Consider the following 57,671-nt stretch of genomic DNA (forward strand, 5'->3'; position numbering starts at 1 on the left):
GTCAAGTGTAACATTTATCCACAGTATTCACATTATTTTAATTGAGCTTACTTTCTATTTCTTTTAATTCTTCTCTAAACAATTCGTCTTCAGCCACAAGCTTAGAAATTTTCTCATGTGCATGGATGACTGTTGTATGATCACGACCTCCGAACACTTCTCCAATTTTAGGTAGAGAGTTATCCGTTAACTCACGAGAGAGGTACATGGCAACATGTCTAGGAAAAGCGATGGATTTAGTACGCTTTTTAGATGCCAGTTCATCAATATGAATACCGTAATATTCACTGACAGCAACTTGAATATCATGAATGGTGATGCGTTTAGATTGCTTTGTTGTGACAAGATCTTTTAAGGCTTCAGAAACAACTTCAGGTGTCATTGGTTGATTAGAAATCTTAGCATAGGCAGCCACACGCGTTAAGGCACCTTCTAATTCACGGATATTCGTATGAATATGGTTAGCAATATAAATCATTGCTTCATTAGGAATTTCTACGTTTTCTTCTTCGCATTTCTTTCTTAAAATCGCAATTCTTGTTTCCAAGTCAGGTGGTGTCACATCAGTCATGAGACCCCATTCAAAACGTGAGCGGAGACGGTCTTCAAGGGTTGGGATTTCTTTTGGTGTGCGGTCACTTGAGATGACAATTTGCTTATTATTTTCATGCAAGGAGTTGAAAGTATGGAAGAACTCTTCTTGTGTGGATTCCTTGCCTGCTAAAAACTGGATATCATCGATTAATAAGACATCGACGTTACGGTATTTATTGCGAAATTCTTCTGTTTTATTATCTCTAATTGAATTTATGAACTCATTAGTAAATTTTTCACTCGATAGGTAGACAACTTTTGCATTCGGTCGATTTTCTAAGACGAAATTTCCAATAGCATGCATAAGGTGGGTTTTACCAAGGCCCACACCACCATAGATAAAGAGCGGATTATAAGCTTTAGCTGGCGCTTCGGCGACTGCAAGGGATGCAGCATGAGAGAAGCGGTTGCCGTTACCGATAACAAAAGTATCAAAAGTATGTTGTTCGTTTAAGGTGTTAGGGACTGGTGTAGCTGTATCGGCTATCTTAGTTTCATTTTTAACGCCATCAGTTGAGAGGTCTTTAAGCTCATCTTTAACGATAATTTTAATAGAAACTTTTTCACCAATAGTTTGGAAAACAGCATCCTCTATTAATGTAGTGTATTGATTAACTAACCAGTCGCGCTGGAAGTCATTATCTGCTTTAATCAATGCTTTTGTAGTATTTAAGTCAATTAACTCTGTTTCTTTAAACCAAGTTAGGAAAGTGACTTCAGAAATATTAGTTTTGACTTGATCTAAGACATTTTCCCAAATACTATTTAAACTGCTCATAAATAAATTCCTTTCTTATTCACAAATAACAAGCTGTGGAAAAGTGATTTGCACAGCTGTAGAAAACTATACACAAGTTATCCACAATCTGTGGAGAAACTAGACAACTTTTCAACTTATCCACATATATTCTGTTAAAATTATAGATTAATTCGCTTATGATATCAATACATTTAAGACTTATTCACATAATTAACAGTTATCCACAAAAATACACGCAAGACTTGTTAACTTGTGAATAAAGTCATAAAAAGCTGTGAATATGTACGAATCCTTGTTAAAGTTATCCACAGTTTCTTCTTTTCAAATCTGCTTATGCTTGATAAATACGCAAATAAATCTTGAAATGATAGTGTATTTTTGGTATTCTTTAATAGTTGCAATTCTAAGATGAAGATAAAAACAGAGAAATAGATTTAACGGAGGTGTCATACATGGTAAAACGTACGTACCAACCTAATAAACGTAAACGTGCTAAAGTACACGGTTTCCGTGAAAGAATGAGTACTAAAAACGGCCGCAAAGTTCTTGCTCGCCGCAGAAGAAAAGGAAGAAAAGTTCTTTCTGCATAACCATTAGATCATCTGACGAAGATGATCTTTTTTTTTGCTTCCATGTTGAAAGTTTTATTAAATAAGGGCTTTTTAGTATAATAATTAATCATAGATATGAAAGAGCGTAGTTAATGATGAAAAAGCGATTCAGGATTAAGAAAGAAAAAGATTTTAAAGTTATATTTAAACGTGGCAAATCATATGCGAATAGACAATTTGTAGTTTATTTAAAGGATAATCAAGAGATACCACATTTAAGACTCGGTATCAGTGTCTCTAAAAGATTAGGTAACGCTGTTAAAAGAAACCAGATTAAAAGACGGATTAGAGCTTTTTATCAGCTTCATAAAAACGAGTTGAAATCACTAGAGTATGTAGTGATTGCTCGTAACCCAGTCAAGGATATGGACTATCACGAAATAGAAAAGTCACTTTTACATGTTTTAAGAATCGCCAAATGCATCAAATAATACGGGGGTTGTATCATGTACAAAACTTATACTGAAAAGACAGTAAACGATGCTGTTGCAAAAGGTTTAGCGGAACTGAAAGTTACTGAAGATGATATTAAAATAGAAGTCTTAGATAGTGGTTCAAGTGGTTTCTTAGGCTTCGGTAAGCGTCCAGCTGAGGTCAAACTCACTGTTATTAATCCTGAATTAAAGACTTACGAGACAATTGAAGCTTTGATAAACAGAGTCGAAAAAGATGTTAAAACAAAAGTTCCAAGTCAATCAACAGAAGAAGCTATAGAAGAAACTGAGTCTCGTGAAAGAGTCAGTCAGAAAGCTGAAGACCTAGAAGAGAATAGTCACGAAGAAGTAGAAGAAAAAGACGACTTATCTCACAGTGAAAAAAATCATCCTATAGAACAAGCTGCTAAAGATACAGAAGCGTATATTTCTAGCATCGTTTTAGACATGGGCATAGAGCATACAACGAAAATGACAGTGAAAAAGAATAATATAGATATAAATTTTGATGCAAAACTTGCAGCTAAAATCATCGGTAAACGCGGTCAGACGCTAAACGCACTTCAAGTGCTCGCACAGAATTATTTTAATAGTATTTATCGTAGCTATGGACAAGTCATCATTGATGTTGGTGACTATAGAGCGAAACGTAAAGAAACTTTAGAAATTCTAGCTTTAAACATGGCGGATAAGGTAAGGCGAACTGAAGAGAGAGTTAAGTTAGAACCTATGCCTAATTTTGAGAGAAAAATAATGCATAATGCGCTGAGTCGAGAGCCCGGTATAGAAACGTATTCGGAAGGTAAAGAACCGAACCGTTATCTTGTAATAACTAAGAAATAAAGGAGTTTTTTAAGTGCAATTTGAAACGATCTCAAGCATCTCTACACCAGTCGGTGAAGGGGCGATTGCTATCGTTCGTCTGTCAGGAGAAGATGCGGTTGAAATTGCAGATCGTCTGTATAGAGGAGCGAAAAAATTAAGTGAGGTAGATTCCCACACGATTAACTATGGGCATATCATCGACCCTAAAACGAAAGAAACAGTCGAAGAGGTTATGTGTGCGGTGATGAGAGCCCCAAGAACATATACGAGAGAAGACATCGTAGAGATTAACTGTCATGGTGGGATTCACACAGTTAACCGTGTACTGCAGTTAACTTTAAGTCATGGTGCTCGCATGGCTGAACCAGGTGAGTTTACTAAGCGTGCCTTCTTAAATGGACGCGTCGACTTATCTCAAGCTGAAGCGGTTATGGACTTTATCAGGTCAAAAACTGACCAGGCATCTAAAGTTGCAAACCAACAAGTTCAAGGTCGTTTAAAAACATATATAGAAAATTTACGTCAGAGTATTTTAAATATACTTGCTCAAGTTGAAGTTAATATCGATTATCCAGAATACGATGATGTTGAAGAAGCAACGACAGCCTTTTTATTAGAAGAAGCGCAAACAGTTGAAAAAGAAATTGAGAAGTTGCTTAAATCGAGTGCTGAAGGGCGTATTTTACGAGAAGGCTTGTCAACGGTCATTGTCGGTAAACCTAACGTCGGTAAGAGTTCACTCCTAAATTATCTGATCCAAGATAATAAGGCTATTGTTACGGATGTTGCTGGTACGACACGTGATATTTTAGAAGAATATGTCAATGTCAATGGAATTCCTTTAAAACTAGTTGATACTGCGGGGATTCGTGAGACAGATGATGTCGTTGAAAAAATTGGAGTTGAACGTTCACGTGAAGCACTAAAAGATGCTGAACTTATCCTTTACGTCATGAACAATAACGAAGAGATTACAAAAGAGGATATCGAGCTTTTAGAAACTATTGATGATAAAAAAGTCATCGGTATCATTAATAAATTAGATTTAGAAAATCATCTAGATGTAGATTATTTAACAAGTCACTTTGACATCCCATTAATTAGAACATCGATTATTAATGGTCAGGGTGTGGATGACTTAGAAAATGAAATACAACGCATGTTTTTCGATGGCAGCATTTCATCAGCAGACTCCACATATGTATCAAATAATCGTCATATACACTTGTTAGAACAAGCGAAAGTATCTATTAGCGATGCGATTTCATCAGCAGAAATTGATGTTCCTGTCGATATTATTCAAATAGATCTGATTAAAACCTGGGAACTTCTAGGAGAAGTTATTGGTGAGGATGTTTCAGAACAGCTCATCGATCAGCTCTTCAGTCAATTCTGTCTAGGTAAATAATTTAGGAGGTAAAATAATGACCGAAGCAATAAAATACGATGTGATTGTTATTGGTGCTGGCCATGCAGGAGTCGAAGCGGGACTTGCAGCAAGCCGTAAAGGTTTAAAAACGTTAATGTTAACAATCAACCTTGATAACATCGCATTTATGCCGTGTAACCCATCTGTTGGTGGACCAGCCAAAGGAATTGTCGTTCGTGAAGTCGATGCACTTGGTGGTCAAATGGCTAAAGTAATCGATAAAACCCATATCCAAATGCGTATGCTAAATACTGGTAAAGGGCCTGCTGTACGTGCTTTACGTGCACAAGCAGATAAAGTTCTTTATCAACAAGAGATGAAATCTGTTTTAGAAAACGAAGAGAACCTTGATATTTTACAAGGTTTAGTTGATGAACTGATTGTCGAAAATGATGAGGTACGTGGGGTAAGAACAAATATTGGTACTGAATATCAAGCGGATGCTGTTATTGTGACCACAGGTACCTTCTTAAGAGGTGAGATTATTCTTGGAGACCTTAAGTATTCAAGTGGTCCTAACCATCAAATTCCTTCACTTGCTCTAGCAGATCAATTGAAGGAGCTTGGCTTTGAGATTATTCGTTTCAAAACAGGGACACCACCGCGCGTCAATGCAGATTCTATAGATTATAGTAAAACTGAAATCCAACCTGGTGATGACGTACCAAGAGCATTTAGCTTTGACACAACAGAATTCATCATGGATCAATTACCATGTTGGTTAACTTATACGTCACCTTCTACTCATGAGATCATTACTGCGAACTTACATTTGTCAGCAATGTACTCAGGTGTCATTCAAGGAACAGGACCAAGATACTGCCCATCTATTGAAGATAAGATTGTTAGATTTAATGATAAACCGCGTCACCAAATCTTCTTAGAACCAGAAGGTCGTAATACTAAAGAAGTTTACGTTCAAGGCTTATCTACTAGCATGCCTGAAAGTGTACAGCGTGAAATGTTGTCGAGCATTCCTGGATTAGAGAATGCGCGTATGATGCGTGCTGGTTATGCGATTGAGTATGATGCACTTGTGCCGACACAGCTATGGCCAACTTTAGAAACTAAAAAGATCAAAAACTTATATACCGCTGGTCAAATCAATGGAACTAGTGGTTACGAAGAAGCAGCAGGTCAAGGTTTGATCGCTGGTATTAACGCTGCTAACAAATTACTCGGTGAAGAAGAGTTAATTTTAAGTCGTACAGATGCTTATATTGGTGTACTCATAGATGACCTTGTAACTAAAGGTACAAACGAACCATACCGTCTCTTAACATCTCGTGCAGAACATCGTTTACTACTACGTCATGATAATGCTGATATGCGTTTAACAGAAATCGGTTATCAAAACAACTTAATTTCTGAGGAACGTTATGCCCGCTTTAACGAGAAAAAATCAAACATTGAAGCGGAATTAGAACGCTTGAAAAAAGTAAGAATTAAACCGAATGCACACACCCAAAATATTGTTGAACAACGTGGTGGTACTGCACTGAAAGATGGTATTTTAGCAGCTGATTTACTCCGTCGTCCTGAGATGGATTATGCATCAATTATGGAAATTCTTGGTGAGGATATCAGTCTAAAACAAGAAGAGTTCGAACAAGTTGAAGTACAAATTAAATACGATGGTTATATTAAGAAATCTCTTCAACAAGTTGATAAGATGAAACGTATGGAAGATAAGAAAATTCCTGAAAACATCGATTACGATGCAATCAATTCATTAGCAACTGAAGCACGTATGAAGTTAAAAGAAGTAAAACCATTAAACATTGCACAGGCATCTAGAATTTCTGGTGTAAACCCTGCAGATATTTCTATTCTGCTTGTCTACATCGAACAAGGAAATGTGAAGAGGACTGGATCATGACAGAAACAGAATTTATAAATCAATTAAAAGAACATGGCATTGAACTTTCCACTGAACAAATCGGACAGTTTAAAACTTACTTTGAAATGCTTGTAGAGTGGAATCAAAAAATTAACTTAACTGCAGTAACAGAAATGAAAGAAGTCTATTTAAAGCACTTCTATGATTCTATTACACCACTTTTATATGCTGATATTGAAGAGGGTGCAAGTCTATGTGATGTTGGTGCTGGTGCAGGTTTTCCAAGCATTCCTATGAAGATTATTCGCCCGGACTTAAAAGTGACTATCGTCGACTCACTCAATAAACGTATTACCTTTTTAAATGAGTTGACTACAGTGCTTGGTTTGGATAAAATTCATCTCGTTCACGATCGTGCAGAAACCTTTGGACAATACGGACAAAGACATATGTTTGATGTGGTCACAGCACGCGCTGTTGCCCAGCTGAATGTCTTAGCTGAATTATGCTTACCTTTAGTTCGTACTGGTGGACAGTTCATCGTTATGAAGGGTAAAAAAGCTATGGAAGAGATTGAAGAAGCGGAGTTCGCGCTTGATTTACTAGGTGGAGACATTAAAAAAATCAATTCGCTAACCTTACCTGAAGAGGAAAGCGAACGCTATATTATTGTTATTGATAAAGTCAGAAAGACACCTAAAAAATACCCTAGAAAACCAGGAACTCCAAATAAATCCCCATTAAAATAAAGGATGGTGGAATGTGTGAAAAAACCATTTTCAAAACTATTCAATTTAATAGATAAGAGTGAAATGGCTCATGATGAAGACTTGGTACATGTGTCATTGGAAAACATTGTCCCAAACCAATACCAGCCAAGAGCAGTCTTTGATCAAGATAAAATTAAAGAGCTCGCACATTCCATCGAAAAGCATGGTTTACTTCAACCTATTACTTTAAGACCAATTGAAGAAGACATGTATGAAATTATTGCCGGGGAAAGACGTTTTAGAGCTTTGAAATATCTTGCCTATGAAAACACTAAAGCGATTGTTAAATACCTGACTGACCAAGAAACAGCTGCAATTGCTTTGATTGAGAATATTCAAAGAGAAAACTTAACGAGCATTGAAGAAGCTAGGGCATATAAGCAGCTTCTAGACATGGATGATGTTACTCAAAAAGATTTAGCTGAGAGCATCGGTAAGAGTCAGTCTTTTATCGCTAATAAATTGAGACTACTTAAGCTTTCTGACGACGTTATAACGGCGTTAGAAAAAGAAGAAATCACTGAAAGGCATGCGAGAGCACTGCTTTCATTAGATAACGATGGCCAATACGATGTTTTAAACAATATCGTTAGCGATAAACTGACAGTTAAGGAAACTGAACTCGCAGTTAAAAATCGTCAAAAAAAACGCACAGAGCAAATTAACTTTAACGATGATGTGACTTTTGTCTTAAATGACTTTGAACGTGATATTAAAAAATTACGAGAAAAAGGCATGGATATCCGAATCGAGAACAGTGAAACGAATGATTTTCATGAGGTTATTATTAAGATTTACAAGTAGGGTGCCTGCACACAGTGTAGGTACTCTTTTTCACTTACAAACGCGTGCGTGACTGCTATAATATAGTGTGTATTTTAACAAATTGAAGTTGGTGACGAGTTTGGAAATTATCGATTTGCCTATTGCTTCTATTAGAAAAAATCCTTATCAACCAAGACAAACTTTTGATGCGGAAAAACTTGAAGACTTATCCAGAAGTATTGAGCAACATGGTGTCATGCAACCAATTACAGTGAGGCTGGCTACAAAAGGCTATACATTAGTGGCTGGAGAAAGACGTCTAAGAGCAAGTAAGTTAGCAGGTCTATCTCATATCCCTGCAATTATTACTGAGATGACTGATTTAGAGATGATGGAGCTTGCGATTATTGAAAATCTTCAAAGAGAAGATCTGAGTCCACTAGAAGAAGCAGAAAGTTATAGAGACTTGATGACAGCAAGTGACTTGACCCAAGATGGTTTGTCTCATAGGCTAGGTAAGTCTAGGTCATACATCGCTAATACTTTAAGGTTGTTAAATTTGCCTTCTAAGGTCAAAGTCATGATTAATAATAAAGAACTTACTGGTGCACATGGGCGCACACTTCTGTCCTTAAAAGAACCACATTTGATGGAAATGGTGGCGTCTAAGGCACAACAAGAAGGCATGAGTGTTAGAGCTTTGGAACACTATGTAAAGTCTTTTAAACCTAGTAAAAAAATTAAGAGGACTAAAAAGAAACTTAAGTTTATCGAAGGTTATGAAAGAGACTTAAAAGCACGGTTTGGAACTAAGGTTGAAATTAAAAAAATTAAACAAAAAGGCGTCATTCAACTGGAGTTTACATCGGAAGAAGAGTTTAAAAGAATACTCTCTATGCTTCAAAATCACCAATAGAAAGAGGGAAACAGATGAACTTTTTAAGCTTGTTTAATACATCAGTAAATGAAGGACTTGAAGAACAATTAACATTTATTGAAACACTAATAAAGCGTATCGGAGAACCGGACCTATGGATTAATATCGGTCAGACTATACTATTTGCTTTAATCTTAATTATTGTAGGCTACATTTTGACACGTGTCGCAAATCGTCTGATAGAAAACTTCTTTAAATATAAGGCAAAGTCTCGCTTAAAAGGCTCTGATAAGAGAAATAACACGCTGATTAATGTCTTACAAAACAGTGCATCCATTTTCATTTGGTTCTTTATTGTTGTAGCTATACTTGAGTCATTTAATATCCCTGTATCCACACTACTAGCAGGGGCTGGGGTAGTTGGTCTGGCTATTGGTTTTGGTGCACAGAGTCTAGTCAAAGATATGATTACTGGTTTCTTTATCATTTTAGAAAATCAATTTGATAAAGGTGACTTTGTGCGTGTTAATACGTCAGGGACTACTGTTGCCGAGGGTGAAGTGTTATCATTAGGTCTACGATCATCTCGCATTCAAGGCTATGAAGGCGAGTTATACATGATTCCTAACGGTACAATCAATGAGGTCGTTAACTTTTCTCGATATAACTCTATTTCTTTCTTAGATATGAACTTTTCTATTACAGAAGATTTAGATCAAGTCGAAAGTATATTAGAATCTTACCTTGAATCTCACTGGAGAGAAGAAGAGGTATTGGTTGAGCCACCTGTTGTTCAAGGGGTTCAAGATATTAAACAAGGAGAAGCAACGATTCGTGTAATGTTGACTTCTCGCCCGATGGAACATTTTGGAGCGACACGTCGCATGAGAAAACGTATTAAGCAGTACTTAGAATCACAAAACATTTACATTTCTGTTCCTACTATGGATATTAACGATTTCGAAGGCGAAAATGATGAGGTGTAGATATGGAGAAAAACTATGAGTTAAATAGTTTTGTTGAAATGAAGAAAGCTCACCCATGTGGAACGAATAAGTTTCAAATTGTCCGAATGGGTGCAGATATAAAAATCAAATGTACCCACTGTGACCGTACTATTATGATGGCACGTCGGGACTTTAATAAAAGATTAAAAAAAGTATTATAATTTAAAGGAGAAAAAATCATGTCTTTAACAGCTGGAATCGTTGGCTTACCTAACGTTGGTAAATCAACCTTATTTAACGCAATCACAAAAGCAGGTGCGCTTGCTGCTAACTATCCATTCGCAACAATCGATCCTAACGTCGGAATCGTAGAGGTTCCTGATGCACGTTTAGATAAACTTACTGAAATCGTTGTGCCAAAGAAAACAGTTCCTACTGCATTTGAATTTACAGATATCGCAGGCATCGTTAAAGGTGCATCTAAAGGTGAAGGTTTAGGAAATAAATTCCTTGCTAACATTAGAGAGGTAGACGCGATTTGCCAAGTGGTTCGTGCGTTTAATGATGAGAATGTCACTCACGTATCAGGTAAGGTTGACCCAGTTGATGATATTGAAATTATCAATATGGAGCTGATTCTTGCAGACCTTGAAAGTGTAGATAAGCGCTTGCCTAAAGTTGAAAAAATGGCCAAGCAAAAAGATAAGGACGCTGTGGCAGAAGCTAAAGTGTTAACGAAGATTAAAGAGTGCTTAGAATCAGAACGTCCTGTTCGTGCACTTGATTTCTCTGAAGAAGAATTTAAGCTTGTTAAACACTTCAATCTCCTAACTCAAAAACCAATGTTATACGTTGCCAATGTCGCTGAAGATGATTTATCAGACCTTGAAGATAACGAACATTTAAAAGCAATCCAGGAATATGCCAATGAAGAAGATTCACAAGTTATTGTTATTTCAGCAAAAGTTGAAGAAGAAATTGCTGTTCTAGAAGATGATGAGCGCGAAATGTTCCTTGAAGAGCTCGGTTTAGATGAGTCAGGTTTAGATAAACTGATCAGAGCATCATATGACTTACTAGGTTTAGCGACTTACTTTACTGCAGGTGTTCAAGAAGTTAGAGCGTGGACCTTTAGAAAAGGAATGACAGCACCTGAGTGTGCCGGCATTATCCACACAGATTTCCAAAAAGGTTTCATCCGCGCTGAAACTGTAAGTTACGATGATTTAGTAGAGGCTGGTAGTGAAGTGAAAGCTAAGGAAGCTGGTAAGGTTCGTCTAGAAGGAAAAGACTATATCATGAAAGATGGAGATGTCGTTCATTTTAGATTTAATGTCTAGATATACCTTGTAAAACAGCTAATTTATTGCTATAATATCTGATTGTGAGTAATGAAAATTATTCCTTGCTGAAAACAAAGGTTTTCAGCCGCAAAGTCCATAAGGAGGTGCACAAGATGAGAGCATATGAAATTTTATATGTAATCCGCCCAAACATTGAAGAAGAAGCGAAAGCAACACTTGTTAAACGTTTCGATGAAATTCTTACAAACAATGGTGCGGAAATCGTCGAGTCTAAAGAGTGGGGTAAACGTCGTCTTGCCTATGAAATCGAAGATTTCAAAGATGGTTTTTATCACATCATCAAAGTTAACGCTACAAGCGAAGCTACTGATGAGTTTGACCGCTTAGCTAAGATCAACAATGACATCATTCGTCATATCGTTGTTCGCGACGAACAAGCAGAAGAGAAAAAATAAGTTAAATATTTAGTGGAGTTGATTACATGCTAAACCGTGTAGTTTTAGTAGGTCGCCTAACAAGGGACCCGGAACTAAGAGTCAGTCAAAATAATATCGCTGTTGCTACTTTTAACTTAGCTGTCAACCGTCCTTTCACTAGTCAAAATGGTGAAAGAGGTGCGGATTTTATCAACTGTGTTGTTTTCCGTAAACAAGCAGAAAACGTCAACCAGTATGTTAAAAAAGGTAGTTTAGTTGGTATTGACGGAAGAATTCAAACTCGTAACTACGAGAATAAAGACGGACAAAGAGTATATGTAACTGAAGTTGTGTGTGAAAGTGTTCAGTTCTTAGAGCCTAAAGGTAGCAGTAATCAATCTCAAAGCAATAACGATTATAATAATTCTGCAGACTCTTATACCAATGCCTATAGCAGCGGTAATCAGTCGACAGGTCAAGGGCAAAGTCGCCAACAACCTGTAGAAGATAATCCATTTGCGAACTCAAAAGGACCGGTAGACATTAGCGATGATGATTTACCATTCTAAATTTAAAATATAACAATCCAAATTTTGTTATCGTGTGTTTGAAGATGTGTGTGTAATATGTGTGAAAAACCTGAGATAGTATATATCTCGGGTTTTTATTTTACTTCAGAAGATACATAAGTTAATTTTATTGTTTTAATTTCTAGTTTTTGATGTCTTTTGTCTATACAGTGTTTATAATAATATATGAAGCATAATTTTTAAGATGTAGGAGCGAAAAACGCAATGATTAGAAAAAATGCTCTAAGATGGGCACTTTTACTATCGCTGTGCGTGCTATTGGCAGCTTGTAGTAATGACGATGAGAAAGAATCATCAGAAACTGATGAGCCAAAAGAAAATAGTGAAGTGACTAAAGAAGAAGAAGCATCTGATGCTACAGCTTCTGAGGAAACTGATAGTGAACAGACATCTGATACTGAGGAGCCTGTGAGTGAAGAGGAAGAATCACAGGTTGTACATATGACTGTTGAAGAGAGTCTTGAAGATGTCATGACAGAATTGATTTCTATATTTGAAGAAGAACACGAAAATGTTGAAATAGATGCTCAGTACGGCCATACAGAATCACTCACTGAGGACTTGATTAATGGTGATGATCAAGATATGGATATTTATTTCTCAAGTTCTGATCAAGGGTACGAGTCATTGGTTGAAGCGGGTATTTTAGATCAGCTAGCGACTAAGTATTTACTGATTAATGAAATTGTTTTAGTGACTACTGAAGATAATGAAGATATCACATCTTATGACTCAATCTTTAAAAATGATGATGCCACTTTATCTATTGTTAACCCTGAAAGTTCCTTATCAGGCAGTCATGCTGAGGAACTGATTCAAGCCGAAAAGAGTAATGAAAGAACGATAGAAAACATAGAGAAGAGTAATGATATTGATACGGCAGTGTCAGATATTAAAGAAGGCAAAACTGATGCCGGTCTTTTACTTAGAACAGAAGTGTCTGAAGAGGAAGATTTAAAAATCGTTTCTCGTGCACCACGTTCTTTAACTGATCCTTTTGTTTACAGTTTAGGACTATCACAAGATATAGCTGATGATAGTGTAGCTAAAGAATTTTATCGCTTCCTACAGTCAGAAGAAGCTTTAGAAGTGTTTGCAAATTACGGTTATATAGTATAAATTTCTGAGACAGACTAGGATTCTAGTCTGTCTTTTCTAATGTATAATGGTAATGAAGTGATTGAGACAGAAGGGAAGATACATAATGTTTAAAAGTTCTAAATTAAGTGTGTTTCTTTTATTTTCAATGTTATTAATTTTAGCAGCTTGTGGTAATGGTGAAGAAAGTTCAGCTGAAAGTGATGACCAAGCTGATGAGACAAGTTCAGCTACAGTGACAATTTCTGCAGCAGCGAGTCTAACAGATGCAATTCAAGAAGTTGGCGAACTCTTTAATGAGGAAAATCCTGATATACAATTAGATTTTAATTTTGGAGGATCAGGCGCCCTTCAACAACAGATTTCTCAAGGGGCACCTGCAGATATATTTTTCTCAGCGTCTCAGAGTGATTTTGATACTTTAGTTGATGAAGGCGCAATCGACCAAGAAAATTCGAGTCAATTATTAAAAAATGAACTTGTCCTTGTTGTTCCGGAAGACAAAACAAGTGTTACTTCATTTGATAATTTAACTTCAGCAGAAAATATTGCTGTAGGTACACCAGAATCAGTTCCAGCAGGAGAATACGCTATGGAAACTTTTGATTCTATGAATCTGACTCAAGATTTAGAAGATAAATTAATATATGCAGAAGACGTTAGAGCAGTCTTAACTTATGTTGAGCGTGGAGAAGTTGATGCTGGTTTAGTTTATCGCACGGATGCAATGACAAGCGATAAGATTGAGATTGTTGATGCTGCTAAAGAGGATACTCATACACCGATTGAATATCCAGTTGGTTTAATCAACGATTCAGAAAACCAAGAAGCTGCTCAGGCTTTCTATGAGTTTTTACAAACAGAAGAAGCTCTGAAAGTTTTTGAGGACTATGGATTCGTTACTGAGTAATTTTGGTGTGACGACAAATGAGTTTCTAACCCCTGTACTTTTGTCATTGCAGGTTGCGTCAATTGCACTTATATTTTCCTTTGTTTTAGGTACTTTGATGGCAAGATTCATGACAAAAGTAGAGTTCAAAGGAAAAGTCATATTAGAAACAATTATGATGTTGCCAATTGTCTTACCTCCTACTGTGGTTGGATTTATACTCATTGTCATATTTGGAAATAACAGTTTTGTTGGAGATTTTATAGAATGGTTATTTGGCGGTTCCATCATCTTTACTTGGTACGCTGCTGTACTAGCAAGTACAGTTGTCGCCTTTCCTTTGATGTATCAATCAGCCAAAACTGGTTTTTTGAGCATTGATAAAGATATAGAAGAAGCGGCAAAAGTAGATGGTGCAAGTGATTTTCGTATCTTTATGAAGATTACTATGCCACTTGCTGCTGTCTCTCTTATTACTGGAGCGATACTTAGTTTTGCACGTGCACTAGGTGAGTTTGGTGCGACTTTAATGATTGCTGGTAATATTCCTGGCAGAACTCAAACCTTACCAACCGCGATCTATGTTGCCTTACAATCAGGTAATATGAACCTTGCTTGGTTATGGGTAATTACAATCATTGGAATTTCCTTTATCATGTTATTATTTGTACGTACAAAAGCTAAAGAATAAAATATTGACAGCCTCTAAATGAACTATCTTACATTGTAAGATAGTTCATTTAGAGGCTGTCTTTTTTAATAATCAACTACCTTGCAATGTAAGATAGTTGACTAGGAGGTAGGCCGTGTCAGTAAGTAATCAAATCATGAAAGGTCTGTTAGATGGGGCAATTCTAGGGCTGATTTCTCAAGGTGAAACTTATGGTTATGAGATTACTAAGAAATTAGAAGCGCATAAATTTCCAGATATCAGTGAGGGGAGTATTTATCCAGTACTTCTGAGGTTGAGTAAAAAAGGATATGTAAACACAAGGATGGTTAAGTCAGATAGCGGTGGACCGAAGAGAAAATATTATTCAATTAGTGACACTGGTAAAGCGGAATTGAAAGTGTTTAAAGACAAATGGATTAAATTAAATGATGGAATGAATAGTTTAATAAGAGGTGAATAAATTGTTAAGTAAAGAGGCAGATAAATTTCTAACAGAATTTCGTTTAGAAATGATGGCACATGGTAAACAAGATGAAGCAATTGATGATATGGAAGCTGAGTTGGAAGACCATTTGATACAAGCAGAACAAGACGGGAAAAGTTTAGAAGACGTTACGGGCGGATCAGTTAAGGAATATATTAAAAATATTTCTGGGGAAATGCCTCGCGTAAATAATATTCAAAAGTATGTGGCCTTGTTTATTATTTACCTCGCTGGAATTTTAACTGTACCCAATTTAATAAGTGGTGATTTTGAGTGGACTTTAGCGAATCTCTTATACTATGTGGGAATTATTGTCCTCGGACCCTTATTGATTTACCAAGCCTTTAAATTTATACTCATAAATTTTGCTAGCTTTAAATCAGAGAAGATTGAATTAAAAGGCATGGTACTAATTTTCGTCTTTAGCTTTTTATTTATGGGACTATTAGTCGGTTCAATTTTCCTTGTGAGAAGCTATCCAATCATCACATTTTTTGAACTAGACCCTAGTGTAAATATAACGATTGGCTTTATTTTGTTAGCGATCTTGGTCATCGGAACACTTGTCATGAAGCAATGGTTCTATACGATATTAGCTTTAATACTTGCTGCTCCAGAGATAATTGCACAAGTCTTTACAAGTGATGGACCACAAAGTGAAAGCTACTTGATTATTTCGTCAGTAGGACTCTTGTTAGGAGTTATCATTTTGTTTATTGGTAGCAGAATCGCTATGAAAGCTAAAAAGTAATTGACTTTTTACTCTTAAAGTTGTAATATATATCGTGCACATACACACATTTAAAAACACACGTTCAGCTAACGAAATTATGGATTACGCATTCGATCCACACAGTCGAATATAATAATCTATAAAAGGAGGGCTTACCTATGGCAGGTCCAAGAAGAGGCGGTCGTCGTCGTAAAAAAGTTTGCTATTTCACAGCTAACGGAATTACACACATCGACTACAAAGAAGTAGAACTTCTTAAAAAGTTCATCTCTGAACGTGGAAAAATTCTTCCTAGACGTGTAACTGGTACTTCAGCTAAGTACCAACGCCAACTAACAGGCGCGATCAAACGTGCTCGTCACATGGCATTGTTACCATACGTTAAAGAAGAACAGTAAGATCAGTAAAACCGCTCTAGAACCTTGTTCTATAGCGGTTTTCTTTTACTCTTTTTTACCATCTCTTGTATATGAAATCACTTTAGAATTTTTGTTATCTGCAATGTCCTGAGCACGTTCTAAAGCTTCTTTTTTATACTCGTATCTTCCAGAAGCACGTTCGGCTTTGGCTGTTTTTACGACCCATTCTTCATTCTCATCATCAAATTTTACATGTACATTGTTGTCTAATAAGTCCGGATTAGCACTTTCTGTGTCATGAGAATCATTTTTGGAAGGATTGCTTTCTTTCTCAAATGATTTTAATTCTTCTTTAGACGCGTTTTCGTATCAGTCTTTTCCTTCTGATGTGGCAATAGCAATCGCACGGCTTTCATCATAACCACTGTCTAGTAGTGCATTTGCGATATCGATAATTTTTTTACGTTCGAGTGCATCAAAGTTTTTTAAAGAATCAGGGTAGTCTTGCATATTCCATGCCATAATATCACCTTTATCTTATAGATTTCTTTTTATACTCTTCCCCTATATCAACACCCTAAACGCTTTTGTCTATTGTGCTTTTTTGTAGATGCAATTTCTCTTATCATTATCGTTTCTTAACATTCATTTGTTACAATTATTTTAGAAATTAACCTAGGGAGATGAAGATGTGAAGTATCAAAAAATTGTTCCACATTTATGGTTTGATACAGAGGCAAAAGAAGCAGTTGAATGGTATACCGATATCTTTCCTGATTCAAAAATTACAATGAGACAGACCTTGACTGATACACCTTCAGGAGACAGTGAACAGTTTGCTTTTAGCTTGATGGGTTATGAATTTATGGCAATTAGCGCAGGTCCATTTGCAAAGAAAAATCCATCCATTTCTTTTATCTTGCAAATAGATGAGCAAAATGAAGAGTTGATTGACGAATTATATGACAAGCTGATGGACGGTGGTAAGGAACTGATGCCACTTGGAGAATATCCATTTAACAAGAAGTATGCATGGATAGAGGATAAGTATGGAACATCATGGCAGTTCTGGTTGAGAAATCACCGCAGTGGTAAGAACCATATCGTCCCTTCTTTAATGTTTGCGAATGAAAACACTGGTAAGGCAACTGAAGCGATGAAGCTCTATGTTGATACTTTTAAAAAGAGTGAACATCTAGCTTCTAGAAATTATCCGCCAGGTATGGAACCTAATACTGAGGATTTGGTCATGCATGCTGAAGTACGTTTAGCTAAAAAACGTTTTTCTTTCCAAGATAGCGGTTATGAACATGATTCTCAGTTTTCAGAAGGCGTTTCTCTAATGGTTAAATGTGATGATCAAAAAGAAATTGATAAGTACTGGAAAGCTTTATCAGCTGATCCTGAGGCTGAACAATGTGGTTGGTTGAAAGATAAGTTTGGTGTGTCCTGGCAAATTGTCCCTAAGGTTATGGATGATATGATGGAAAATGGTAGTCCAAAACAACTGAAAAAGGTAACTGAAGCATTCTTGAAAATGAAAAAATTTGATATTGAAACTTTAGAAAAAGCTTATAAGAAGGCTGATAAATAAAAAAATAATCCTGAAAGGAATAAAACTTTCAGGATCTCTTTTTATTTGCTTTTATTCATATCAACTATTGTAAAAGTATTGTCATCTAAGGATACTGTACGTCTACTACCATCTTCTTCAACGATTTCTGCTGCATCCATATAACTATCATGTTTTTTCTTAGCTTCTGCATGTTCTTTTTGCTGATTCACTTTTTTAGCATCAGTAATGCCATGTTTATTAGTGACTTCACTTTGATTAGTGTCATCTTCTTTTGCATTTGAAACATCTACAGTCGAGTTATAAGGAAGAGCTTTCTTATCTTCTCTCTCATTTGTCTTGTCTACATTTTGATTCTTTTCATCTCTAACGATTAAAAGAATTTCCCCATTGTCTATCGAATCTTTAAAGTCTTGTTGATTGAGGTCAACATCTTTTAATTGGTTAAGCACACGTTCTTCACGGTTCTCATCTAAGAACTTGGCAGCTACAGTATCCCACATGTTACCATTCGCTTTTTTAAAGCCGACATTTGTGTATCTAAAAAAAGTAGCTTGGAAGCGGTCCTTACTCACGACCATCATATCAGTATCTTTTACACCGTCTGCACGTAATTGGTAGATTTTATCACTTAAGTCATTGATATTAGAGTATTTTTTAATAGTAGTCATAAATCTTCCTCCATCACAGTCTTTCTATACTATACCCGTTAGAAATTGCCTGAAACTCCCATGACAATTCAATTGACAATTTATTCTTATTATTTATATTTATAAATGAGGGAGGGCATTTATGCAAATCAATTGGTCTATTGTGTCGGAACGTCGCCAAGAGTATAACTTTTCTCAAGAAGTTTTAGCGAGAAAAGCAGGTGTATCAAAGTCATTTATTAGCCGTTTGGAAAACGACAGGGATAACAAGCAAAAATTTAACTTTTTATCGACTTTAAAAGTAATGAATGTACTAGATTTACAACTTGAAGATTTAGTGACTTACGTTTCAATGAGATCAAATATGTCCATCCTGGATAATTTGGATAAGATAAGAGAACAAGGTAACTTAAACTTAATAGATAAAACGCTCAATGAGTTATCTATTGCAGAATGGCGACATTCACTAAAGTATTCAGTTTATTATGATTGGCACAAAGCTTTGTGGTGTATTCATCAAGAAGACTATATAGCAGCATCAGTTCATATTGATAAAGCACTCGAGCGTCTTGAAAGAATCGATTCCATGAATAATATTAAAATCAATATCTATATTGCAAAAGGATATATTGAACAGCTTAAAGGTGAGGATGGGGGAGCTTTTTACCTTAGATCAGAAGCACTCTATAAAGAAGATCCCACGATTATCAACTATCGCACGAGAATTCGTTTGGTGTACTACATAATAAAAGGCTATGTTATACAAGAAGAATATGATAAAGCAACATGGACTGGACGCATGATAATGAAGTTTTTAAATGACAATCAGTCAATTTATATGAAAAAGGAAATAGAAAATCTCTTGAAAGAAATTGATGAATAATTTATAAATTGTGTGCTGTTTACAAACAATCTCCCAAATATAAGCATTGGTATAATTTTCTATTAATAGAATACTTCTGACAACTTATAATAGAGTTACTCTGAACACAACAGAGAAATTAACAGAAGGATTGATGAGATAGAATGTCCAATGTAGATTATTTTTCAAATTCACTTAGGAATAAGGCGACTTTAAGTATGAACATTGCTGGTAACAGACGAGCGATTTTACCGCTTAAGCATGCTATTTCTGTAACTGCATACGTAAACATATGATGAAAGCACACTTACAAGAAACACCATTCTTTAAAATGGAAAAAGATAGGATGAAGTGGATTAGTATTTTAGAAGCTAAGAAAGCAAAGTCAGATGACTATGAATATCAAATTCTGTGTGATTTTTGTATTCACACTATAAAAGAAGGTATCCATTTTCATTATGATGAAGTGCTTGATTTACTTGGCTTAAGGAATGAAGCGATTCCTATCGACGTATCTGTTGAGGTTGAATTTATAATGTCTATGTTTAAACATGTCACAAAATCATTGCTTCAGTTGACGCCTAGCAAGATGGAATTAATAGAAAGTCAGTTTTATACGAATTTTACCGGCTTTGATATCCAAGAATTTCAGCACTTAAGCTACTATGTATTTTTAGTGAAAACTAAACGTGCTGTGATTTCTATAAAAAATCAAGGACACAACTTAAATTTAAAACAGTACAGACAGATGTTAGCTAAGTATGAAAAGTATAGAGAACATGAATTTTTATCAGAAGATCATTTGACCGAAATCCTTATCGCACGTCAGTCACAAATGAATTTTTTACTATAGAAAAAACCTGAAGAATATTTATTCTTCAGGTCCTTTTTGTATTGTCGCTTCAACTGAGTCTCGTCGATCATTTTGTTTTAAGGAATCACTGTTATAAACGAGTAAAAATCTTCCTTCCTCAACGAATTTAAGGTAGGATGAAATTAAATCAGACTCTAAGCCACGTGCTTCAAGATATTTCTCTGCTTTTACATTATTAGTGAAGATATCTTTAAAAGTTGTACTGTTGGAATGTGGGTTATACACTAAACCCATGTAATCTGTCCAGTCTGGTTCCTTATCCTCTAGACCAATAACATGAAAGTATTCTTCGTAATAATCTTGTTCCGTTTTAAGTTGATCGACTCTTTCTAAGATCTCATTATCAGTATCGTACTTTTCTATGTGTAACATCATGATTCACCTCAAATTTTTATCTTATTTCACTATTCCCTAGAATCCTAATATTAAACTTTCGAAAGCAAGCAAATGTCTAAAAATTCCGAACTTTAACTCTGACTTTATAAAAAATATGCATTGTTTTATAATAAGATATAATAAAAATGAACAAATCTTGATTATCAGTTCGGTTTTTTGCTATAATTGGTCAATTAACATTTTATAGCCTAGCAGTTTACGATTTGATTACAACATTTAGGAGGCAGTTTTTATTATGTGGGAAGATAAGTTTAAAAAAGAAGGACTAACGTTCGATGATGTGCTACTTTTACCAGCACACTCAGAGGTATTACCTAAAGAAGTTGACCTGTCGGTTGAGCTTGCTCCAAATTTGAAGTTAAACATTCCATTAATCAGTGCGGGAATGGACACAGTCACAGAATCTAAGATGGCCATTGCTTTAGCAAGACAAGGTGGACTTGGTGTTATCCATAAAAACATGTCTATTGAACGTCAACGAGATGAAGTTGAGAAAGTAAAACGTTCTGAAAATGGCGTAATCAAAGATCCATTCTTTTTAACTAAAGAAGAGCAGGTCTTTGCTGCAGAACACTTGATGAGTAAATACCGTATTTCAGGTGTACCAATCGTTAACAATCCAGAAGAGAAAAAATTGATTGGTATCATCACTAATAGAGATATGCGTTTTATCGAAAACTATTCTATCACTATTGAAGAAGTCATGACAAAGGATAACTTAGTGACAGCACCAGTTGGTACTAAGCTTGAAGATGCAGGTAGAATTCTACAAGAACACCGCATTGAAAAACTGCCATTAGTTGATGAGAATAACGTCTTATGTGGACTCATTACTATTAAAGATATTGAGAAAGTGATCGAGTTTCCTAATGCTGCTAAAGATGACCAAGGACGTCTACTAGTTGCAGCGGCAATTGGGATTGCAAAAGAAACTGAAAAACGCGCGACTGAGCTTATTGCGGCGGGCGTAGATGCATTAGTTATCGATACAGCACATGGACACTCACAAGGTGTTTTAGAGGCGATTAAAGACATTCGTAATAAATTCCCAGAAACGACATTGATTGCAGGGAATGTAGCGACTGCAGAAGGTACACGTGCACTAATTGAAGCGGGTGTAGATGTTGTTAAAGTTGGAATTGGACCAGGTTCAATCTGTACAACTCGCGTAGTTACAGGTGTTGGTGTTCCACAAATTTCAGCAATTTACGATGCAGCTTCTGAAGCACGTAAACATGGTAAAGCAATTATCGCTGATGGTGGTATTAAACTTTCAGGTGATATCGTTAAAGCCCTAGCAGCAGGTGGACATGTTGTCATGTTAGGTAGTCTACTTGCAGGTACAGAAGAAGCACCTGGTGAAACTGAAATGTTCCAAGGCCGTCGCTATAAAACATATAGAGGTATGGGATCATTAGGCGCAATGGAACAAGGTTCAAAAGATCGCTACTTCCAAGAAGATACAGAAGCTAAGAAATTTGTACCAGAAGGTATTGAAGGCCGTACAGAGTACAAAGGACCTGTTGCTGATACGGTTTACCAATTGATTGGTGGCCTGCGCTCAGGTATGGGTTACACAGGCTCTAAAAATCTTGAAGCACTAAGAGAAAGTAGTCAGTTTGTTAAAATCACAGCTGCTGGTTTAATTGAAAGTCACCCACATAATGTTCAAGTAACAAAAGAAGCCCCAAACTATAGTAGATAAGGAGTCTTAACCGAATGGAAATGGCAAAAGAGCAAGAACTTATTTTAGTAATAGACTTCGGTAGTCAGTATAATCAATTGATTACACGTCGTATTCGTGACTTAGGAGTCTATAGTGAACTGCATAACCCAAGTATTTCACTAGAAGAAATTAAGGAATTAGATCCTAAGGGAATTATCCTATCAGGCGGCCCACGTTCAGTATATGCAGAAGATGCGTTTAGCGTAGATCCAGGTGTCTTTGAACTCGGCGTGCCTGTACTTGGAATTTGCTATGGTATGCAACTCATGATGCAAATGAACGGTGGAGAAGTTGTGAACTCTGATGAGAAAGAATCAGGCGCAACTGAAATGCACCTAAATAATGAAGTTGACATTTTTGAAGGTTGGGACAAAATCGAAACAGTCTTGATGAGTCATGGTGATAAAGTGACTCAGCTTGGCGATGGTTTTAAAGCAGTAGCAGAAACTGTGAACTGTCCAACAGCAGCGGTTGTTCATGAAGAAAAACCGTTCTATGGTGTGCAGTTCCATCCGGAATCTAGACATACAGAAAATGGTAATCATTTCATTGAGAACTTTATCCGTAAAATCTGTGGTTGCCATGGTCAGTGGACGATGGATAACTTTATCGATATTGAAATTGAAAAAATTCGTGAACAAGTTGGAGATAAACAAGTACTCTGTGCCATGAGTGGTGGTGTAGACTCATCTGTTACAGCTGTGCTGCTTCATAAAGCAATAGGAGATCAGTTAACTTGTATCTTTGTTGACCACGGCTTACTTCGTAAAGGTGAAGCGGAGATGGTAATGGAGCAATTTGGTGAAGGCTTTAATATGAATATTATTAAAATCGATGCTAAAGACCGTTTCATGTCTAAACTTAAAGGTGTTTCTGACCCAGAACAAAAACGTAAAATCATTGGTAATGAATTTATTTATGTCTTTGATGATGAAGCTTCAAAACTTAAAGGTATTGATTTCTTAGCACAAGGTACGCTGTATACAGATATTATAGAATCAGGTACAGAAACTGCTAAGACAATTAAATCTCATCATAATGTTGGTGGGCTACCTGAAGATATGCAGTTTGAATTGATTGAGCCATTAAACACACTCTTTAAAGATGAAGTACGTGAATTAGGAATTGAGCTTGGTATTCCTGAACACTTAGTGTGGAGACAACCATTCCCAGGACCAGGACTTGGTATTAGAGTTTTAGGTGAAATTACTGAAGAAAAACTTGAAATTGTGAGAGAAAGTGACTGGATTCTAAGAGATGAAATCGCGAAAGCAGGGCTAGAAAGAGATATTTGGCAGTACTTTACAGTATTACCGAATATCAGATCAGTCGGTGTAACAGGAGATTATAGAACATATGATTACACAATCGGCGTCCGTGCAGTAACGAGCATCGATGGAATGACAAGTGAATTTGCAAAAATTGACTGGGACGTATTAGAAAAAATTTCAAAGCGCCTAGTGAATGAAGTGAGACACATCAACCGTGTTGTATATGATGTGACAAGTAAACCACCAGCAACGATTGAGTGGGAGTAAGAACATAATTTAAAGTACGCTTAAGCTAGATATACCCCTTTATGTAGACACTTGAAAAGTGAAACTTAAAGGGGTTTTTAATTAGACAAAGTTGAAATTTATATCCTAATAAAATTCGGGACTCATTTATCGATGTAGACCTTACAGAAGTGCTTAACGATTTAGTTGAAAGACAAGAGAAATAAAGTAGCCAATAAGAGAAGATTTTCCACTTGATAAATCGTAACAATTACGATATATTACCATGTACGTATAAATCAAAATATAGGAGAGATTATTTGGCTAAAAAATCAAAAGTTGTTAAAGCTCAAAAGCGTGAACAATTAGTTGAACAGTATGCAGAGTTAAGAAGAGAATTAAAAGCAAAAGGTGATTATGAAGCACTACAAAAATTACCTAGAGACTCATCACCAACGCGTGTAAACAATCGTTGTGGGGTAACGGGTAGACCTCGTGGATATATGAGAAAATTTGATATGTCTCGTATTGCTTTTCGTGAATTAGCTCATAAAGGACAAATTCCAGGTGTGAGAAAAGCGAGCTGGTAAGAAAATAAATTGCATAACAAGCTAAAAAGCCAAAACTTTGTATGATATACAGAGTTTTGGCTTTTTATATATGCTTATTTAACTATAAGAACAGGACAGTTCGCATTTTTCATGACTTCATGGCTGACACTACCTAATACCATTTCTTGTAAGGTATTAAGGCCACGGCTACCTATGACAACCATATCTGCTTTTTCTTGATCTGCATGTTCAATGATTGTTGGACCAGGGTTGCCACGTAATATTTTAAGTTGGTAGTTTATATTCTTAGAATTAATCTTTTCTTCTACAGGAAGCATTTTTTTGCGACGAGCATATTCTAACTCTTCTTTTCCTTGGGCATGAAGAATTTCATTTTTTGACTTAGAAAAATCAGCAACGAATACAACGACTATTTGACAATCTGGAATTAGAGATGCGATTTTTACTGCTTCGTCAGTTGCCCTTAAAGAGTTTTCTGAGCCATCAACAGCAAGTAATATTGTTTTATACATTTTGACCGCCCCAATCTTATTAAGTATAAAGAACGTTACCCTTTATTATATACGGCTAATTCATTCAGTAATTTTTGACTGGATGTATCTAAGTCTTTAATGGTTACTCTATTATTTTTCTCTCGGTATTTCATTACGACCTTATCGACGGCACCCACAGCAGAGTCATCCCATATACGAGCGTTTGAGAAATCAATGATGATATCTTCATTCTCAACACTAAAATCAAACGACGCGATAAAATCCTCAGTTGACGCGAAAAATAATTGACCATCTACTTTAAAAATCAGATGTTTGTTATCGTGGTGTTCTTTGACTTTCAGTTTAGATATTTTAGCAACAAAGAATATTGCACTTAAAATTACACCAGCAAAGACACCTTTTGACAAATCGTTAGTTGCTACAACGATTCCAACAGTGACTAGCATTACAATAGCATCTGCTTTTGGTGCTTTTCTAAGATAAGTAAATGATGACCAATCAAAGGTCCCGATTGATACCATGATCATGATTCCTACTAGAACAGGCATGGGTATTTGTACCACTAAATTTCCTAAAACGATAATGAGGAACATCAATAATGCACCTGCAGTTAGGGTAGATAGTCGACCACGTCCACCGGATTTAACGTTGATGACAGACTGACCAATCATGGCACATCCAGCCATACCACCGAAGAAACCTGTAACGATATTTGCGATACCTTGACCTCTAGCTTCTCTATTTTTATCACTCTCAGTATCTGTCATATCATCGACGATAGAAGCTGTGAGTAAAGACTCCAGCAAGCCGACAATTGCTAGTGCTAAAGAAAAAGGAAAGACGATTGCTAGTGTCTCAAATGTCAAAGGAACATTTGGAATAAAGAATTCTGGTAATGATCTTGTGATTGCACCTAAATCACCAACAGAACGTAAATCTATATTTGCATAAAGTGCGACGGACGTTAAAACAACAATTGCAATTAAGGGAGCGGGAATCGCTTTGAAGAATCTTGGAAGAATGTATACGATTGCTAAAGTAATTGCTACAAAAAGGTAGGTCATATTTGAAATACCAATAAAATGAGGCACTTGAGCCATAAAAATTAAAATGGCTAAGGCGTTGACGAAACCGATCATGACAGCCCTTGGTATGAACTTCATAAACCTAGATACCTTGAAAATACCAAAGAGTAGCTGAATTATACCTGTTAACACTGTAGCTACTAATAAATAATCAAGACCATGTTCTCTTACTAACGGCGCCATAACTAAGGCCATTGCACCAGTTGCAGCGGAAATCATTCCAGGACGTCCACCAACAAAGGCAATGATGACGACTATACAAAAGGAGGCATACAAACCGACCATAGGATCGACACCCGCAATAATGGAGAAAGCGATAGCTTCTGGAATTAAAGCTAAGGCAACCACAGTACCTGCAAGAATATCAGCCCTTATATTTGAAAACCACTCTCTTTTAATCTTTTCTACCACTTATTTCTACACCTCTTAAATTTATAATAGCTCTATGAAAACGAGATACGATTGAACCTAGCTTATTTTACCATATTTTAAGGGAATAATTAGCAATTATGTGAAATATTTATCAAAATAAAACAGCCAATCATCGGTTAATTTTGGATGATTGACTGTAAATATATAAAAATTTTATGCTGTCGCAGGTTTTGCTTCAACTTCTTCTGGATAGTGTTCCGCTAAATAAGCATCTCTTTCTTTTGAAGTAATCCTAGTAATTCCAATACCAGTCGCAGCTAAGATTATGGCGATAATCGGAACTGAGAAATTAAGTACAGCGTAGGGTGCATACTCAAATGCTGATACACCGAGTGTTCCGTAAATAAATACACCACATGTGTTCCATGGAATGAAGACTGAAGTAAGCGTACCTCCATCTTCTAGTGAACGTGATAAATTCTTCGAATGTAGCTTGTTTTCAATATATGTTCTTAAGAACATTCTTGAAGGCACAACGATTGAAATATATTGTTCAGAACAAGTAGCGTTAGTCGCAAAGCAAGATACAATTGTCGCTGTAATAATGCCCACTGTCCCTTTAGCGATTTTAAGAATCTGATTCATAATTGATTTGAGCATACCTGTATATTCAAGTACACCTGCAAATGTCATAGCAACGATTGTCATGGAAATAGTGTACATCATTTCCATCAATCCTCCACGGTTAAAGAGGTTGTTGACCATGTCATTACCAGACTCCATGACAAAACCATTCATTAAGAATGAAGTAGAATTCGCAAGTGACTCTCCTTGAACAAAAATAGAACAAATTATCCCAAGAAATACACCGATAACCAGCGCAGGCACAGCCTTAACCTTCATAATAATACAAAGAATGACTAAAGCTGGAACGAGGAGCAACCACGGACTAATTACGAAGTTTTCATCCATAGTTGTCAGCATCTCTTGAATATCAGCAGATGATGCTGTATTACTGCCAATGACATTAATGCCGATAAAAAAATATGCAACTAAAGCGATAAGTAAACCTGGAATCGTTGTATACATCATATGTTTAATATGTACAAATAAATCTGTATTTGTTAATCCAGAAGCGAGATTGGTTGTATCAGATAGTGGCGACATTTTATCACCAAAATAAGAACCTGAAATAACCGCACCAGCAATCATAGCAGGATTAATTCCCATGCTGACACCAATTCCCATCCCAGCAACACCAATCGTTGCCATAGTAGACCATGAGCTGCCGATAGCCAGTGACACGATACTACAGATTAAACAAATAGTTAGTAAAAAATATTGAGGATTAATTATCATTAAACCGTAGTAAACCATGGAAGCAACAACGCCGCCACCGATCCATGAACCGATAATTAAACCGACTAGCATGATAATAATTACAGCAGGTAAAGCGAGACGTATCCCCTTATACATCATCTCTTCAAGGTCATCAAATTTAAAACCGCTCAAAAGAGCAACAATCGCTGCAGTAATTGTCCCAATAATTAGTGGGAGATGTGGATCAGTTTCAATTACAACAATGGCGTATAACATGGACACAACCATAACGACTAATGGAATCAAAGCGATAAAAAAATTAAATTCCTTTTTTGTTTCATCATTATCTAAATTATTTGGCATAAGACACCACCCCTTTGTGGCTTTAATTATACATAAATATAGAATTTTCTCAACATTTAAAATACATAATTATAAGTTATATTACATTTTTATAAATTAATAAAAAACGCATATGCTTTTAACATATGCGTAAATATTTATTTCTTATAGTTGTTCTAATAGGGTCTTGGGCACTTTCACTCTTACGGTGACTAGAGGGTTCACCACTTGAGAAATTCGAATGTCACAGCAGGCTGACAAGAGTCTGTAGGCAATATCGTAGCTTACATCTAAAGCAGCTTCTAAATAATCAACTGTATTTTGTGAAGCAAGCTCTATGGCTTCATCTAAGGTTTTAGCTGATGCGATAAAGAAAAATGCATCAGAGCTTTCTACAATAGGGTTTGTAAGAGACAAGCCTTCAATTTTTGAAGCGGTTAAGGTAACGAGTCCATCAATTTCGACACCTGTGCCATCAAGCTCCCCATCTCCCATAGTGGCATGTAAATCTCCCATGGCAAGGAGACCACCATCTTGAAATACTGGAAGATATAATGCATTACCTGGTTTAATATCGGTTGTATCCATATTGCCACCATGACTGCCTGGTGAGGCAGTATGAATTTTATCTTGTGCAGTTGCTAAACCAATCACACCAATCATTGGTTTAACAGGCATACTTAGATTTTCAGTAAATTTTACTCGTCCATCTTGGACAGGTAAAAGTTTAGTTGAAGCGGTTTGAATTGTGTTTCCTAAAACACCGAGGCCATGGTCTGTCATCATAATGCCGTAGGAACCAAGCTCGATATTATCAATATTTAACTTCACAACGTCACCTTTTTTTAAACCATTTATAAATATAGGACCGGTCGCTAAATTTAAAATAGAGCGGTCAATATTCCCTCTTAAAGTATCTTCATCCTTAACCTGACCACCATAGCAATCATGCGTTTCTACCATAAATTGCTCGTTTAAATCTACTGTCATTACACTTTTTAAATCTGGAGAAAAATGATTGATGGTATGATCTTTGCTTAATTTTTTCAAAAAATCACCAACCTTTTGGTAATAAGTTTAGTAAACCTAAAAATGTATAAAGCGCTGCTGAACTAAAGAGAATGATGAGTGCTGTCTGGATGGCAGGGTGTGCTAACCGTCCACATGTCCAGGCGGGCTCTTGTTCATTTACCTTCCGGGCTTTATTGATCATCATAACTGGAATGACAGCCATAATCACACCTGCAAAAGCACCTGCGATAGATATAGCATCTACGAAGCCGACGAGTCCACTGTATGCGAGGACGAAAGGCGGAACTACAACGAAAGCTAAGGATATCAAACGATATTTAATATCCCATTCTGATGGGAATTTAAATTTATCAACAATATTAGTTAAAAAGCTCTGACCGATTGCCCAAAATGATGTCATCATAGCTAAAAGCGCAAAACCATTTGCAGTAAAGAATGCCCATTGACCTAAAGCATCTGCCCAGGCAATAGTCACCACTTCAGTTACATCATCTGGTCCTGTTAAACCGAGAGCAGCCATGGGTACAAGTATTAAGAGAACAGCAGTAATTGTCATTCCCAGAATTATTGCTTTAGGCAACTTCTTAATTTCATCTTTGTCATAACCACGAGCGAGTTCGGGCACTGTGTACTGAGCTAAGAAAGCAAAAATTGTTAGTGAGAATACAGGAATGGCAAATTTCCAGTTAGAGTACAAGAGAAATTCTGACTTAAGTCCTGGTCCAATAATAGATGCAGCAATTAAAATAACAATAAGTGCAAGCATGCCGAGAGTAATAAATTTCTCTGCCACTCCTGTAGCTTTTAAGCCAAACCAAATTACAATAATAGCTGGAATGAAAAAGATAATACTTCCGAGTGTAGGTGGTATATTAAAGAATTCAGCGAGGATAGATCCACTACCTGCTGTATATGCAATCAATGCTCCAATAGAGTTGACTGTTACAGATAAAAACATTAACCATGAGCCGAGTTTACCAACGTACTTCTCGGCTAGACCACTTAATTGGTAGTCTTTTTTAGTTCTCAAGGTCGTTTCTGCAACGTAAAGCATAGAAATAGTCGTGAATATACCTGCAACGATGACCCAAAATACAAGTACTGGCCAGCCAGCATTTTTAGCACCGAAAGCCAGACTAAGAATACCTGCACCAATGTTGGCACCAACGATTAATGATACGCCTTCTAGTAAAGTGAGTCGGGTCCGAGTTAAAGCAGAAGTAGAGTGATTAGACATGAGAACCTCCTATAGTTACAGAATTTTCAAACAATATATTGGTATTATAGCACTTTTAATTAAAGTGGCATATGTTCTATTAAATCTGAAAATGTTACAGGTACGTATTGAGATGGGTAGTATTATAAATATATAATTTTCAATAGAAAGAGGAATAATATGAAAAATTTATTTAGGTATATAATGGCAAGTGTCTTTACAATTGCGGGTATTCTTCATTTTAAGAGATTGGACGGATTTAAAAAAATAGTCCCGAGTTATCTACCTTTTAAACAGGGCATCGTGATTATAAGTGGGATCGTAGAGATAATTTTTGGTTTAGTTCTACTCGTTAAACGTCCAGGAACATTAATGAAAACAATGATTAGTGGATTTTTATATGCAGTACTACCTGCAAATATATACATGGCTAGAAAAGAAATTCCTCTGGGTGAAATTAGAGTACCAAAACCCTTACTTTATCTAAGAATTCCACTTCAATTCATTTTAATAAGAATAATCAAAAGATTATAGTGAAGTGTAGGTGATTATGTGCAGGAAAAGACACTCGGCTTAATTGTTGCGCCAGGTTACGTGGAAGCAATTATTAAAGAGTTAGTAGAAGATCTACCAAAGCAGTTGAAACGCTTTGTAAATAGTGATATCACTTGGAAGATTGAATGTCATGTAGATAGTTGGACTGGTGGTACGAACTATGCAGAAAGAGCAATAGAGTGGACTCGTTTTGAGATGGAAAACAAAGACTGGGATTATGCAATTACGCTGACAGATCTTCCTTTATTTGATGACAGAAAACCGATTACTGCTGAGGTTCATAGTGATAAGAAAATTGCTTTTATTAGTTTACCTGGTTTTGGTTTTACTCCGATGAAAAAGCGTGTCAGGGAATCTATCATTCAAATGATGGATGAAATTTATTTTGGAAGTTCTGACCAAGAAAGAAGAGAATCAGAAGTTAAGCAAGATCAAGAGGAAGATAATGAAGTTAAATATCAAGGACCGAAAAATCTTGTGGGTAAAAGATTCTTTGAAGTCATTTCACCATTAAGGCGTGAGGTGTTACATGAAAAAGACAGTAGTGTTCATGCAAGGTACACTTTAGGTTCAGACACTGCTGGTTTGATAAAAATCATTTCTGGAATGGTGAATGCCAATCGACCGTTTAAATTATTTCAAGCATTTCTAAAGATTATAATTATCGCTTTTACTACTGGAACTTATGCTTTAGTCTTTCCGACTATTTGGGGACTGAGTACAAATTATAGTGTTGGACGGTCAATATTATTGATGTTAGCAGCTATCATTACTTTAGTAGTGTGGATTATCATTTCTAATAATTTGTGGGAGAAAAAAACTGGGGAAGAACAGCCACATATTAGAAGGTTATATAATGTCACGACAGTCTTGACCCTTCTTATTACAGTGATCATGTATTATGTCTTATTATTTGTAATGTTTTTAACGATCATTTTACTGTTAATTCCACCTAGTCAGGTCGCACAAAACTTGTCAGTAGATTCTGTTGGACTAGGTCCATATTTATACACTGTATGGATTGGAACCAGTCTATCTACATTTATTGGTGCGCTAGGTACCGCATTTAATAATGAAAAGATACTGTTAAATAGTACTTACGGCTATAGACAACAACAAAGAAGAAAAACGACGGAAGAGATTGAAGAAGAAGCGGAAGATGATTAATTTTTAATCTGTTTCAGCTGCATAAGGATTTTCTTTAGGATGGATATATGAGTATTTATCGATATTCTCTTGTTCGATTGTTCTGTTTGTAATTTCATGGGGTGTGTTTAAGTTCATTTCTGATATATCAATGGAGCCATCTTCATTGATATTTTCAATATAGGCCACGTGACCAATCGGTCCAGATTCAGTCTGTAATAAGGACCCTTCTTTTGGTGTATCGTTTACCTCATAACCATCATCTTTGGCACGGTTTGCCCAATGTTCAGCATCGCTCCATGATTTTTCAATCATCATTTTGTCCTCATTAACTTTATCAAACACATATTGAGTACACTGCCCATCGTCATAAGGATTATGTGACATAGGATCCCTTATTTGCCTAATCTCTTCTTTTATTTTGGATATAAATGTTTCTGACTTATCATCCACATCAGTCACTATAAAAATTGTTCCAAGAGTCAAAATTAGAATGATGATTACAGCAAAAGATAATAATTTTTTCTTCATAATAAAACCTCTAAAATTTTTGCTAAGTATATCATGTTAGATGGTGTTAGACTAAGAAAAACTATTGGAAAGTATAGATCATCTAAGTTCAGGGTATTGAACAATAAACAGATTTTTAAGGGGTGTAGCAATGATTTTAGTCACTGGTGCAACTGGACAAATTGGAAGTAAGATTACTGAAGGGTTAATTCAATCAAAAGCGGATGTAAGGGTCTTTGTAAGGGATGAAAATCATTTAGGTGATTTAAAAAATGAAAATATACAGGTTGCTGAGGGTACTTTTGAGGATATGGAGTCGCTTGAAAAAGCGCTTGAGGGTGTCGATCGTTTGATGTTGATTGGACAAGATAATCCAGATCAAGTTCAACAACATCTTAATGTCATCCAAGCTGCTAAGCGTCAAGGTGTTAAACATATCGTTAAATTATCTGCTTTTGGTGCTGATAAAAATTCACCAGTTGCTTTGATGAGAGATCATGCAGAAATTGAAGATGCAATTAAAGATTCAGGCATGGAGTGGACCTTTATCCGGCCGCATTTATACATGCAAAATTTACTTCGTTTTGGGGATTCTGTGGCTGAAAACAATACATTTTTGGCGCCTATGGCACATGATGCGTACTCTTTAGTGGATATTCGTGATGTTGCAGAGGTTGCCGCAACAATCCTAACTACAGAAAATCATAATTCAAAAATTTATACACTGACAAGTCCACATGCCGAAAATTATGATGAGATAGCAGAAACACTTTCATCTTTATTAGGTAAGACAATCACATATCAAGCACAGTCACCTAAGGACTTTGAAAGAGATTTATTAGAAAGTGGAACTCCTGAATGGCGGGCTTATGATTTAGCTTATATTTCTAAGGCTTATAAAGGATCTGATAAACATCTTATCACTTCTGATATAGAGGATTTATTAGGCAGACCTGCTAGAAGTGTCAAAGACTTTTTGAGTGACCATTTATCCACCTTCAAAAATTAACTGACTGTTTACTATATCTTATGCACTTGACTCAACTTAAGTCAGGTGCATTTTTAAATTGCTACAAAAGTTTATAGTTTTAGAATTAATGCTTTGGTTTATGAGACATGATAGCCTATATTTAATGCAATAGATGATTTAAGGGGTGTGATGGAGTGAAAGAGCGGGGACTGATTTTTACATATGGTTTAGTATTTTTTATCACTGCGATTTGGGGTTTGAATGTTGTCTTTCTTAAAGTATTGGTAGAAAACATGCCAGCTCAAACAATGACCGCTTTTCGTATTATGATTGCTGGTGTGACTGCTTTAATCATCGTTCTTTTTACGAAGGAACTAAGACGCTTAACAAAAAGAGAATGGACATTTACCATACTTGGTATGATCTTTGGGGTCATGGCACACCACTTATTTTTAGCACTTGGTTTACAATCAATTCCAGCATCAAACGCATCCTTAATTTTAGCTTTAGTGCCTATAGCTACTGCAGTTTTAGGAGTGATTTTCTTAGGAGAAAATCTAACCAAAGCTAGAATCACTGGTTTTGTCTTAGCTCTATTTGGTGTGTTCTTAATTCAAGGCGCTACTGTAGATGCTTTTAGTTTATCCATAGGTGAAGGCATGCTGTTCATGTCGATGTTTGCTCAAGCAATCAGTTTTATCTTTATAAAGAAAGCAACGGCAACCTTAGATTCAAAAGCTGTGACGACTGTCATGTATTTAAGCGGTTCACTGGGTCTTTTGATCCTTGCTTTAGTTATGGAACCATCTGGATTAGAAGGTATGGCTGAGGCATCTGTTGGAGTCTATGCTGTCTTATTTATGTCAGGGATTGTTGCAACTGGTATTGGACACATGGTGTTTAACTCAGCCATTCAAAAAATCGGGGCATCAAAAACAGCAATATTCAATAACTTCGTGCCTTTCTTTGGAGTAATCTTCTCTGTAATATTCCTCAAAGAAGTCATTAATATCAATCAAATTATCGGTTTTGTTTTCATAGTGACTGGGGTTCTGTTTGGCACAGGGTATATAGAGAGAGTATTGAAAAAGCGCAAGTTGAAAGAGTTGGAGGAGTGAGGATATGGACCGTAGGCAGAGACCAGGAAAAAACAATCAGACACTAATCCTGTTCTCCTGGCCTTTCAAGAGTCTCTTTATATTAGAACGATGCTTAATAATAATGACTAAAGCCATGACACAAATTAATAGACTAAAGTACGGTGTGTGATCAAAGACAGGTAGACAAGACAAAATTGCTGCGATGGTTGTAGCTGTTATGGTCGCTAGAGAAACATAGCGTGTGGTTAGTGTGATAAGAATAAAAATAGTGATACAAATCAGACCGATTTTCCAGTCAGCCATACACAGGACTGCAAAAGAAGTGAGCGCACCTTTACCACCTTTAAAGTTAAAGTAGAGTGGCCAATTGTGGCCAATAATTGCACCTACACCGGCTGCTAAAAGACTCACTGAGTGCATGAATGGATCGGTAAAGAAGAACATACCAATGGCTAAACCAATTACAGACGCAATAACACCTTTTAAAACATCACCAAGTAAGACATAAAATGCGGCAACCTTACCCATTACTCTATATGTATTAGTCAGTCCAGCTGTTTTGCTGCCGTGTTCTCTAATATTGATACCATATAGTTTACTAACGATTAAGGCGGTATTTAGGCTGCCTAGTAAATATCCTATAGATACTAAAGTGATTATATAAATAAGATCCTGCAAATGTCTCACCTCTATAAATTAATCTAACGATTTTCTCTTATAGATTAACCCAATTATTAAGTAAAGAACACTAAAAGGATATCTTCACTCTCAATTTGGTTGGAAGAATGTGTTTAGATTATTTTCTATATATTCCAATAACAATTGCGAATTACTTAGTAAAGAAGTAAAATTATTAACATGACAAATCTGTTTAATGGGGTGCATTCATTTTGGATTTAATTTACAAAGGAAAGACGAAAGATGTGTACAAGGACGAAGAAGGTGCGACGGTCTTATATTTTAAAGATGATATGACTGGAAAGGACGGCGTCTTTGATCCAGGGGAAAATCAGGTGGGTCTAACAGTTGAAGGTTCTGGTATTGTTGGGCTAGAGATGACTACTTATTTCTTTGAAAAACTCAATGCTGCCGGTATACCGACACACTTTATTAGTTCAGTAGTTGATAATCGCTTAATGAAAGTGAAAAAAGTTTCTGTCTTTGGTAAAGGCTTAGAAGTCATTTGTAGATTTAAAGCAGTTGGCAGCTTTTATAGACGCTATGGTGCTTATGTTAAAGAAGGCGAATCACTACCTGCTTATGTTGAAGTGACTCTAAAAGACGATGAGCGTCAGGATCCAGTAATCAATAAATCAGCACTCGATGCATTAAACATTTTAGATACTGAATCATACGATGAAATTTCAGCACTCACGGTGAGAATTAGCCAGCTAATTAAGGATGAACTCTCTAAAAAAGGCTTAGATTTATACGACATTAAATTAGAGTTTGGTAGAGATGAAGAAACTGGAGAAATCTTACTAATCGATGAAATTTCAGGTGGTAATATGCGAGTGTATAAAGACGGCAATTACATAGAACCGTTAAAACTAAATGAATACTTTTTTGATAAGTAAGATGATAAAAGACACTTTGGAATGAAGATATTTCAAAGTGTTTTCTTATAGAAAAATAAATATATTTAGTACAATGAACATAAGACAAATTAGGGGTGGTATGAAAATGGAAATTACGATTACAGATCAAGCTCTAAATTGGTTTAAAGAAGAAGTGGAAGTTGAAGCGGGAAACAAGGTTCAATTCAACGTTCAAATTTACGGCACAAGTCCAATTAGGGAAGGCTACTCACTCGCTTTTAAATTGGATAATGATGATTCTAAAAAGTCTGTGTCTGTTGAAAAAGATGGAATCGAGTTTTATGTAGAAGAACAAGATGTGTGGTTCTTCGATGGATATGACTTAAAAGTGGCTTATGATGAAGATAAGGAAGAAGTAAAATACGAATATATAGAACAATAGGAAACATCCCTTAAATTGGGTTTTAAACCCGACTTAAGGGATGTTTTATATATCTATAATGTCATAGCTTTTATTATCGATTTTCTTGATAACACCTTGTTCTTCAAGCTTTTTAAAATTACGAGTCAGCGTTTCAGGTTGCATACTTAAGTAAGAAGCAAGATCTTTCTTAGTCATTTCTAGCTCTATTTTATCTTCTTTTCTGTGAGTGCGGATATATTCTTTTAACCTCTCACTCGTGCTGAGAAGTGAAATATTTGAAGTCAATGACTCAGATTCATTTAACCTCTTTGCAAAGCTCTCCATAAATTTGATACTGATATTAGGATATTTTTGCATGAGCTCATAAATATCTTCTCTGTCGATGACACATACCTGAGCGTCTTCCATTATTTCTGCGTAAGACTCATGTTGATGTGCCTGGTTGAAAAGCGCAAGTTCACCTGTAAAATCAGCATGACCCAGTACTCTAACTAACTGCTCTTTCCCTTGGTCATTTAAGCGATAAATTCTCGCTTTTCCAGCGTGTAAAACATATAAGGAATGATTATTGTCTCCTGCCATATATAGATAATCGCCTTTATTCAATTGTCTGGTATTAATTTTATCGAAGACTTCCAACAGTTCTTCATCTGCAAGGTGGTTGAATATTGGCACTCTGCTGACACATAGCTCATGACCTTTTAATTCCAATTGATATCCCTCTATTCTTAGAAGATATTAAGCCTCTTATATTAAATCATAGCGAACCACTTGTAATAGTCAAAGAAAACGAAACACAATCATCTAACCCTAAGAAAAACTTGAGAGCTAGATGATAAGTGTAATTTTGTTTATGAAACTATTGAACAGGTGCTTCTTTATGAGCAACTTTTTCTTTATTCTTATCTTTGGTTTTCATCGGTAACAAGCGCATTGCATTAACAATTACTGCTAACACGCTGGCTTGATGAATTAACATACCGGATGCAAGGTGGATGTAGCCGTAGATGACACCGAAGAGTAAGAGAATAACTGTAATTAAAGCGATGGCAGTATTTTGTAACATGACATTAAAGGTTGATTTTGACATGTTGTAACCGAGAGTGAGTTTAGAAAGCTTATCACTCATTAGAACGACGTCTGCAGTTTCCATAGCGATGTCGGTTCCGCCATGACCCATGGCAACACCCACTTCACTCAGTGCTAGGGCAGGGGCATCATTGATTCCGTCACCAACCATCATGACTTTACGATTATTTGTTTGCTCATTTTCAATATAAGCCATCTTTTCAGCAGGTAAGAGTTCTGCATGGAATTCATCCAGACCAAGAATATTTGACACTTTCTCAGCTGCATAATAGTTGTCTCCTGTAAGCATCACTAATTTTTTAGCACCGTTAGCTCTAAGGTTTTTAACAGCAGCATGAGCATCACTTTTAATTTTATCCATGATGGAGATTAGACCAATGATGTCCTTATTCTTAGCGATAAACATCGCGGTTTGCCCTTCTTTTTGTTCTTTAATGTAATAGTTTAAAATGTCGTCAGAAATGGTGATATTCTCTTCATCGATTAATTTCTTATTTCCAATGAAGTATTTGTCATCACCGACTGTACCTGCCACACCACGGGCTTTAATTGCCTCAGCATCCGTAACTTCGACATACTGTTCTGTTAGTTTTCTATCATCTGCTTCTTTGATAATTGTTCGACCAAGATGGTGTTCACTGACTTGTTCAAGAGATGCAGATAGAGCTAAAATTTCATCTTCAGTCATATCATTATAGATTTTGATATTAGTCACACTCGGTCGTCCTTGTGTTAGAGTACCTGTTTTGTCAAAAATGACCGTATCGATTTTAGCGAAGCGATCTACGATATCTCCACCTTTGATTAGGACTCCGTTTTTCGCACTATTACCGATACCCGCAACATAAGCGACAGGGGCTCCAATAATTAAGGCACCTGGACAAGCAATTACTAGGAAGGTAATGGCAAGATGAACATCTCTTGTTAATAGGCCAACGAGTAAACTAAGAACAACGATTGCAGGTGTATAATACTGGGCGAAGCGATTGAGGAATTTCTCTGTACTACTTTTTTGTTCAGATGCTTCTTCGACAAGTTCAATGATTTTAGAAAATGTCGTATCTTCACCGACTTTTGTTGCCTTGAGTTCAATATAGCCAGTATCAATGATACTACCACTATAGACTTCATCTTCTAAAGTTTTATTTTGCAGCACCGATTCACCTGAAATGGCAGACTCATTAATCTGTGCTTTTCCTTTGATGATGGTACCGTCAACAGGAATTTTACCACCCGGGTGGACTAGTACTGTTTCACCGACTTCTACATCATCGATATCGACTTCTACAATTTCACCGCCACGCATAACCTTTGCAACGTTTGGTGCCATATCGAGTAGGGACTGGATAGAATTTCTTGTTTTTGCCAATGTACGTTTTTCAAGGTAGGCTCCAAATAAGAAAAGAAAAGTAACGATTGCACCTTCTGTATACTCTTGTATAAATAGTGCGCCAATCACTGCGATAGTAATCAGCAGTTCAATACTGAAACTTTTAACGGTAAGTGCACTCCAGGCACGTTGTATAATCGGTCCAATACCTATCAGTGTGGCCATAATAAAGGTCAGGTCACGGATAGATGAATAGCCAAAATACATGAAGATTAGGCCAATGACAATCAACGCACCAGAGGTAAACATCAATTTGTTCAAATGTTTGTTAAACCATAGCGCCATATTAATTCCTCCTGAATTTATGAACTTGTTTTTACAGATTTAACAGGGTAACCTAATTGCTCGATTGTACTCTTAATATCTTCACCAGTGACTCTGTCGTCGTGTTCTACTGTGACTTTGTTTAAGTTAAATTTCACGTCTACTTTACTTACACCATCTTTTTTACTAATGCCTGTCTCAATTTTCTTAATGCAGCTTGGGCAAGTTAAATCCTCTGTTCTTAAGTTCGTTTTCATAAGTAAATCTCCTCCTGAATGTATTTGATTTCCTTTACTAACTTCATTGTATGGTAAGCTGTCATGCTTTAAATTGACCTAGGTCAATATTTTCTTGTATTTAAGAGAAATCTTGTCTTTAAATAAAAAAATGGCCTTAGAAGCTTAGTGAAAGCTTCTAAAACCATTAATCTTAATCGAATTTGAGTCCTTTTAATTGTTCAGCTAGAGCATTGTTAATAGGCTCTTCTTTTTGATTTGTATATTGATTGATCGTTCTTTTATCTACTTTACCTTTATTAGCTTTACTACGACGCGCTTGGAAGGTTGATAGCTTTTCTCTATGTCCACAAGTACAAGTGAAAATCTGACCATCACCTGATCCGCTCAAGGTCATTTTTTTCTTACAGTTCGGACAACGTGCATTAGTAATTTTCGCCACATTTCGTTTATAACCACATTCTCGGTCCTGACAGACAAGCATTTTACCCTTTTTCCCTTTCACTTCTAGTAAAGGTTTACCACATTCTGGGCAATCACGACCTGATAAGTTATCATGCTTAAAGGTTTTTTCACTAGCTTTAATGTCAGCTACAATTTCCTTGGTATGTTGTTTCATGTGGTCGATAAATTTATCTTTTTTCAGCTGACCTTTTTCAATTTGCTCAAGCTGTTTTTCCCACTCAGCTGTAGTCACAGGAGATTTAAGAATGTCTGGTGCTAAATCTAAGAGTTGTTTTCCTTTAGACGTCAGCTTGATGGCCTGTCCATTTTTCTCTAGATAAAAAGTATTAAACAGTTTATCAATAATATCGGCTCTTGTGGCAACAGTACCTAAACCACCTGAAAGAGATAAAGTTTTCTTATGTTTAGCATCCATATCAAAGTACTTAGCTGGATTTTCCATCGCCTGAAGGAGAGATGCTTCTGTAAATCTCGCTGGAGGTGTAGTTTCACCAGTCGTTTGAGCCACCTTATTGATAGGGAGTGTATCGCCCACTTTGATGCTGTGCTCAACATCAGAAGTTGCTTCATTATATAGAATTTTAAACCCTTGATTAATTACTCGATTAAACTTGCTGACGAGTGTTTCACCATTAATTTCAGCAGCAACTGTCGTTTCTTCATATTCATAAGGAGGTAGAAGGACACTTAAGAAGCGCTTAACCACAAGTTCATAGATGCGTTTTTCCCTTTCAGAAAAATCGGAGAAGAAGACTGGACTTTCAGTTGGAATAATAGCATGGTGGTCACTCACTTTTTGATCGTTAACGAATGAGCCATGTGCCTTTATAGGTGAACGTAAAATCTTAGCACTAGGCTTACTAAACTGACCAATGCCACTCGCTTGAACTCTTTCTTTCAAGGTTTCTACAATATCAGATGATAAAAACTTAGAGTCCGTACGCGGGTAAGTTAAGACCTTATGACGCTCATATAAGTTTTGGGTTGTCTGTAAGGTTTCTTTAGCTGACATACCAAAGATATTATTGGCATCTCTTTGGAGTTCTGTTAAATCATATAGTCCCGGTGCATACTGCTTTTTCTGCTTTTTCTGAACGTCTTTAACAGTCAGCGTTTTAGCCTTTAATTTTTCTTCGACTTGGTTGATTTTATCTTCATTAAAAATACTTGTTTTACCATTATGATCGCACCACTTGAATTTCAAAACATTCGTTTGGACATCGATACCATAGTACGTTTTGGGTTTGAAATTCTTAATGACTTCCTCACGCTCTTGAATAATCGCTAAGGTCGGTGTTTGTACGCGACCACAGTTGAGTTGGGCATTATGTTTGGTTGTTAATGCTCTTGTCGCATTCAAGCCGACATACCAATCTGCTTCACTTCTAGCAACAGCAGCATGATAGAGATTAAGATACTTCTGACCTGGTTGTAAGTTTTTAAAACCGTTTTGGATTGCTTTATCAGTGACTGATGAAATCCATAGACGTTTGATAGGTTTGTTCACTCTTGCATAATCTAAAATCCAACGTGCAACGAGCTCGCCTTCACGGCCCGCATCCGTCGCAATAATCACTTCATTGACGTCTTTTCGTTTTAACTGACTTTGCACCGCTTTAAACTGCTTGGTCGTCTTAGGAATATGGGTCAGTTTAAGTGGGCTAGGTAGCATCGGTAAATCGTTTAAATCCCATTTTTGATATTTAGTATCGTATTTCTCAGGGTCTCTTAAAGTTACTAAGTGACCGAGCGCCCAAGTAACGATATATTGACTACCTTCTAAGTAGCCATTGCCTTTCTTATTACAATTCAGCACACGAGCAATATCACGTGCAACTGATGGTTTTTCGGCGAGTACTAGACTTTTTGCCAAAATATTCATCCTTTCGTGCGTACTTTATCTATTTTTAGTGACTGAAATCATGAGAAACATCGGTCGACGGACCTCGTCTTTCATTTCAATCTTATCTTTTGTTAGTGCGTTCGGTGGTAATGTTTCTTTAACTGAATTCACAGTAAAACCAGCTTGGATCAAGCAATTAATATAAGTTGAAAGTGTACGGTGATACTTCGTGACCTTGTGACCTAAAAACTGTGCCTCTCTTACACTCTCTATATTGTAATCATCTACTGGCCAATATAAAGGCTCGCCCTTATTATCATAAATCCAATCTTGTTCAGGACGTGAGGTGAAAATAGGGTGTTCAACAGAAAATACAAATGATCCGCCAAAATTTAAGTAAGCATAAATTTTTTGACATAGACGGTCAAACGATTCAATGTAGTGGAATGTTAAAGAACTAATGACCACATCAAATTGTTGCTCGATAAAATCAATATCTTCAACCGCTAGTTGCAAGTAAGTGATCTTAGAGTCATCAGTCATGCTTTTTGCTTTTTCTATCATTTTCTCTGATAGGTCTACACCGATGACTGAACTCGCCCCTTGTGCTCTCGCATAACGGCAATGCCAGCCGAAGCCACAACCTACATCAAGTATATTTTTATCATTTAAGTCCGGTAGGAGCGCTTTAAACATCTCCCATTCACCAGCACCTTCTAAGCCATTGACTGAACGTGACATCTGACTGTAGGCAGTAAAGAAGTCAGGATTATCGTATTTATTTTCTTTCATTGAAGCACCGCCTAACTATGATTGTTTATTATACTAATTTAACATGAAAAAAGCATACTGAGGATAAACCCCAGCATGCTAGAGACTATATTATACTTATTTACTTACATCGTATGACCAATTCCAGTGTGTTCCATCATAATCAAAGTGGAAGTCGAAACTACCATATTTGAAATTATAATCATAAGGAACATTATGAAGCGGTGCTTCATTTAATACTTCTGGAGAGTGTAATGCTAACTTGGCAAGATATGCTTCATCTACTGGTTCTGTTAAAACCTTGTCCTCATATGACCATAACCACTCATTACCGTCATAGCTAAAGTTGAACTCACGATTGTCATAAGTGAAATTATAGTTATAAGGAACATCGTGAAGTGGTGCGTTATTCAGTGTTTCTGGTGAATTTAAGGCTAAATCAGCCAGTTTTTCTTCAGTCCATGGTGCTGTGATTTCTGTTTCATCATCATTGTCATTAACTGGTTCGTTTGCTGGATCATCGTATCCGTCTGGGATACCTTTGTTTTGTTCACTTGCAAACACTTCCGCTACTGCTTCGTTAAATTCTACTTGGGACAATTCACCTGAGTCTTTCTGACGTACTAAATCAGAAACTTTATCTTGAGATTCCTGTGGCATCCAAGATACGTCAAAGCCTACGTTTGCCCATCCGTCACCATCTGGGTCAGTACTTGAAGGTAAGTATTCGCCCCAGACAGTCTTTGCTCCATTCGGTTCTTTTGCCTCGTCCGCTTGTGCAGTTGCACTGAGTCCGCTGAATGCGACTAGGCCAGCTATTAAAGCTGAACTAAAAAGTGTGACTTTCTTCATAGAATTCACCTTCCTAATAGGAGTCTTTCTTACTATTAAATTATCATAAGTAATGAAATATCACAAATATGTGACAAGATTTAAGTCAATTTATAGGCCATATTTAAACTATTTTCAAACATGGTCATAGATGCGTGACCGTGCGTAATGACAATAGGTGATGGTAATCCGAGAATAAAACCTCCACCGATTTCTTCATTTGTATATCGTTTAAGAGACTTAGCCATGATTTTTTCTATAGTCTCTTTAGATTTAGCGTCTATTTCTTCTACTTTGATGTCTTGTGAGATTTTATTAATGACAGCCTTAGCAGTCCCTTCCACTGCTTTTAGCATAATGTTACCGTCAAAACCATTCGCTAAAATAATGTCGTGATTACCATTAATTGCTTGGTTAGGTTCTACATTTCCGATGAAATTTATCGATGTTTCTGATTCTAGCAGAGTATGTGCTGTTTTAGTGAAGTCATTCCCTTTAGTTTTTTCAGAACCGATATTTAACAGTCCAATTCTCGCTTGTTCGATTTGTAAAAAGTTTTGAGCTAAATCTTGGCCAAGTTTTGCATATTCTACTAAATGTTCCGGCTTACTCGCAATGTTAGCACCTGAGTCGATGAGTAAGTAGCAAGGTGATTCTATTGAAGTTGTTGGCATAACCGTAACTGAGGCCGGTCTTGAAATGCCTGGTGATTTGCCGAGTATTTTTAAGCTACTTGCATAGATTGCTCCGCTATGACCAGCAGAGACAAAAGCATGCGCCTCATGACCAGCAACAGATTGTATCGCTTGGACTAAAGCAGAGCTAGGTTTAGACCGAACAACTTTTAAAGGCGCATCATGGTCAGTGACTTCATTTTCTGTATGGATCACACTGATTCTATCTTGAGATTGAGGTAAATGTTTCATGATTTCATCTTGATGACCAAAAAGTAGACAGTGCACATCATCTTGGCGATTCAAAAAATTTAGAACAGCTGGAATGGTAATCTCTGGACCGTAATCGCCACCCATAGTGTCAACGGCGATTTTAATCATGTGGAAACTCCTTGTAGGTTGGCATGAAACCAACTGATAAAGCCCCTTTACCTAGGTGAGAACAGAAAGCTGTTCCAATGATAGACAAATCGACTGTTTGATCTAAGGCATCCTGTAAATTTTCTGCTAGTTCTTTTGCTTTTTCTTCAGATAAGGTGTGACCAATACTAATTAGTAGATTTTGGTTTGGATGTTGTGAGCTAAATTCTTTTCCTATATCTGTCATGGTTTTTATCATTTGTTTATTTGTTCTTAAAAGATGTCTAACTTCAGGTGTAGTCCCGGGTACATATTCTAAGACTGAGCGTGTTTTTAGAGCTTGATTTTCATATTGAGTGAGTGCTTCGCCTCGGCCACCTTTAATTAAATTATCGTTCGTTTCTAAACAGATGAAAAAGCGGCTATCTGACATTAAGGTTTGTGCATTTTTAATAATGGATTCAGCTTTTAAACCTTGATCAATCATCGTTGATATTTGAAGAATAATTTGTTCCATATTCACAGATAGACCCACAGCATCTAGATTATAAATATTGAGTCGATCTCTATATTCTTCACTGACTAACTCAGCAGTATTGAATGTTCCGCTGACCCCTGAGCTTAAGTAAACACCAAATACTGTGTCATAACCTGCTTTAATAATTTCCTCATAGCGGTCATGATAATCTTGAATGTTTGGCTGAGATGTTTTTGGCTGGCCAGTATCTTTAGTCATCCAAGTTTTAAAAAAGGTATCAAGATGATTTTCGTCCGTAGATTCTGTAATGACTTCTCCGTCAGGTAAGACTAGAGTAAAGTCGACTTGGAAAATATTCTCTTTATCTTTTAAAGGATGTTTTAAATATGCTGAACTATCACAGAGTATTGCTGCTTTCATTAAAGAAATCCTCCCTAATATTATGTGTCAGTATTTTTTAAATAATAGTGATGCGTTATGTCCACCAAAGCCAAAAGAGTTAGATAGGGCGTAGTTGATTGTTTGACTGCGGCCTTTTAGTGGCACAAAGTCCAGGTCAAATTCAGGCTGGTGTAAGCCAAGCGTTGGTGGGATAAACGACTCATTTATCGCTTTAATGCTGACTAAGGCCTCAAGTGCCCCAGATGCCCCAAACATATGTCCAGTGTAACTTTTAGTACTGGAAATTGCTGTTTTTTTACTCTCTTTGCCAAAAGCGATTTTAATGGCTCGTGTTTCACTCTCATCATTTAATGGTGTCGACGTACCGTGAGCATTTATATAAGAGACTTCAGTAGGACTAACCTTTGCCATATTTAAAGCTTGGCTCATCGCTCTAGCAGCACTTTCTGCCGATGGATCCGGTGCTGTGGCATGATAGGCATCCGTAGTTGCCCCGTAGCCAACAATTTCGGCATAGATAGGTGCCTGTCTTTTCTCAGCTGAAGCTAGAGATTCTAGCATCAATATTCCAGCACCTTCAGCAGGAATAAAACCATCGCGTTCTTTATCGAATGGCCTCATGGCAGAATCAGGATCATCATTAGTAGACATTGCTCTTAAAACTGAAAAACCACTGTAGGTAGAATCGCTCAAAGTACCTTCCGCACCACCTGCTAAACAGGCGGATAATTGGCCAGTTTTAATTTTTAAAAAGGCTTCTCCTATAGCGTTTGTACCACTAGCACAGGCTGTTGCTATGGACATAGAAGGACCTTTGATGTGATAGTGCAAGGCAATATTCGCTGCTGCCATATTACCAGGAGTCTTAATGTGGAAAAAAGGTTCGACTTTATTCGGTCCCTTACTAGCTAGCTTCAGAACATTCTCTTCCATGGATACATAACCACCGGAGCCAGAACCAACAATCACACCGATGTCGTATTGATTATCCTTAGTGATTTCGAAATGGCTATCTATTAGCGCTTGATGGCTTGCTGCTAAGGCATATTGTGAAAACAAGTCCATGCGCCTGATTTCTTTTCTATCAATAAAAGAAGAGGGATCAAAGTTTTTCACCTGACCAGCGAGTTTAGTCTTGTAATGTTTTGGATCGATACGACTGGCAAGAGAAATACCATGTTGACTGTTTATAAGACTGTTCCAGGTCTCATCTACATCAAGACCAATTGGATTTACTGTCCCCATACCTGTAATTACCACTCTGTTCATTTTGTCACCTCTAAACATTGTTACAAAAAGGTCTTGTATTTGACCATATTATATCATACAGCTAGGGATTAAAGCCTTGTAAACAATTCATAAAAAAAGGTAAAAATATCCTTCAAATTTTTGACACAATTGATGATGAAATATACAATTAGGGGGAGTCTGTTTTAAACAATTTTAATGAGGGGGTATGAGCATGGCTGACGAAAAAAATGAGAAAGTTTTCTCCCGTCGTGATTTTCTAAAAACAACTGGTGTAGCAGCTGGGGGAATTGCTGGTGGTGCTTTACTAGGTGGCTTTACTGGATTTAAGTTTGGAGAGGATCAAACTGAGGAAGGTGACGCGAATACAGAGACTGGTGGAGAAACTGCATCTGGCGAAGGAGAGTCAGGCAGTTCACTTGTAGATGCTAGAACTTACATTAGTAGACAAGAAGACTTTGCAGCACTCGCAGCAGCAACAGAGAGAATCTACCCAGAAGACGATAATGGTCCAGGTGCGATTGAACTTGGTGTACCGTACTTTATCGATAGACAGTTATACGGAACATGGGGTACAAATGGTACGGATTACCGTATGGGACCGTTTAGACCAATGTCTTCGGACACACATGGTCGTCAAGAAAAGATGGACCGTGGTGAGATGTTCTTAATGGGTATTAGACGAATGATGTCTTATGCAACAGAAGAATATGACGATGATTTTGTAAATCTTGACGGTGAACAGCAAGATGAAATTCTTAAGGCATTTGAAGCGGATGAAGTCGAAATTGAAGGAATGAGATCGTCTGCCTTCTTCTCACTTTTAAGAAGTACAACAATTGAAGGTGTCTATTCTGACCCAACATATGGTGGTAACCGTAATATGGAAGGTTGGAAGATGATTCAATATCCAGGTCCTAGAATGGGATGGATGGACCAAATAACAGCAGAAGAGTTCCAAGAGATTGAACCAGAAGCTCTTAGAGCTTACCAAGGGGGCGGAATGTAATGGCGACTGAATTAGAAAAAGTAGATGTTGTCGTTGTCGGCATGGGCTGGGCTGGCGGTATCGTCAGTGCTGAACTTGCTAAAGCAGGCAAAAATGTAGTCGGCTTAGAGAAGGGTCATAATGCAAAGCGTAGTGACTACATTGGTGTTAAAGACGAATTAAGATTTGATAATAGATTTGAGATCATGCAAACACTTAAAGGTGACACGATTACATCTAGAAACGAAATTGATGAAACAGCCCTACCAATTCGTACGATGAAAGATATGCAACTTGGTGCTGACGTTGGTGGAGCGAGTGTTCACTGGGCAGGTGCGACTTATCGTTACTGGCCATATGAATTTGAAATTCGTAGCCAAACAATCGAGCGCTACGGTGAGGATAAAATTCCTGATGACATGAACCTACAAGACTGGGGTATTACTTACGAAGAGTTAGAACCATATTATGAAAAATGGGAAAAAACGGCTGGTATTTCAGGTGAACAAGATCCTCTTGCACCTGAGCGTAAGATGGAATGGCCAAACCCACCGTTAAATGAAACGCCATCTTTAAAATTATTTAAAGAAGCAACAGCGAATCTCGGATTACATCCTTTCCAAATCGCTGCAGGAAACATGTCACAAAACTATGAAAACCCTGATGGTGAAAAACTGAATGCATGTATGTACTGTTCATTCTGTACACGTGCAGGTTGTGACTTTGATGCAAAATCAGATCCATTAGCAACAGTTGTTCCAACAGCACTTAGACATGATAACTTCGAATTAAGAACACGCGCTAACGTACGTCGTGTCTTATATGATGAAGATAACCAAAAAGCAACAGGTGTTATGTATACAGATGAGCAAACAGGTGAAGAATTCGAACAACCTGCAGATGTTGTCGTCTTAGCTGCCTTTGCCTTTTCAAACAACCGTTTACTTATGTTATCTGACATTGGTGAGCAGTATGATCCAGAAACACGTGAAGGTGTAATTGGTAGAAACTTTAATGGTCAGTATAACTCTGCTTTCCACGGTGCAGTTGGTTACTTTGAGAACGAGAAATGGAACCTTTACATGGGAGCTGGGGCACTTGGTGCTGCGGTAAATGACTATGCAGCGGATAACTTTGACCACACTGATTTGGACTTTATCGGTGGCGGCGCTATTGAGTTAAGACAGTATGGTTTTGCTGCGATTTCAAGTAGTAATAACTATCCTAAAGATACTCCAAGCTGGGGTGCAGAATATAAGAAGCAATCACTGAAATATGCTTATAGTGCACTGCATATTTGGTATACAAGTATCGCAATGTCTTACTGGCATAATTACTTAGACTTAGACCCAACATACAAAGATGAGTACGGTGATCCATTACTTCGTGCAACATATAAATTTGGTTCAAATGAACGTCCAATTGCTGAATTTGGAGTAGAAAAATGTGTTGAGATCATGGAAGAAATGGGAGCAGATATTGTTGAAGCGGATGAAATTCCAGATGAGTTCGACCATGTCTTCTCAGGTGGACACTACACTGGTGGCGTCGTTATGGGAGCAGATCCAGAAACGTCAGCAGTAAACAGTTACTTACAAATGTGGGATGTAGATAATCTATTCGTAGTCGGCGGTTCAGCCTTCCCACAATTCGGAGGACATCACCCAACACCAACAATCGGTGCCTTAGCATATCGTGCGGCTGAAGGTGTTGAGCGTTACTTAGAAGAAGAAGGACAACTAGTAGAACCAGAAACTGAAAGTTCAAATGCTTAAATATTTATGAGACCGACTGATGAATCAGTCGGTCTTTTTTTACTTGGAGTATAAGCTAAGCAAAAGTGTATAATTAAGATATATGAAAAGGGGGATTTTGTGTGTTTAAACAAGAAGAAACGGTACAGTTTTTAAAAGAGTTACTGACAATTAATAGTCCAACAGGTTATACAAGTGACGCCATTCACTTCCTTAAAGGTGCAGTGGAGAATCTTGGTTATGAAGCGAGCTTAACACCTAAAGGAAATCTACTTGTTAATGTTGAAGGGGAAGATAAAGAAATAAGTAGAGGTTTAAGTGCCCATGTAGATACGCTAGGTTTAATGGTGCGTTCTATTAATGAAGATGGTACTTTATCATTAACAAAACTCGGTGGACCTTTAACTCCAACTTTAGATGGTGAATATTGTGATATTATCACACGTGATGAGACGGTCTATACAGGTACTATACTTTCTAAATCACCGTCTATTCATGTCTTCAAAGATGCATCTACTAAAGAAAGAGATATAGACAACTTAGTAGTTAAACTAGATGAACGCGTTGAAAACAAAGAGGATGTTAAAAAGTTAGGCATTCAAAATGGGGATTTTATTGCCTATGATCCTAAAGTCTCAGTGACGAAATCTGGTTTTATTAAATCGAGATTTTTAGATGATAAAGCGTCAGTTGCACTTTTAATCAGCATTTTAAAAATGTTAAAAGAAGAAAATGTAACACCTAAAACGAATCTCACTTTTATTTTTTCTACTTATGAAGAAGTCGGTCATGGTGCTGCATGGATTCCAGAAGATATCAGTGAATTACTAGCAGTTGATATGGGATGTATAGGACTTGATTTAGATTGCACAGAATATGATGTGTCGATTTGTGCCAAAGATTCGTCAGGTCCATATGATTATGAACTGACAAGTAAGCTCATTAATTTTGCTAAAGAAGACAACTTAAATTATGCAGTAGACATTTATCCAATGTACGGTAGTGATGCATCCGCTGCACTTTCAGGTGGTGCAAATATAAGAGCAGCCCTAATCGGTCCAGGTGTTGCAAGCAGTCACGGCATGGAACGTACTCATGTAGATGCTTTGAAGAACACCTTTGAATTAATCAGCAAATATATTATGAACTAGGTGACAAAATAGAATTAGAATCATTATTGTAGGGTAATGGAAAGTAAGACAATTTCCACAAGGTGATAGTAGTGCGTAAACTAGAATATGTTGTAATGAATTTTATCTTTCCAGCAGTAGTTATATATACTATAGTTTGTGATTTTTTATATGAACATGAGTGGGTTACCTTTGGCCTCCAATTCGGGCCATTATTTGCAACGATTGCTTTTATTATATTGATGGTGCTATTGGATTCACGGGATTCAGAAGACATTGAGGAAACTGAAGCAGATAAAAAAGCAGGGCAAAACAGAGTTATATTCATCATTGTTCTAATCATTTCTTTAAATATATTTTGGGGTCAGCCTCAAATGTCTGTTCTGAACATTACACGCTTTGAATTTTGGCTAGTATTTATAATTCTGCCTTTAATGAATAAATTTGATTATAAAAAGAGAACTGATAATGCTCGGAGTGAAAAAAGAACATTTTGATAAGAGAGTGGTCATGACTTATCACCACTTCTAATATCCTACTTAAACCAAAAAAGACAGCTTAGAAATTTTTAGATTTCTAAGCTGTCTTTCTTATTTTTTAATGGAGCCAAGGGGGTTCGAACCCCTGACCTTTGCACTGCCAGCGCAACGCTCTCCCAGCTGAGCTATGGCCCCCAACAAACAATATATATAGTCTAAGCTAAACTTGAACTTAATTCAAGCTTAGCTGAAGAAGTTGAAAATTACATACATAAGTGGCACTACGAGTAGGGCTGGTAGATAGTTCATTGTTTTAAAGGATTTGATGTTTAAAATTCCTAGACCGGCCATCAAAATTAAAATACCACCAATAATATTAACTTCGTTTAATATATCTACGTTGATTGAACTTTCCATAAACAAGGCAAACAAGTAGATTGAGCCTTGCCAAAGAAAGACCGCAACTGCGGACAAGACAATGCCAAAGCCGAAGGTTGAAGCGAGGACAATAGAAGTGATACCATCCAGAATCCCATTAGTAATCAGGTATGTGTAGTTTTGATTCACTGCAGCTTCAACTGGTCCGAGTATAGATAAGGTTCCAATACAATAAAGTAAAATAGCAGTGGATAAGCCTTGAGCTAAATCTCCTTTTGAATATTTACTAACAGCATTATTAAATTTATCTTCTAGGTTTAACATCTGTCCGATTACGCCACCTAAAGCTAACGATAAAATAAATAAAACTGGAAATTTACTTTCAGGCATATATTGAACGATAGCATTGACACCTATGGCGAATGCAACCAAGCCCATAGCAGTCATCAGGACATCGTGATATTCTTTTTTAATTCCTTTGTTGAAGAGACTGCCAATCGTTGATCCTATGATGATCATTATTACATTAAAAATAGTGCCTATCATTAAAAATTCTCCTTATTTCAAACGCAAGATAGTTATTATATTACGCTATTTTAGTATAAAGTAGTATGTGAAATAGAAATTTTTTGAATAGGGGTGTTGAATATGGCAGACAAATCGGTAGTAAACTTAACAATGGTAAGAGATTTTGAAGTGGAACCAGATAGAGTATTTGAAGCATGGACAAATCCAGAACTCTTTAGAAATTGGTTCATGACTCTACAAGCAACAAATAAAGTTGCAAAAAATGATTTACAAGTCGGTGGTGATTGGGAAGTCATTGACCACAGACAAGGCCAAGATTTCAGAGCCATCGGAACTTATAAAGAAATAGTAGACAATGAGAAATTAGTTTTCACTTTTAAGATGCCACAATTCAGCTCGGATGAAGATCTTTTATCAGTAGCTCTAAAGCAAACCCCAGCAGGAACGAATATGATCTTTTCACACGATATCACAGTATTACACGAAGATAATTGGACAAAAGAAGATATTGAAAGAGCAGAAAAGGAATATCATGACAGTACAGAAGAAGGCTATAACTATATGTTTATGGGCTTAAAAGAATTAGTAGAGACTGGCAAGGTCAGTTATACAGGAGAAGGAAATTAAGAAAGAGCCCTGAATATTCATCAGGGCTCTAAATTTATAAGTCGGTTTGGTCTACACCATAAGTGGCTTCTTCAACGCTAAAACCTTCAAAGACTAATTGGTCTATTAATTCTACTCTTGAAAACGGCATAGTATCCAAATAATCAATTGCTTTAAGTTTAGCTTGTTCCTTCCAGTCAACCTCAATTTGATCGACCGCATAACTCGCATCTTCTGCAGGGTAACCTTCAAAAACTAGTTGGTCGACTAAACCAGATTTTGAAAACGGCATACTCTTCAAGTAACTTTCAGCCTGTTTTACAGCATTAGCTTGAGACATTGTCTCACCAGTTTTACTACTATTACTATTTTCTGCATCTTCAACTTGAGTCGCACCGTAGTTGGCTTCTTCTTCACTAAAACCTTCAAAGACCAATTGCTCAATTAAACCATCTTTTGAAAATGGCATAGTTTCCAAATAATCTTGAGCCTTAAGTTTAGCTTGCTCCATCCAGTCAACATCTAGTTTTTCTACAACGTTAGTTGCTTCTTCTGTTGAATAGCCTTCAAACTCTAATTGATCTATTAGTCCAGATTTTGAAAAAGGCATTGTTGTAATATATGTTTCCGCTATAAAATCAACTTCAGAGGAATTATCTACTTCAACTTCTTTTTCTTCTGTAATATCTTCAGTTTTTTCATCAGCGCTTACCTCTGTTGTTAAGTCATCACTTAAGCTGGATTCTTCTTCATTATCCAAATCAGTATCTGGTTCTGTGTCAGCTGTTGTTTTAGACTTACTGTCATTAGAAATATTAGCTTCCGGTTCTTCTTCTAAATCTTCATCGACTCCACCAATTAGATTGGATAACAAAATAATACCGATAAACAAGGTTGGGACAAGGAACCAAAGACGTTTGTAAAAAGGTTTTTTCACTTTTTCTTTAGACATGTTTTCTCCTTTGAATTTATTTACAATATCAGGAATAATTGTATCATGATAACAAATATAAAACCATTAATTTGAATAGAATTCGAAATAAATTCAAAATCATATTTATATCTTAAATTCTAAGCAAGTTAGTTAGAATAAAGGTATGATAGATAAAAGATTATTTGAAAGTTTTTTAAAAAAGGGGAATGAATATGGAACAAAACGGTTATCTGTGGCAAGGTGCAGTTGATATCGAAGCACTTTTATACGAATTAGTATCTTGGCAGAGTTTATCTGGAAGCCAAGGGGAGATTGATTTTCCATATAAATTAAAGGACAAACTATTAGAGCTAGAATATTTTAAAAAACAAGAAGATAAAATTCGTTTGTTTGATGCTGGTTTTGCTAGAAATGCGCTCTCTGCTTTATATAAAAATAAAAAGACACAGGATACGGTTGTCTTGATCAGTCATTTTGACACGGTTGGAGTGGAAGAATATGGGCAGCTCTCTCATTTAGCTTTTGATCCAAAGACTTTAACAGAAAAGCTGAAAGTTTCAGATGTTAATTTATCTAAGGAAGCTCAAGCAGATCTTGAAACAGGGGAGTTTGTTTTTGGACGTGGCGTGATGGATATGAAAGCAGGCTTAGCGCTACATATGCATATTTTGGAACAGGCAATCAAAGAAGAATGGGACATTAATATCTTACTCATCACTGTACCAGATGAAGAGGTGAGTTCTGCAGGCATGCTAGCAGCTGTGCCGGGTCTGGTTCAATTAAAAGAAGAGTATGAGTTAAATATTAAATTGTTCTTAAATGGAGAACCTTCATTTACTCAAGAGCCACAAGATAATAATCACTACATATATTCAGGCTCAATCGGTAAAATTATGCCAGCTGCTTTATTTTATGGCATTCCTACACACGCTGGTGAGCCCTTAGGCGGTATTACTGCACACTTTTTATCGTCTTACTTGAATAAGAAAATGGAATTCACTGACCGATTTAAAGAGTCATTTGACGGTGAGACAACGCCGTTACCAATCTGTCTACAATCAAATGATTTAAAGGAGAATTATGACGTTCAAACTTCTCACCATAGCTATTCCTTGTATAATGTTGTCACTATGGAGCAGAGTGCACGAGATGTCATGATGATTTTTAAGGAAATTGCTGAAGAGGCAATGGATGAATGTCGAAAAGATTACTTAAGGATTGTAGAAGATAATAAGGTAGAAGCTTTACAGTGCATTAGGGTGATGGAGTACCGTGAAGTTTTAGAATATTTCATTGATAAATACAGTCAAGAAGAAGCGGAACGTTTAATTAAACCGATGGTTGAAAATTATCAAGGTGATCAAAGAAAGCTAACTTTACTTATTGCTGACCGTTTAATGGAATACTGTCAGGAACTCGCACCAGCGACAATTCTAATGTTTGCTCCACCTTATATGCCAGCAGTAAACTCATCAGATGATGAATTAGTTAAAAAATTGATTGATGTGACAGAAAAAGCATTTGAAACTTCCTACAACCACACGGTTGTAAATAAACATTATTTTAATGGGATTTCAGATTTATCGTATGTGAATTTTTCTGCTGAAGATGATGATTGGGAAGTGTTCAAGCATAACGCCCCACTTTGGGGAGAGACCTATTCAATTCCATTTGAAGATATGCAAAAACTGAATGCACCAGTGATGAATATCGGTCCTTTCGGCAAAGATGCACATAAATTGTCAGAGCGTCTGCATAAGAGAAATGCATTTGAGATGTTACCTCAAGTATTAAGAGAGGTTATTTTATCAATATAAAAAGAAAAGGGCTGGGATATAAATCCTAAACCTACAAGTAAAAAATGACCTGGAAAACAGAAATATAGTTTTCCAGGTTTTTTTCCATTCGACATCATTTCTGACAGATCCAATGGAATTTTCATCGATATTTGACCTAGAGACTGGACTTTTGTCCCAGCCCCTTTTTTTTTAAGATTATAACTTCAAATTAACAATTGTACGTCCTTTTGTTTTTCCATCGATAATATCGTGAAGTGTTTGTGGTAGCTCATTCAAGCTCACTTCAGTCACTGCTTGTGAGTCAAGAATATCTGGTTTTAAATCTTCACCCAGTCTTTTCCAGGCTGCAATTCTTTTTTCTTTTGGATAGTAAACTGAATCGACCCCAAGCCAGTGAATACCGCGTCCTATAAAGGGTAGGACACTTGTATGAACTTCAACGCCGCCAACTAAACCGAAAGTTGCTAATGCACCTTCAGGTTTCAAAGTTTTGATAATATATTCAGTTGTTTTACCACCAACAGGATCAATCGCTGCTTGGTAGAGTGGCTTGTTGACTGGTTTGTCATGATTATTTTCTACTTCACTTCTATCGATAACATCATTAGCACCAATTGATTTTAAGTAATCTGTGTTTTCTTTACTGCCACTACTTGCGACAACTTCGAAACCTAATTTGCTCAACATATTAACTGATAAAGACCCTGATCCTCCGGAAGCACCTGCAACGAGAATTGGCCCTCCCTCTTTGTGTAGACCGACAGCCTCAAGTTTAGTAATAGCAATTGCTGCAGTGAGACCTGCAGTCCCTAGAATCATTGACTCTTTTAGAGTAAGCCCAACGGGTAGGTGATGGACATAATCAGCGGGGACTTTAGCAAGTGCTGCATAACCACCGTTAATGGCAGTACCAATATCATAGCTTGTTGCGAGAACATCATCACCGACTTTAAAGTGATCATTTTCAGATTTCACCACACGACCTGCTAAATCAATCCCAGGTGTAATCGGATAAGTTGTAGCGATTTGTCCGAGCGCTGCAACCATGCCATCCTTGTAGTTAATGCTGGAATAATGCACATCAATCAGAACCTCATCTTTAGCTAGATCATCATCCATAGTAAGAGTTTGAATACTCATTTCGGTCTCATCGTCTTTCTTATCTACGACTAATGCCTTATAATCCCTCATAAAGAGCCTCCTTTAATCTTGTAACTTCATTTTAACTATCAAAGTTGGCTAATGCATGTAATATCTCTTCTTGAGCGACTTTAAAGAAGTATGGTGGGTGTAACAGATGCAATCATAAAAAACTATCAAATCTAACAGATTTATGAGGGTGAGTAGGATGAAAGTAATTGTTGGCATGGATTCTTTTAAGGGGAGTTTATCTTCTGTAAAAGCAAATATGGCAGTCAAAAGAGGTTTTCAAAAAATATATCATGATGCTGACATCGTGACTTTTGCAATGGCTGATGGTGGAGAGGGTACAACAGAGACTTTAGTAGATGGTATGAAGGGCGATTTAATAGAAACGACAGTTCTAGGACCACTGAAAAAAGAAGTCACTGCTTCATATGGTTATATAGAAAGTGATGAGCTCGCAATTATAGAGGTTGCTTCAGCATGTGGACTGACCTTACTAAAAAATGAGGAATTAAATCCCCTTAAAGCAACGAGTTATGGTGTCGGTCAGATGATTCAGCATGCTTATAAACAAGGAGCTCGAAAGTTTATTATTGGTCTCGGTGGAAGTGCGACAAACGACGGTGGTGTTGGTATGTTGCAAGCCTTAGGTTTCAAATTTTTAGATAAAAACCATAAGGAGATTGAACTTGGAGGCGACTATTTAAGGGATATCGCTGAAATTGAACCGACTCAAAAATTTAAAGATTGTCATTTTAGAGTAGCCTGTGATGTGACCAATCAGTTATATGGTAAAAATGGCGCTACATATGTATTTGGTCCTCAAAAAGGAGTAACAAAAGATCAATTGGAACCACTCGATGAAGGACTTAAACATTTCGCTCAAAAAACTGAGAGCCTACTAGATATAGATATTGATTCTATAGAAGGTGGGGGTGCTGCTGGAGGTTTAGGAGCTGCCTTTTATGGTTACTTGAACGGAGAATTAGAATCAGGTATTTCACTGATACTTGATGTGTTAAAGGTCGAAGGTGCTGTCAAAGAAGCGAATTTAGTAGTTACAGGAGAAGGGCAGTTAGATGCTCAAACGTCCATGGGGAAAGTGCCAGCAGGTATGGCAAAACTTGCTAAAAAACACGACTTACCGATTGTCGCAATCGCTGGTGCTTTAACAGATGATGCTTATAGCCTAAATGAATATGGCATCGATGCACTTTTTAGTATTCA

General features: G+C 36.7%; 61 protein-coding genes, 1 tRNA gene and 1 pseudogene (1 of these 63 only partly in view). 38 read left to right on the forward strand and 25 right to left on the reverse strand.

The window, feature by feature from the left end; all coding sequences use genetic code 11:
• Positions 1 to 37: 37 nt before the first annotated feature.
• Positions 38 to 1,372: a chromosomal replication initiator protein DnaA gene (gene dnaA / locus JEOSCH030_RS01830; RefSeq protein WP_185124916.1), complete on the reverse strand. Its 1,335-nt coding sequence runs from the start codon at positions 1,370 to 1,372 to the stop codon at positions 38 to 40.
• Positions 1,373 to 1,806: 434 nt separating this feature from the next.
• Between dnaA and rpmH the strand changes: the two genes are divergently transcribed.
• The 19 genes from rpmH to rpsR all read left to right on the forward strand — a co-directional run bounded on the left by rpmH (position 1,807) and on the right by rpsR (position 16,437).
• Complete coding sequence (gene rpmH / locus JEOSCH030_RS01835; RefSeq protein ID WP_026859410.1) at positions 1,807 to 1,944, forward strand: 50S ribosomal protein L34; 138 nt, start codon at positions 1,807 to 1,809, stop codon at positions 1,942 to 1,944.
• 116 nt (positions 1,945 to 2,060) lie between these two features.
• On the forward strand, positions 2,061 to 2,396 hold the full coding sequence (gene rnpA / locus JEOSCH030_RS01845) for a ribonuclease P protein component (protein ID WP_185125030.1): 336 nt from the start codon (positions 2,061 to 2,063) through the stop codon (positions 2,394 to 2,396).
• Positions 2,397 to 2,411: 15 nt separating this feature from the next.
• On the forward strand, positions 2,412 to 3,242 hold the full coding sequence (gene jag / locus JEOSCH030_RS01850) for an RNA-binding cell elongation regulator Jag/EloR (RefSeq protein WP_185124917.1): 831 nt from the start codon (positions 2,412 to 2,414) through the stop codon (positions 3,240 to 3,242).
• Between the two features lie 13 nt (positions 3,243 to 3,255).
• The gene (gene mnmE / locus JEOSCH030_RS01855) at positions 3,256 to 4,632 is read left to right on the forward strand and encodes a tRNA uridine-5-carboxymethylaminomethyl(34) synthesis GTPase MnmE (protein WP_185124918.1); all 1,377 of its coding nucleotides are present in this window, start codon (positions 3,256 to 3,258) and stop codon (positions 4,630 to 4,632) included.
• 16 nt (positions 4,633 to 4,648) lie between these two features.
• Complete coding sequence (gene mnmG / locus JEOSCH030_RS01860; protein WP_185124919.1) at positions 4,649 to 6,532, forward strand: tRNA uridine-5-carboxymethylaminomethyl(34) synthesis enzyme MnmG; 1,884 nt, start codon at positions 4,649 to 4,651, stop codon at positions 6,530 to 6,532.
• Positions 6,529 to 7,242 carry a 16S rRNA (guanine(527)-N(7))-methyltransferase RsmG gene (gene rsmG / locus JEOSCH030_RS01865; RefSeq protein WP_185124920.1) on the forward strand — a complete coding sequence of 238 codons (714 nt, stop codon included), beginning with the start codon at positions 6,529 to 6,531 and terminating at the stop codon, positions 7,240 to 7,242. Before mnmG ends, rsmG begins: the two co-directional genes overlap by 4 nt.
• Before the next feature lie 15 nt (positions 7,243 to 7,257).
• A complete protein-coding gene (locus tag JEOSCH030_RS01870; protein WP_185124921.1) occupies positions 7,258 to 8,067 on the forward strand; it encodes a ParB/RepB/Spo0J family partition protein in 810 nt (269 codons plus the stop codon).
• Positions 8,068 to 8,158: 91 nt separating this feature from the next.
• Positions 8,159 to 8,944: a ParB/RepB/Spo0J family partition protein gene (locus JEOSCH030_RS01875; RefSeq protein WP_235962188.1), complete on the forward strand. Its 786-nt coding sequence runs from the start codon at positions 8,159 to 8,161 to the stop codon at positions 8,942 to 8,944.
• 14 nt (positions 8,945 to 8,958) lie between these two features.
• The gene (locus JEOSCH030_RS01880; protein ID WP_185124923.1) at positions 8,959 to 9,891 is read left to right on the forward strand and encodes a mechanosensitive ion channel family protein; all 933 of its coding nucleotides are present in this window, start codon (positions 8,959 to 8,961) and stop codon (positions 9,889 to 9,891) included.
• Between the two features lie 2 nt (positions 9,892 to 9,893).
• Complete coding sequence (locus JEOSCH030_RS01885; RefSeq protein WP_185124924.1) at positions 9,894 to 10,073, forward strand: DUF951 domain-containing protein; 180 nt, start codon at positions 9,894 to 9,896, stop codon at positions 10,071 to 10,073.
• Between the two features lie 18 nt (positions 10,074 to 10,091).
• The gene (gene ychF / locus JEOSCH030_RS01890; protein WP_185124925.1) at positions 10,092 to 11,192 is read left to right on the forward strand and encodes a redox-regulated ATPase YchF; all 1,101 of its coding nucleotides are present in this window, start codon (positions 10,092 to 10,094) and stop codon (positions 11,190 to 11,192) included.
• Positions 11,193 to 11,308: 116 nt separating this feature from the next.
• Positions 11,309 to 11,611: a 30S ribosomal protein S6 gene (gene rpsF, locus JEOSCH030_RS01895; RefSeq protein WP_185124926.1), complete on the forward strand. Its 303-nt coding sequence runs from the start codon at positions 11,309 to 11,311 to the stop codon at positions 11,609 to 11,611.
• A 26-nt stretch (positions 11,612 to 11,637) separates the two neighbouring features.
• On the forward strand, positions 11,638 to 12,141 hold the full coding sequence (gene ssb, locus JEOSCH030_RS01900; protein WP_185124927.1) for a single-stranded DNA-binding protein: 504 nt from the start codon (positions 11,638 to 11,640) through the stop codon (positions 12,139 to 12,141).
• A gap of 225 nt (positions 12,142 to 12,366) precedes the next feature.
• A complete protein-coding gene (gene modA / locus JEOSCH030_RS01905; RefSeq protein ID WP_185124928.1) occupies positions 12,367 to 13,281 on the forward strand; it encodes a molybdate ABC transporter substrate-binding protein in 915 nt (304 codons plus the stop codon).
• Between the two features lie 127 nt (positions 13,282 to 13,408).
• Complete coding sequence (gene modA / locus JEOSCH030_RS01910) at positions 13,409 to 14,170, forward strand: molybdate ABC transporter substrate-binding protein (RefSeq protein WP_235962189.1); 762 nt, start codon at positions 13,409 to 13,411, stop codon at positions 14,168 to 14,170.
• The gene (modB, locus tag JEOSCH030_RS01915) at positions 14,151 to 14,840 is read left to right on the forward strand and encodes a molybdate ABC transporter permease subunit (RefSeq protein ID WP_185124930.1); all 690 of its coding nucleotides are present in this window, start codon (positions 14,151 to 14,153) and stop codon (positions 14,838 to 14,840) included. The genes modA (JEOSCH030_RS01910) and modB overlap by 20 nt, the downstream gene beginning before the upstream one ends.
• Before the next feature lie 115 nt (positions 14,841 to 14,955).
• Positions 14,956 to 15,282 carry a PadR family transcriptional regulator gene (locus JEOSCH030_RS01920; protein ID WP_185124931.1) on the forward strand — a complete coding sequence of 109 codons (327 nt, stop codon included), beginning with the start codon at positions 14,956 to 14,958 and terminating at the stop codon, positions 15,280 to 15,282.
• A gap of 1 nt (position 15,283) precedes the next feature.
• Positions 15,284 to 16,057 carry a hypothetical protein gene (locus JEOSCH030_RS01925; RefSeq protein WP_185124932.1) on the forward strand — a complete coding sequence of 258 codons (774 nt, stop codon included), beginning with the start codon at positions 15,284 to 15,286 and terminating at the stop codon, positions 16,055 to 16,057.
• A gap of 140 nt (positions 16,058 to 16,197) precedes the next feature.
• Positions 16,198 to 16,437, forward strand: coding sequence for a 30S ribosomal protein S18 (gene rpsR / locus JEOSCH030_RS01930; protein ID WP_035810211.1), 240 nt, complete (start codon positions 16,198 to 16,200; stop codon positions 16,435 to 16,437).
• Between the two features lie 45 nt (positions 16,438 to 16,482).
• On the opposite strand, the pseudogene JEOSCH030_RS10810 reads toward rpsR, so the two are convergent.
• Positions 16,483 to 16,641 (reverse strand): annotated as a pseudogene (locus tag JEOSCH030_RS10810) (DUF2188 domain-containing protein); the annotation flags it as partial.
• A gap of 126 nt (positions 16,642 to 16,767) precedes the next feature.
• Positions 16,768 to 16,920 (reverse strand): DUF2188 domain-containing protein, encoded by a 153-nt coding sequence (locus JEOSCH030_RS10815; RefSeq protein ID WP_235962190.1) that lies wholly within the window; start codon positions 16,918 to 16,920, stop codon positions 16,768 to 16,770.
• Between the two features lie 169 nt (positions 16,921 to 17,089).
• Here JEOSCH030_RS10815 and JEOSCH030_RS01940 point away from each other — a divergent pair, with 169 nt between their 5' ends.
• The gene (locus JEOSCH030_RS01940; protein WP_185124933.1) at positions 17,090 to 17,992 is read left to right on the forward strand and encodes a VOC family protein; all 903 of its coding nucleotides are present in this window, start codon (positions 17,090 to 17,092) and stop codon (positions 17,990 to 17,992) included.
• Between the two features lie 41 nt (positions 17,993 to 18,033).
• On the opposite strand, the gene JEOSCH030_RS01945 is transcribed toward JEOSCH030_RS01940, so the two are convergent.
• On the reverse strand, positions 18,034 to 18,642 hold the full coding sequence (locus JEOSCH030_RS01945) for a general stress protein (RefSeq protein WP_185124934.1): 609 nt from the start codon (positions 18,640 to 18,642) through the stop codon (positions 18,034 to 18,036).
• A 121-nt stretch (positions 18,643 to 18,763) separates the two neighbouring features.
• Here JEOSCH030_RS01945 and JEOSCH030_RS01950 point away from each other — a divergent pair, with 121 nt between their 5' ends.
• Together JEOSCH030_RS01950 and JEOSCH030_RS01955 are read left to right on the forward strand one after the other, a co-directional pair.
• Positions 18,764 to 19,504, forward strand: coding sequence for a helix-turn-helix domain-containing protein (locus JEOSCH030_RS01950; RefSeq protein WP_185124935.1), 741 nt, complete (start codon positions 18,764 to 18,766; stop codon positions 19,502 to 19,504).
• A gap of 271 nt (positions 19,505 to 19,775) precedes the next feature.
• Positions 19,776 to 20,336, forward strand: a complete 561-nt coding sequence (locus JEOSCH030_RS01955) for a YfbU family protein (RefSeq protein WP_185124936.1) — start codon at positions 19,776 to 19,778, stop codon at positions 20,334 to 20,336.
• Positions 20,337 to 20,354: 18 nt separating this feature from the next.
• Here JEOSCH030_RS01955 and JEOSCH030_RS01960 read toward each other — a convergent pair whose 3' ends face one another.
• On the reverse strand, positions 20,355 to 20,732 hold the full coding sequence (locus JEOSCH030_RS01960) for a hypothetical protein (protein ID WP_185124937.1): 378 nt from the start codon (positions 20,730 to 20,732) through the stop codon (positions 20,355 to 20,357).
• 256 nt (positions 20,733 to 20,988) lie between these two features.
• Between JEOSCH030_RS01960 and guaB the strand changes: the two genes are divergently transcribed.
• From guaB to rpsN, 3 genes are all read left to right on the forward strand, one after another.
• Positions 20,989 to 22,458, forward strand: coding sequence for an IMP dehydrogenase (gene guaB, locus JEOSCH030_RS01965; protein ID WP_185124938.1), 1,470 nt, complete (start codon positions 20,989 to 20,991; stop codon positions 22,456 to 22,458).
• 14 nt (positions 22,459 to 22,472) lie between these two features.
• Complete coding sequence (guaA, locus tag JEOSCH030_RS01970) at positions 22,473 to 24,017, forward strand: glutamine-hydrolyzing GMP synthase (RefSeq protein ID WP_235962191.1); 1,545 nt, start codon at positions 22,473 to 22,475, stop codon at positions 24,015 to 24,017.
• A 278-nt stretch (positions 24,018 to 24,295) separates the two neighbouring features.
• Positions 24,296 to 24,565, forward strand: coding sequence for a 30S ribosomal protein S14 (rpsN, locus tag JEOSCH030_RS01975; RefSeq protein ID WP_185124939.1), 270 nt, complete (start codon positions 24,296 to 24,298; stop codon positions 24,563 to 24,565).
• A 74-nt stretch (positions 24,566 to 24,639) separates the two neighbouring features.
• On the opposite strand, the gene JEOSCH030_RS01980 is transcribed toward rpsN, so the two are convergent.
• From JEOSCH030_RS01980 to JEOSCH030_RS02000, 5 genes are all read right to left on the reverse strand, one after another.
• On the reverse strand, positions 24,640 to 25,059 hold the full coding sequence (locus JEOSCH030_RS01980) for a universal stress protein (RefSeq protein ID WP_185124940.1): 420 nt from the start codon (positions 25,057 to 25,059) through the stop codon (positions 24,640 to 24,642).
• Positions 25,060 to 25,094: 35 nt separating this feature from the next.
• On the reverse strand, positions 25,095 to 26,537 hold the full coding sequence (locus tag JEOSCH030_RS01985) for a SulP family inorganic anion transporter (RefSeq protein ID WP_185124941.1): 1,443 nt from the start codon (positions 26,535 to 26,537) through the stop codon (positions 25,095 to 25,097).
• Positions 26,538 to 26,711: 174 nt separating this feature from the next.
• Complete coding sequence (gene nhaC, locus JEOSCH030_RS01990) at positions 26,712 to 28,181, reverse strand: Na+/H+ antiporter NhaC (protein ID WP_185124942.1); 1,470 nt, start codon at positions 28,179 to 28,181, stop codon at positions 26,712 to 26,714.
• Positions 28,182 to 28,325: 144 nt separating this feature from the next.
• Positions 28,326 to 29,210 (reverse strand): acetamidase/formamidase family protein, encoded by an 885-nt coding sequence (locus tag JEOSCH030_RS01995; RefSeq protein ID WP_185124943.1) that lies wholly within the window; start codon positions 29,208 to 29,210, stop codon positions 28,326 to 28,328.
• 4 nt (positions 29,211 to 29,214) lie between these two features.
• Entirely contained in the window at positions 29,215 to 30,429 is a 1,215-nt protein-coding gene (locus JEOSCH030_RS02000; protein ID WP_185124944.1) for an aromatic amino acid transport family protein, read from the reverse strand.
• A gap of 159 nt (positions 30,430 to 30,588) precedes the next feature.
• On the opposite strand from JEOSCH030_RS02000, the gene JEOSCH030_RS02005 reads away from it, so the two are divergent.
• Positions 30,589 to 30,942, forward strand: a complete 354-nt coding sequence (locus JEOSCH030_RS02005) for a DoxX family protein (RefSeq protein WP_185124945.1) — start codon at positions 30,589 to 30,591, stop codon at positions 30,940 to 30,942.
• 18 nt (positions 30,943 to 30,960) lie between these two features.
• Positions 30,961 to 32,130, forward strand: coding sequence for an MATE family efflux transporter (locus JEOSCH030_RS02010; protein ID WP_185124946.1), 1,170 nt, complete (start codon positions 30,961 to 30,963; stop codon positions 32,128 to 32,130).
• 3 nt (positions 32,131 to 32,133) lie between these two features.
• Here JEOSCH030_RS02010 and JEOSCH030_RS02015 read toward each other — a convergent pair whose 3' ends face one another.
• The gene (locus JEOSCH030_RS02015) at positions 32,134 to 32,640 is read right to left on the reverse strand and encodes a CHAP domain-containing protein (RefSeq protein WP_185124947.1); all 507 of its coding nucleotides are present in this window, start codon (positions 32,638 to 32,640) and stop codon (positions 32,134 to 32,136) included.
• 130 nt (positions 32,641 to 32,770) lie between these two features.
• On the opposite strand from JEOSCH030_RS02015, the gene JEOSCH030_RS02020 reads away from it, so the two are divergent.
• Together JEOSCH030_RS02020 and JEOSCH030_RS02025 are read left to right on the forward strand one after the other, a co-directional pair.
• The gene (locus JEOSCH030_RS02020) at positions 32,771 to 33,628 is read left to right on the forward strand and encodes an SDR family oxidoreductase (RefSeq protein ID WP_185124948.1); all 858 of its coding nucleotides are present in this window, start codon (positions 32,771 to 32,773) and stop codon (positions 33,626 to 33,628) included.
• A gap of 155 nt (positions 33,629 to 33,783) precedes the next feature.
• A complete protein-coding gene (locus JEOSCH030_RS02025; protein WP_185124949.1) occupies positions 33,784 to 34,707 on the forward strand; it encodes a DMT family transporter in 924 nt (307 codons plus the stop codon).
• Positions 34,708 to 34,743: 36 nt separating this feature from the next.
• Here JEOSCH030_RS02025 and plsY read toward each other — a convergent pair whose 3' ends face one another.
• Positions 34,744 to 35,367 carry a glycerol-3-phosphate 1-O-acyltransferase PlsY gene (gene plsY, locus JEOSCH030_RS02030; RefSeq protein WP_185124950.1) on the reverse strand — a complete coding sequence of 208 codons (624 nt, stop codon included), beginning with the start codon at positions 35,365 to 35,367 and terminating at the stop codon, positions 34,744 to 34,746.
• Between the two features lie 212 nt (positions 35,368 to 35,579).
• Here plsY and JEOSCH030_RS02035 point away from each other — a divergent pair, with 212 nt between their 5' ends.
• Positions 35,580 to 36,266, forward strand: coding sequence for a phosphoribosylaminoimidazolesuccinocarboxamide synthase (locus tag JEOSCH030_RS02035; protein ID WP_185124951.1), 687 nt, complete (start codon positions 35,580 to 35,582; stop codon positions 36,264 to 36,266).
• Between the two features lie 73 nt (positions 36,267 to 36,339).
• Complete coding sequence (locus JEOSCH030_RS02040; RefSeq protein WP_235962192.1) at positions 36,340 to 36,669, forward strand: HesB/YadR/YfhF family protein; 330 nt, start codon at positions 36,340 to 36,342, stop codon at positions 36,667 to 36,669.
• A 45-nt stretch (positions 36,670 to 36,714) separates the two neighbouring features.
• On the opposite strand, the gene JEOSCH030_RS02045 is transcribed toward JEOSCH030_RS02040, so the two are convergent.
• From JEOSCH030_RS02045 to fabF, 9 genes are all read right to left on the reverse strand, one after another.
• Positions 36,715 to 37,362, reverse strand: coding sequence for a Crp/Fnr family transcriptional regulator (locus JEOSCH030_RS02045; RefSeq protein ID WP_185124952.1), 648 nt, complete (start codon positions 37,360 to 37,362; stop codon positions 36,715 to 36,717).
• Positions 37,363 to 37,510: 148 nt separating this feature from the next.
• Positions 37,511 to 39,415 (reverse strand): heavy metal translocating P-type ATPase, encoded by a 1,905-nt coding sequence (locus JEOSCH030_RS02050; RefSeq protein WP_185124953.1) that lies wholly within the window; start codon positions 39,413 to 39,415, stop codon positions 37,511 to 37,513.
• Between the two features lie 17 nt (positions 39,416 to 39,432).
• On the reverse strand, positions 39,433 to 39,651 hold the full coding sequence (locus tag JEOSCH030_RS02055; RefSeq protein ID WP_185124954.1) for a heavy-metal-associated domain-containing protein: 219 nt from the start codon (positions 39,649 to 39,651) through the stop codon (positions 39,433 to 39,435).
• 172 nt (positions 39,652 to 39,823) lie between these two features.
• Positions 39,824 to 41,968 (reverse strand): DNA topoisomerase III, encoded by a 2,145-nt coding sequence (locus tag JEOSCH030_RS02060; protein WP_185124955.1) that lies wholly within the window; start codon positions 41,966 to 41,968, stop codon positions 39,824 to 39,826.
• Positions 41,969 to 41,992: 24 nt separating this feature from the next.
• Positions 41,993 to 42,730, reverse strand: coding sequence for a class I SAM-dependent methyltransferase (locus JEOSCH030_RS02065; protein ID WP_185124956.1), 738 nt, complete (start codon positions 42,728 to 42,730; stop codon positions 41,993 to 41,995).
• 96 nt (positions 42,731 to 42,826) lie between these two features.
• Complete coding sequence (locus tag JEOSCH030_RS02070) at positions 42,827 to 43,561, reverse strand: hypothetical protein (protein WP_185124957.1); 735 nt, start codon at positions 43,559 to 43,561, stop codon at positions 42,827 to 42,829.
• A gap of 80 nt (positions 43,562 to 43,641) precedes the next feature.
• Positions 43,642 to 44,595 (reverse strand): phosphate acyltransferase PlsX, encoded by a 954-nt coding sequence (gene plsX / locus JEOSCH030_RS02075; RefSeq protein WP_185124958.1) that lies wholly within the window; start codon positions 44,593 to 44,595, stop codon positions 43,642 to 43,644.
• Positions 44,588 to 45,472 carry a DegV family protein gene (locus tag JEOSCH030_RS02080; protein ID WP_185124959.1) on the reverse strand — a complete coding sequence of 295 codons (885 nt, stop codon included), beginning with the start codon at positions 45,470 to 45,472 and terminating at the stop codon, positions 44,588 to 44,590. The genes plsX and JEOSCH030_RS02080 overlap by 8 nt, the downstream gene beginning before the upstream one ends.
• A gap of 27 nt (positions 45,473 to 45,499) precedes the next feature.
• The gene (gene fabF, locus JEOSCH030_RS02085; RefSeq protein ID WP_185124960.1) at positions 45,500 to 46,723 is read right to left on the reverse strand and encodes a beta-ketoacyl-ACP synthase II; all 1,224 of its coding nucleotides are present in this window, start codon (positions 46,721 to 46,723) and stop codon (positions 45,500 to 45,502) included.
• Between the two features lie 193 nt (positions 46,724 to 46,916).
• Between fabF and JEOSCH030_RS02090 the strand changes: the two genes are divergently transcribed.
• The 4 genes from JEOSCH030_RS02090 (at position 46,917) to JEOSCH030_RS02105 (ending at position 51,071) form a co-directional block, all read left to right on the forward strand.
• The gene (locus tag JEOSCH030_RS02090) at positions 46,917 to 47,711 is read left to right on the forward strand and encodes a gluconate 2-dehydrogenase subunit 3 family protein (RefSeq protein WP_185124961.1); all 795 of its coding nucleotides are present in this window, start codon (positions 46,917 to 46,919) and stop codon (positions 47,709 to 47,711) included.
• Positions 47,711 to 49,465 (forward strand): GMC family oxidoreductase, encoded by a 1,755-nt coding sequence (locus JEOSCH030_RS02095; protein ID WP_185124962.1) that lies wholly within the window; start codon positions 47,711 to 47,713, stop codon positions 49,463 to 49,465. Before JEOSCH030_RS02090 ends, JEOSCH030_RS02095 begins: the two co-directional genes overlap by 1 nt.
• A gap of 101 nt (positions 49,466 to 49,566) precedes the next feature.
• Positions 49,567 to 50,595: a M42 family metallopeptidase gene (locus JEOSCH030_RS02100; protein WP_185124963.1), complete on the forward strand. Its 1,029-nt coding sequence runs from the start codon at positions 49,567 to 49,569 to the stop codon at positions 50,593 to 50,595.
• 71 nt (positions 50,596 to 50,666) lie between these two features.
• Complete coding sequence (locus tag JEOSCH030_RS02105; protein WP_185124964.1) at positions 50,667 to 51,071, forward strand: hypothetical protein; 405 nt, start codon at positions 50,667 to 50,669, stop codon at positions 51,069 to 51,071.
• A gap of 104 nt (positions 51,072 to 51,175) precedes the next feature.
• On the opposite strand, the gene JEOSCH030_RS02110 is transcribed toward JEOSCH030_RS02105, so the two are convergent.
• Positions 51,176 to 51,248 (reverse strand) — tRNA-Ala (locus JEOSCH030_RS02110).
• A gap of 48 nt (positions 51,249 to 51,296) precedes the next feature.
• Positions 51,297 to 51,977, reverse strand: a complete 681-nt coding sequence (locus tag JEOSCH030_RS02115; protein WP_185124965.1) for a DUF554 domain-containing protein — start codon at positions 51,975 to 51,977, stop codon at positions 51,297 to 51,299.
• Positions 51,978 to 52,079: 102 nt separating this feature from the next.
• Between JEOSCH030_RS02115 and JEOSCH030_RS02120 the strand changes: the two genes are divergently transcribed.
• Positions 52,080 to 52,586, forward strand: coding sequence for an SRPBCC family protein (locus JEOSCH030_RS02120; RefSeq protein ID WP_185124966.1), 507 nt, complete (start codon positions 52,080 to 52,082; stop codon positions 52,584 to 52,586).
• A gap of 34 nt (positions 52,587 to 52,620) precedes the next feature.
• On the opposite strand, the gene JEOSCH030_RS02125 is transcribed toward JEOSCH030_RS02120, so the two are convergent.
• Positions 52,621 to 53,517, reverse strand: coding sequence for an Ltp family lipoprotein (locus JEOSCH030_RS02125; protein WP_185124967.1), 897 nt, complete (start codon positions 53,515 to 53,517; stop codon positions 52,621 to 52,623).
• A 194-nt stretch (positions 53,518 to 53,711) separates the two neighbouring features.
• Between JEOSCH030_RS02125 and JEOSCH030_RS02130 the strand changes: the two genes are divergently transcribed.
• Positions 53,712 to 55,316, forward strand: a complete 1,605-nt coding sequence (locus tag JEOSCH030_RS02130) for a M20/M25/M40 family metallo-hydrolase (RefSeq protein ID WP_185124968.1) — start codon at positions 53,712 to 53,714, stop codon at positions 55,314 to 55,316.
• Between the two features lie 177 nt (positions 55,317 to 55,493).
• Here the strand turns inward: JEOSCH030_RS02130 and JEOSCH030_RS02135 are convergent, their stop codons facing one another.
• Complete coding sequence (locus tag JEOSCH030_RS02135; RefSeq protein WP_185124969.1) at positions 55,494 to 56,489, reverse strand: acrylyl-CoA reductase family protein; 996 nt, start codon at positions 56,487 to 56,489, stop codon at positions 55,494 to 55,496.
• 157 nt (positions 56,490 to 56,646) lie between these two features.
• Between JEOSCH030_RS02135 and JEOSCH030_RS02140 the strand changes: the two genes are divergently transcribed.
• Positions 56,647 to 57,671, forward strand: partial view of a glycerate kinase family protein gene (locus JEOSCH030_RS02140; protein WP_185124970.1) — the 5' portion only. Its footprint extends 106 nt past the window's final position; only the first 1,025 of its 1,131 coding nucleotides appear in the window; it begins with the start codon at positions 56,647 to 56,649; its stop codon lies off the right edge, out of view.

Origin of the sequence: Jeotgalicoccus meleagridis (genome assembly GCF_903994045.1) — a bacterium.
Classification (GTDB): Bacteria; Bacillota; Bacilli; order Staphylococcales; family Salinicoccaceae; genus Jeotgalicoccus; species Jeotgalicoccus meleagridis.

Excerpts from the sequence above, each read along its gene's own strand:
- dnaA (WP_185124916.1), bottom strand. The coding sequence starts at position 1,372 with ATGAGCAGTTTAAATAGTATTTGGGAAAATGTCTTAGATCAAGTCAAA.
- rpmH (WP_026859410.1), top strand. The coding sequence starts at position 1,807 with ATGGTAAAACGTACGTACCAACCTAATAAACGTAAACGTGCTAAAGTA.
- rnpA (WP_185125030.1), top strand. The coding sequence starts at position 2,061 with ATGAAAAAGCGATTCAGGATTAAGAAAGAAAAAGATTTTAAAGTTATA.
- jag (WP_185124917.1), top strand. The coding sequence starts at position 2,412 with ATGTACAAAACTTATACTGAAAAGACAGTAAACGATGCTGTTGCAAAA.
- mnmG (WP_185124919.1), top strand. The coding sequence starts at position 4,649 with ATGACCGAAGCAATAAAATACGATGTGATTGTTATTGGTGCTGGCCAT.
- rsmG (WP_185124920.1), top strand. The coding sequence starts at position 6,529 with ATGACAGAAACAGAATTTATAAATCAATTAAAAGAACATGGCATTGAA.
- JEOSCH030_RS01880 (WP_185124923.1), top strand. The coding sequence starts at position 8,959 with ATGAACTTTTTAAGCTTGTTTAATACATCAGTAAATGAAGGACTTGAA.
- JEOSCH030_RS01885 (WP_185124924.1), top strand. The coding sequence starts at position 9,894 with ATGGAGAAAAACTATGAGTTAAATAGTTTTGTTGAAATGAAGAAAGCT.
- ychF (WP_185124925.1), top strand. The coding sequence starts at position 10,092 with ATGTCTTTAACAGCTGGAATCGTTGGCTTACCTAACGTTGGTAAATCA.
- rpsF (WP_185124926.1), top strand. The coding sequence starts at position 11,309 with ATGAGAGCATATGAAATTTTATATGTAATCCGCCCAAACATTGAAGAA.
- ssb (WP_185124927.1), top strand. The coding sequence starts at position 11,638 with ATGCTAAACCGTGTAGTTTTAGTAGGTCGCCTAACAAGGGACCCGGAA.
- modA (WP_185124928.1), top strand. The coding sequence starts at position 12,367 with ATGATTAGAAAAAATGCTCTAAGATGGGCACTTTTACTATCGCTGTGC.
- modA (WP_235962189.1), top strand. The coding sequence starts at position 13,409 with ATGTTATTAATTTTAGCAGCTTGTGGTAATGGTGAAGAAAGTTCAGCT.
- modB (WP_185124930.1), top strand. The coding sequence starts at position 14,151 with ATGGATTCGTTACTGAGTAATTTTGGTGTGACGACAAATGAGTTTCTA.
- rpsR (WP_035810211.1), top strand. The coding sequence starts at position 16,198 with ATGGCAGGTCCAAGAAGAGGCGGTCGTCGTCGTAAAAAAGTTTGCTAT.
- JEOSCH030_RS10815 (WP_235962190.1), bottom strand. The coding sequence starts at position 16,920 with ATGGCATGGAATATGCAAGACTACCCTGATTCTTTAAAAAACTTTGAT.
- JEOSCH030_RS01945 (WP_185124934.1), bottom strand. The coding sequence starts at position 18,642 with ATGACTACTATTAAAAAATACTCTAATATCAATGACTTAAGTGATAAA.
- JEOSCH030_RS01950 (WP_185124935.1), top strand. The coding sequence starts at position 18,764 with ATGCAAATCAATTGGTCTATTGTGTCGGAACGTCGCCAAGAGTATAAC.
- JEOSCH030_RS01955 (WP_185124936.1), top strand. The coding sequence starts at position 19,776 with ATGATGAAAGCACACTTACAAGAAACACCATTCTTTAAAATGGAAAAA.
- JEOSCH030_RS01960 (WP_185124937.1), bottom strand. The coding sequence starts at position 20,732 with ATGATGTTACACATAGAAAAGTACGATACTGATAATGAGATCTTAGAA.
- guaB (WP_185124938.1), top strand. The coding sequence starts at position 20,989 with ATGTGGGAAGATAAGTTTAAAAAAGAAGGACTAACGTTCGATGATGTG.
- guaA (WP_235962191.1), top strand. The coding sequence starts at position 22,473 with ATGGAAATGGCAAAAGAGCAAGAACTTATTTTAGTAATAGACTTCGGT.
- JEOSCH030_RS01980 (WP_185124940.1), bottom strand. The coding sequence starts at position 25,059 with ATGTATAAAACAATATTACTTGCTGTTGATGGCTCAGAAAACTCTTTA.
- nhaC (WP_185124942.1), bottom strand. The coding sequence starts at position 28,181 with ATGCCAAATAATTTAGATAATGATGAAACAAAAAAGGAATTTAATTTT.
- JEOSCH030_RS02000 (WP_185124944.1), bottom strand. The coding sequence starts at position 30,429 with ATGTCTAATCACTCTACTTCTGCTTTAACTCGGACCCGACTCACTTTA.
- JEOSCH030_RS02005 (WP_185124945.1), top strand. The coding sequence starts at position 30,589 with ATGAAAAATTTATTTAGGTATATAATGGCAAGTGTCTTTACAATTGCG.
- JEOSCH030_RS02015 (WP_185124947.1), bottom strand. The coding sequence starts at position 32,640 with ATGAAGAAAAAATTATTATCTTTTGCTGTAATCATCATTCTAATTTTG.
- JEOSCH030_RS02020 (WP_185124948.1), top strand. The coding sequence starts at position 32,771 with ATGATTTTAGTCACTGGTGCAACTGGACAAATTGGAAGTAAGATTACT.
- JEOSCH030_RS02040 (WP_235962192.1), top strand. The coding sequence starts at position 36,340 with ATGAACATAAGACAAATTAGGGGTGGTATGAAAATGGAAATTACGATT.
- JEOSCH030_RS02050 (WP_185124953.1), bottom strand. The coding sequence starts at position 39,415 with ATGGCGCTATGGTTTAACAAACATTTGAACAAATTGATGTTTACCTCT.
- JEOSCH030_RS02055 (WP_185124954.1), bottom strand. The coding sequence starts at position 39,651 with ATGAAAACGAACTTAAGAACAGAGGATTTAACTTGCCCAAGCTGCATT.
- JEOSCH030_RS02065 (WP_185124956.1), bottom strand. The coding sequence starts at position 42,730 with ATGAAAGAAAATAAATACGATAATCCTGACTTCTTTACTGCCTACAGT.
- JEOSCH030_RS02070 (WP_185124957.1), bottom strand. The coding sequence starts at position 43,561 with ATGAAGAAAGTCACACTTTTTAGTTCAGCTTTAATAGCTGGCCTAGTC.
- plsX (WP_185124958.1), bottom strand. The coding sequence starts at position 44,595 with ATGATTAAAATCGCCGTTGACACTATGGGTGGCGATTACGGTCCAGAG.
- JEOSCH030_RS02080 (WP_185124959.1), bottom strand. The coding sequence starts at position 45,472 with ATGAAAGCAGCAATACTCTGTGATAGTTCAGCATATTTAAAACATCCT.
- fabF (WP_185124960.1), bottom strand. The coding sequence starts at position 46,723 with ATGAACAGAGTGGTAATTACAGGTATGGGGACAGTAAATCCAATTGGT.
- JEOSCH030_RS02090 (WP_185124961.1), top strand. The coding sequence starts at position 46,917 with ATGGCTGACGAAAAAAATGAGAAAGTTTTCTCCCGTCGTGATTTTCTA.
- JEOSCH030_RS02095 (WP_185124962.1), top strand. The coding sequence starts at position 47,711 with ATGGCGACTGAATTAGAAAAAGTAGATGTTGTCGTTGTCGGCATGGGC.
- JEOSCH030_RS02115 (WP_185124965.1), bottom strand. The coding sequence starts at position 51,977 with ATGATAGGCACTATTTTTAATGTAATAATGATCATCATAGGATCAACG.
- JEOSCH030_RS02120 (WP_185124966.1), top strand. The coding sequence starts at position 52,080 with ATGGCAGACAAATCGGTAGTAAACTTAACAATGGTAAGAGATTTTGAA.
- JEOSCH030_RS02125 (WP_185124967.1), bottom strand. The coding sequence starts at position 53,517 with ATGTCTAAAGAAAAAGTGAAAAAACCTTTTTACAAACGTCTTTGGTTC.
- JEOSCH030_RS02130 (WP_185124968.1), top strand. The coding sequence starts at position 53,712 with ATGGAACAAAACGGTTATCTGTGGCAAGGTGCAGTTGATATCGAAGCA.
- JEOSCH030_RS02135 (WP_185124969.1), bottom strand. The coding sequence starts at position 56,489 with ATGAGGGATTATAAGGCATTAGTCGTAGATAAGAAAGACGATGAGACC.